The 57,671-nt window shown below is 36.7% G+C and carries 59 protein-coding genes and 1 other RNA gene (2 of these 60 cut by a window edge); 40 read left to right on the forward strand and 20 right to left on the reverse strand.

The window, feature by feature from the left end; translation table 11 throughout:
* From J0871_RS13960 to J0871_RS13995, 8 genes are all read left to right on the forward strand, one after another.
* A protein-coding gene (locus J0871_RS13960) for a stage II sporulation protein M (protein WP_075327198.1) crosses the window boundary here: on the forward strand, positions 1 to 878 show its 3' portion. Its footprint begins 100 nt before the window's first position; the window shows 878 of its 978 coding nt (coding positions 101–978); the start codon falls outside the window, past its left edge; the stop codon is at positions 876 to 878.
* A complete protein-coding gene (locus tag J0871_RS13965) occupies positions 859 to 1,716 on the forward strand; it encodes a hypothetical protein (RefSeq protein ID WP_093306013.1) in 858 nt (285 codons plus the stop codon). The genes J0871_RS13960 and J0871_RS13965 overlap by 20 nt, the downstream gene beginning before the upstream one ends.
* Positions 1,716 to 2,474 (forward strand): hypothetical protein, encoded by a 759-nt coding sequence (locus J0871_RS13970; RefSeq protein ID WP_075327200.1) that lies wholly within the window; start codon positions 1,716 to 1,718, stop codon positions 2,472 to 2,474. The genes J0871_RS13965 and J0871_RS13970 overlap by 1 nt, the downstream gene beginning before the upstream one ends.
* Entirely contained in the window at positions 2,467 to 3,681 is a 1,215-nt protein-coding gene (locus J0871_RS13975) for a DUF4350 domain-containing protein (RefSeq protein WP_075327201.1), read from the forward strand. Before J0871_RS13970 ends, J0871_RS13975 begins: the two co-directional genes overlap by 8 nt.
* The gene (locus tag J0871_RS13980; protein ID WP_208225899.1) at positions 3,662 to 4,663 is read left to right on the forward strand and encodes a MoxR family ATPase; all 1,002 of its coding nucleotides are present in this window, start codon (positions 3,662 to 3,664) and stop codon (positions 4,661 to 4,663) included. The genes J0871_RS13975 and J0871_RS13980 overlap by 20 nt, the downstream gene beginning before the upstream one ends.
* Positions 4,663 to 5,994 carry a DUF58 domain-containing protein gene (locus J0871_RS13985; protein WP_208225900.1) on the forward strand — a complete coding sequence of 444 codons (1,332 nt, stop codon included), beginning with the start codon at positions 4,663 to 4,665 and terminating at the stop codon, positions 5,992 to 5,994. Before J0871_RS13980 ends, J0871_RS13985 begins: the two co-directional genes overlap by 1 nt.
* A 248-nt stretch (positions 5,995 to 6,242) precedes the next feature.
* Positions 6,243 to 6,662, forward strand: coding sequence for a DUF2141 domain-containing protein (locus J0871_RS13990; protein WP_208225901.1), 420 nt, complete (start codon positions 6,243 to 6,245; stop codon positions 6,660 to 6,662).
* A gap of 105 nt (positions 6,663 to 6,767) precedes the next feature.
* Positions 6,768 to 7,724 (forward strand): LysR substrate-binding domain-containing protein, encoded by a 957-nt coding sequence (locus J0871_RS13995; protein ID WP_075327205.1) that lies wholly within the window; start codon positions 6,768 to 6,770, stop codon positions 7,722 to 7,724.
* Between the two features lie 74 nt (positions 7,725 to 7,798).
* On the opposite strand, the gene J0871_RS14000 is transcribed toward J0871_RS13995, so the two are convergent.
* From J0871_RS14000 to J0871_RS14010, 3 genes are all read right to left on the reverse strand, one after another.
* On the reverse strand, positions 7,799 to 7,996 hold the full coding sequence (locus tag J0871_RS14000; RefSeq protein ID WP_075327206.1) for a hypothetical protein: 198 nt from the start codon (positions 7,994 to 7,996) through the stop codon (positions 7,799 to 7,801).
* A 135-nt stretch (positions 7,997 to 8,131) separates the two neighbouring features.
* Positions 8,132 to 8,932, reverse strand: a complete 801-nt coding sequence (locus tag J0871_RS14005; RefSeq protein WP_079734281.1) for a TIGR00266 family protein — start codon at positions 8,930 to 8,932, stop codon at positions 8,132 to 8,134.
* A gap of 1 nt (position 8,933) precedes the next feature.
* Positions 8,934 to 9,386 carry a DUF4442 domain-containing protein gene (locus J0871_RS14010; protein WP_208225902.1) on the reverse strand — a complete coding sequence of 151 codons (453 nt, stop codon included), beginning with the start codon at positions 9,384 to 9,386 and terminating at the stop codon, positions 8,934 to 8,936.
* A gap of 145 nt (positions 9,387 to 9,531) precedes the next feature.
* Between J0871_RS14010 and J0871_RS14015 the strand changes: the two genes are divergently transcribed.
* From J0871_RS14015 to J0871_RS14055, 9 genes are all read left to right on the forward strand, one after another.
* Entirely contained in the window at positions 9,532 to 10,071 is a 540-nt protein-coding gene (locus J0871_RS14015) for a DUF4870 domain-containing protein (RefSeq protein ID WP_208225903.1), read from the forward strand.
* The gene (locus tag J0871_RS14020; RefSeq protein ID WP_075327210.1) at positions 10,068 to 10,412 is read left to right on the forward strand and encodes a PadR family transcriptional regulator; all 345 of its coding nucleotides are present in this window, start codon (positions 10,068 to 10,070) and stop codon (positions 10,410 to 10,412) included. The genes J0871_RS14015 and J0871_RS14020 overlap by 4 nt, the downstream gene beginning before the upstream one ends.
* Positions 10,405 to 12,141: a PspC domain-containing protein gene (locus J0871_RS14025; RefSeq protein ID WP_208225904.1), complete on the forward strand. Its 1,737-nt coding sequence runs from the start codon at positions 10,405 to 10,407 to the stop codon at positions 12,139 to 12,141. Before J0871_RS14020 ends, J0871_RS14025 begins: the two co-directional genes overlap by 8 nt.
* Positions 12,138 to 12,281 (forward strand): hypothetical protein, encoded by a 144-nt coding sequence (locus tag J0871_RS14030; RefSeq protein WP_156858148.1) that lies wholly within the window; start codon positions 12,138 to 12,140, stop codon positions 12,279 to 12,281. Before J0871_RS14025 ends, J0871_RS14030 begins: the two co-directional genes overlap by 4 nt.
* Before the next feature lie 65 nt (positions 12,282 to 12,346).
* Positions 12,347 to 13,165, forward strand: coding sequence for a DUF2807 domain-containing protein (locus J0871_RS14035; protein WP_208225905.1), 819 nt, complete (start codon positions 12,347 to 12,349; stop codon positions 13,163 to 13,165).
* A 43-nt stretch (positions 13,166 to 13,208) separates the two neighbouring features.
* Complete coding sequence (locus tag J0871_RS14040; protein WP_093305998.1) at positions 13,209 to 13,442, forward strand: hypothetical protein; 234 nt, start codon at positions 13,209 to 13,211, stop codon at positions 13,440 to 13,442.
* Positions 13,443 to 13,557: 115 nt separating this feature from the next.
* Positions 13,558 to 14,175, forward strand: coding sequence for a dienelactone hydrolase family protein (locus J0871_RS14045; RefSeq protein WP_208225906.1), 618 nt, complete (start codon positions 13,558 to 13,560; stop codon positions 14,173 to 14,175).
* Between the two features lie 111 nt (positions 14,176 to 14,286).
* Complete coding sequence (locus J0871_RS14050; protein WP_208225907.1) at positions 14,287 to 15,141, forward strand: pirin family protein; 855 nt, start codon at positions 14,287 to 14,289, stop codon at positions 15,139 to 15,141.
* 40 nt (positions 15,142 to 15,181) lie between these two features.
* Complete coding sequence (locus tag J0871_RS14055) at positions 15,182 to 15,817, forward strand: MOSC domain-containing protein (RefSeq protein ID WP_208225908.1); 636 nt, start codon at positions 15,182 to 15,184, stop codon at positions 15,815 to 15,817.
* Positions 15,818 to 15,892: 75 nt separating this feature from the next.
* Here J0871_RS14055 and rpsA read toward each other — a convergent pair whose 3' ends face one another.
* The 3 genes from rpsA to lon all read right to left on the reverse strand — a co-directional run bounded on the left by rpsA (position 15,893) and on the right by lon (position 21,287).
* Complete coding sequence (rpsA, locus tag J0871_RS14060; protein WP_208225909.1) at positions 15,893 to 17,743, reverse strand: 30S ribosomal protein S1; 1,851 nt, start codon at positions 17,741 to 17,743, stop codon at positions 15,893 to 15,895.
* A gap of 178 nt (positions 17,744 to 17,921) precedes the next feature.
* Positions 17,922 to 18,614 carry a (d)CMP kinase gene (gene cmk, locus J0871_RS14065; protein WP_208225910.1) on the reverse strand — a complete coding sequence of 231 codons (693 nt, stop codon included), beginning with the start codon at positions 18,612 to 18,614 and terminating at the stop codon, positions 17,922 to 17,924.
* 222 nt (positions 18,615 to 18,836) lie between these two features.
* A complete protein-coding gene (lon, locus tag J0871_RS14070) occupies positions 18,837 to 21,287 on the reverse strand; it encodes an endopeptidase La (RefSeq protein ID WP_208225911.1) in 2,451 nt (816 codons plus the stop codon).
* A 217-nt stretch (positions 21,288 to 21,504) separates the two neighbouring features.
* On the opposite strand from lon, the gene J0871_RS14075 reads away from it, so the two are divergent.
* The 4 genes from J0871_RS14075 to J0871_RS14090 are packed head-to-tail and all read left to right on the forward strand — an operon-like array spanning position 21,505 to position 24,463.
* Positions 21,505 to 22,068, forward strand: a complete 564-nt coding sequence (locus J0871_RS14075) for an RNA polymerase sigma factor (RefSeq protein ID WP_208225912.1) — start codon at positions 21,505 to 21,507, stop codon at positions 22,066 to 22,068.
* A complete protein-coding gene (locus J0871_RS14080; protein ID WP_208225913.1) occupies positions 22,055 to 22,621 on the forward strand; it encodes a DUF4179 domain-containing protein in 567 nt (188 codons plus the stop codon). The genes J0871_RS14075 and J0871_RS14080 overlap by 14 nt, the downstream gene beginning before the upstream one ends.
* A complete protein-coding gene (locus tag J0871_RS14085; protein ID WP_208225914.1) occupies positions 22,605 to 23,690 on the forward strand; it encodes a hypothetical protein in 1,086 nt (361 codons plus the stop codon). The genes J0871_RS14080 and J0871_RS14085 overlap by 17 nt, the downstream gene beginning before the upstream one ends.
* Before the next feature lie 38 nt (positions 23,691 to 23,728).
* On the forward strand, positions 23,729 to 24,463 hold the full coding sequence (locus J0871_RS14090) for a head GIN domain-containing protein (RefSeq protein WP_208225915.1): 735 nt from the start codon (positions 23,729 to 23,731) through the stop codon (positions 24,461 to 24,463).
* Positions 24,464 to 24,497: 34 nt separating this feature from the next.
* Here J0871_RS14090 and J0871_RS14095 read toward each other — a convergent pair whose 3' ends face one another.
* Both J0871_RS14095 and J0871_RS14100 read right to left on the reverse strand, forming a co-directional pair.
* The gene (locus J0871_RS14095) at positions 24,498 to 25,835 is read right to left on the reverse strand and encodes an MFS transporter (RefSeq protein ID WP_208225916.1); all 1,338 of its coding nucleotides are present in this window, start codon (positions 25,833 to 25,835) and stop codon (positions 24,498 to 24,500) included.
* 82 nt (positions 25,836 to 25,917) lie between these two features.
* Positions 25,918 to 26,739 (reverse strand): M48 family metallopeptidase, encoded by an 822-nt coding sequence (locus J0871_RS14100; RefSeq protein ID WP_208225917.1) that lies wholly within the window; start codon positions 26,737 to 26,739, stop codon positions 25,918 to 25,920.
* Between the two features lie 182 nt (positions 26,740 to 26,921).
* On the opposite strand from J0871_RS14100, the gene J0871_RS14105 reads away from it, so the two are divergent.
* From J0871_RS14105 to lpdA, 5 genes are all read left to right on the forward strand, one after another.
* Entirely contained in the window at positions 26,922 to 27,791 is an 870-nt protein-coding gene (locus tag J0871_RS14105) for an alpha/beta hydrolase (protein WP_208225918.1), read from the forward strand.
* A gap of 91 nt (positions 27,792 to 27,882) precedes the next feature.
* Positions 27,883 to 28,377: a peptide-methionine (R)-S-oxide reductase MsrB gene (gene msrB / locus J0871_RS14110; protein ID WP_208225919.1), complete on the forward strand. Its 495-nt coding sequence runs from the start codon at positions 27,883 to 27,885 to the stop codon at positions 28,375 to 28,377.
* A gap of 36 nt (positions 28,378 to 28,413) precedes the next feature.
* The gene (gene msrB, locus J0871_RS14115) at positions 28,414 to 28,806 is read left to right on the forward strand and encodes a peptide-methionine (R)-S-oxide reductase MsrB (RefSeq protein ID WP_093305967.1); all 393 of its coding nucleotides are present in this window, start codon (positions 28,414 to 28,416) and stop codon (positions 28,804 to 28,806) included.
* A gap of 19 nt (positions 28,807 to 28,825) precedes the next feature.
* Complete coding sequence (locus tag J0871_RS14120) at positions 28,826 to 29,398, forward strand: hypothetical protein (RefSeq protein ID WP_208225920.1); 573 nt, start codon at positions 28,826 to 28,828, stop codon at positions 29,396 to 29,398.
* 225 nt (positions 29,399 to 29,623) lie between these two features.
* A complete protein-coding gene (gene lpdA / locus J0871_RS14125; RefSeq protein ID WP_075327230.1) occupies positions 29,624 to 31,015 on the forward strand; it encodes a dihydrolipoyl dehydrogenase in 1,392 nt (463 codons plus the stop codon).
* Positions 31,016 to 31,193: 178 nt separating this feature from the next.
* Here the strand turns inward: lpdA and J0871_RS14130 are convergent, their stop codons facing one another.
* From J0871_RS14130 to J0871_RS14145, 4 genes are all read right to left on the reverse strand, one after another.
* Positions 31,194 to 31,919: a diphthine--ammonia ligase gene (locus J0871_RS14130; protein ID WP_208225921.1), complete on the reverse strand. Its 726-nt coding sequence runs from the start codon at positions 31,917 to 31,919 to the stop codon at positions 31,194 to 31,196.
* Positions 31,919 to 32,341 (reverse strand): type II 3-dehydroquinate dehydratase, encoded by a 423-nt coding sequence (gene aroQ / locus J0871_RS14135; RefSeq protein ID WP_208225922.1) that lies wholly within the window; start codon positions 32,339 to 32,341, stop codon positions 31,919 to 31,921. The genes J0871_RS14130 and aroQ overlap by 1 nt, the downstream gene beginning before the upstream one ends.
* A gap of 141 nt (positions 32,342 to 32,482) precedes the next feature.
* Complete coding sequence (locus J0871_RS14140) at positions 32,483 to 32,971, reverse strand: hypothetical protein (protein WP_208225923.1); 489 nt, start codon at positions 32,969 to 32,971, stop codon at positions 32,483 to 32,485.
* A 145-nt stretch (positions 32,972 to 33,116) separates the two neighbouring features.
* On the reverse strand, positions 33,117 to 33,722 hold the full coding sequence (locus J0871_RS14145) for a porin family protein (RefSeq protein ID WP_075327990.1): 606 nt from the start codon (positions 33,720 to 33,722) through the stop codon (positions 33,117 to 33,119).
* Between the two features lie 116 nt (positions 33,723 to 33,838).
* On the opposite strand from J0871_RS14145, the gene xerD reads away from it, so the two are divergent.
* Together xerD and J0871_RS14155 are read left to right on the forward strand one after the other, a co-directional pair.
* Positions 33,839 to 34,735: a site-specific tyrosine recombinase XerD gene (gene xerD, locus J0871_RS14150; RefSeq protein ID WP_208225924.1), complete on the forward strand. Its 897-nt coding sequence runs from the start codon at positions 33,839 to 33,841 to the stop codon at positions 34,733 to 34,735.
* 118 nt (positions 34,736 to 34,853) lie between these two features.
* Positions 34,854 to 35,816 carry an aldo/keto reductase gene (locus J0871_RS14155; RefSeq protein WP_075327235.1) on the forward strand — a complete coding sequence of 321 codons (963 nt, stop codon included), beginning with the start codon at positions 34,854 to 34,856 and terminating at the stop codon, positions 35,814 to 35,816.
* Positions 35,817 to 35,901: 85 nt separating this feature from the next.
* On the opposite strand, the gene rny is transcribed toward J0871_RS14155, so the two are convergent.
* From rny to J0871_RS14175, 4 genes are all read right to left on the reverse strand, one after another.
* Positions 35,902 to 37,464 carry a ribonuclease Y gene (gene rny, locus J0871_RS14160; RefSeq protein WP_075327236.1) on the reverse strand — a complete coding sequence of 521 codons (1,563 nt, stop codon included), beginning with the start codon at positions 37,462 to 37,464 and terminating at the stop codon, positions 35,902 to 35,904.
* A 50-nt stretch (positions 37,465 to 37,514) separates the two neighbouring features.
* Positions 37,515 to 37,622, reverse strand: a non-coding RNA gene (ssrS, locus tag J0871_RS14165) — 6S RNA.
* A gap of 55 nt (positions 37,623 to 37,677) precedes the next feature.
* A complete protein-coding gene (locus J0871_RS14170) occupies positions 37,678 to 37,968 on the reverse strand; it encodes a cell division protein ZapA (RefSeq protein WP_075327237.1) in 291 nt (96 codons plus the stop codon).
* A gap of 5 nt (positions 37,969 to 37,973) precedes the next feature.
* A complete protein-coding gene (locus J0871_RS14175; RefSeq protein ID WP_075327238.1) occupies positions 37,974 to 38,264 on the reverse strand; it encodes a hypothetical protein in 291 nt (96 codons plus the stop codon).
* A 184-nt stretch (positions 38,265 to 38,448) separates the two neighbouring features.
* On the opposite strand from J0871_RS14175, the gene J0871_RS14180 reads away from it, so the two are divergent.
* The gene (locus tag J0871_RS14180; protein ID WP_208225925.1) at positions 38,449 to 40,143 is read left to right on the forward strand and encodes a M23 family metallopeptidase; all 1,695 of its coding nucleotides are present in this window, start codon (positions 38,449 to 38,451) and stop codon (positions 40,141 to 40,143) included.
* Positions 40,144 to 40,338: 195 nt separating this feature from the next.
* On the opposite strand, the gene J0871_RS14185 is transcribed toward J0871_RS14180, so the two are convergent.
* A complete protein-coding gene (locus J0871_RS14185; protein WP_208225926.1) occupies positions 40,339 to 41,511 on the reverse strand; it encodes a GlmU family protein in 1,173 nt (390 codons plus the stop codon).
* 186 nt (positions 41,512 to 41,697) lie between these two features.
* The gene (locus tag J0871_RS14190) at positions 41,698 to 41,949 is read right to left on the reverse strand and encodes a type B 50S ribosomal protein L31 (RefSeq protein ID WP_037314972.1); all 252 of its coding nucleotides are present in this window, start codon (positions 41,947 to 41,949) and stop codon (positions 41,698 to 41,700) included.
* A 148-nt stretch (positions 41,950 to 42,097) separates the two neighbouring features.
* Between J0871_RS14190 and J0871_RS14195 the strand changes: the two genes are divergently transcribed.
* Genes J0871_RS14195 through J0871_RS14210 form a run of 4 tightly spaced genes read left to right on the forward strand, consistent with a single transcriptional unit; the run spans position 42,098 to position 47,207 of the window.
* A complete protein-coding gene (locus J0871_RS14195; protein WP_075327242.1) occupies positions 42,098 to 42,616 on the forward strand; it encodes a DUF4199 domain-containing protein in 519 nt (172 codons plus the stop codon).
* A 10-nt stretch (positions 42,617 to 42,626) separates the two neighbouring features.
* Complete coding sequence (locus J0871_RS14200) at positions 42,627 to 43,586, forward strand: glycosyltransferase family 2 protein (protein WP_208225927.1); 960 nt, start codon at positions 42,627 to 42,629, stop codon at positions 43,584 to 43,586.
* 48 nt (positions 43,587 to 43,634) lie between these two features.
* Positions 43,635 to 45,365, forward strand: a complete 1,731-nt coding sequence (locus J0871_RS14205) for a phospho-sugar mutase (protein WP_208225928.1) — start codon at positions 43,635 to 43,637, stop codon at positions 45,363 to 45,365.
* Between the two features lie 12 nt (positions 45,366 to 45,377).
* On the forward strand, positions 45,378 to 47,207 hold the full coding sequence (locus J0871_RS14210; RefSeq protein ID WP_208225929.1) for an ABC transporter ATP-binding protein: 1,830 nt from the start codon (positions 45,378 to 45,380) through the stop codon (positions 47,205 to 47,207).
* A 63-nt stretch (positions 47,208 to 47,270) separates the two neighbouring features.
* Here the strand turns inward: J0871_RS14210 and J0871_RS14215 are convergent, their stop codons facing one another.
* On the reverse strand, positions 47,271 to 47,624 hold the full coding sequence (locus tag J0871_RS14215) for a hypothetical protein (protein ID WP_208225930.1): 354 nt from the start codon (positions 47,622 to 47,624) through the stop codon (positions 47,271 to 47,273).
* A 429-nt stretch (positions 47,625 to 48,053) separates the two neighbouring features.
* Here J0871_RS14215 and J0871_RS14220 point away from each other — a divergent pair, with 429 nt between their 5' ends.
* The 3 genes from J0871_RS14220 to J0871_RS14230 are packed head-to-tail and all read left to right on the forward strand — an operon-like array spanning position 48,054 to position 49,598.
* On the forward strand, positions 48,054 to 48,599 hold the full coding sequence (locus tag J0871_RS14220) for an RNA polymerase sigma factor (RefSeq protein WP_208225945.1): 546 nt from the start codon (positions 48,054 to 48,056) through the stop codon (positions 48,597 to 48,599).
* A 32-nt stretch (positions 48,600 to 48,631) separates the two neighbouring features.
* Positions 48,632 to 49,153 (forward strand): hypothetical protein, encoded by a 522-nt coding sequence (locus tag J0871_RS14225; RefSeq protein ID WP_208225931.1) that lies wholly within the window; start codon positions 48,632 to 48,634, stop codon positions 49,151 to 49,153.
* Position 49,154: 1 nt separating this feature from the next.
* Positions 49,155 to 49,598, forward strand: a complete 444-nt coding sequence (locus tag J0871_RS14230; RefSeq protein ID WP_208225932.1) for a hypothetical protein — start codon at positions 49,155 to 49,157, stop codon at positions 49,596 to 49,598.
* 209 nt (positions 49,599 to 49,807) lie between these two features.
* Here the strand turns inward: J0871_RS14230 and J0871_RS14235 are convergent, their stop codons facing one another.
* The gene (locus J0871_RS14235) at positions 49,808 to 50,875 is read right to left on the reverse strand and encodes an oxidoreductase (RefSeq protein WP_208225933.1); all 1,068 of its coding nucleotides are present in this window, start codon (positions 50,873 to 50,875) and stop codon (positions 49,808 to 49,810) included.
* Between the two features lie 268 nt (positions 50,876 to 51,143).
* Between J0871_RS14235 and J0871_RS14240 the strand changes: the two genes are divergently transcribed.
* The 4 genes from J0871_RS14240 to J0871_RS14255 all read left to right on the forward strand — a co-directional run.
* Positions 51,144 to 52,361 carry an RsmB/NOP family class I SAM-dependent RNA methyltransferase gene (locus tag J0871_RS14240; RefSeq protein ID WP_075327249.1) on the forward strand — a complete coding sequence of 406 codons (1,218 nt, stop codon included), beginning with the start codon at positions 51,144 to 51,146 and terminating at the stop codon, positions 52,359 to 52,361.
* 76 nt (positions 52,362 to 52,437) lie between these two features.
* On the forward strand, positions 52,438 to 53,007 hold the full coding sequence (locus tag J0871_RS14245; RefSeq protein WP_208225934.1) for a hypothetical protein: 570 nt from the start codon (positions 52,438 to 52,440) through the stop codon (positions 53,005 to 53,007).
* Between the two features lie 289 nt (positions 53,008 to 53,296).
* Complete coding sequence (gene purL / locus J0871_RS14250; protein WP_208225935.1) at positions 53,297 to 56,983, forward strand: phosphoribosylformylglycinamidine synthase; 3,687 nt, start codon at positions 53,297 to 53,299, stop codon at positions 56,981 to 56,983.
* A 241-nt stretch (positions 56,984 to 57,224) separates the two neighbouring features.
* Positions 57,225 to 57,671: the beginning of an AMP-dependent synthetase/ligase gene (locus J0871_RS14255; protein ID WP_208225936.1), read on the forward strand. Its footprint extends 1,335 nt past the window's final position; the window shows 447 of its 1,782 coding nt (coding positions 1–447); it begins with the start codon at positions 57,225 to 57,227; its stop codon lies off the right edge, out of view.

Here is a 57,671-nt window from a genome sequence, read left to right on the forward strand (position 1 = left end):
ATATTTATATTGAAATTAGCGACCATCTAAGCTATTCCAGAACGTTTTATCCTAAAAGCAATACTACTAACTATTTAAATCAGTTAGCCGCTTCAGCGCATCAAAAAATCTATAAGAATAAAAAAGAATCACAAAACCGGTTTATCACCTTTTTTACAAAAGAATTCCCATTGTTTTTCTATAAGTTTCAGAAACAATTATTGCTAAGTTTTTTAATTTTCGCGCTTTTTTCTGCGGCGGGCGCATTTTCAGCAGCATCAGATCATACTTTTGTGAGAAGTATTTTAGGCGATGCCTATGTGAATATGACTTTACAGAATATTGCTGAAGGAGATCCTATGGCGGTTTATAAAAAAATGTCTGAAACCGATATGTTCCTGGGAATTACGATCAATAATATTCGGGTCTCGCTAATGGCTTTTAGTATGGGAATCCTCGCAGGAATTGGCACGGTGTTTATTTTAATGCAAAACGCAGTAATGCTCGGATCCTTTCAATATTTCTTTTACGACCAAGGCTTACTTTGGGAATCTGCCAGAACAATTTGGATTCACGGTACTATTGAAATTTCAGTAATTATTATTGCGGGTTGCGCAGGACTGGTAGTTGGAAAAAGTATACTTTTCCCCGGCACTTACACTCGTCTCACCTCTTTTGTAAAGGGCGTTAAAAACGGATTAAAAATCGTGATTAGTACCATTCCATTTTTTATCCTGGCGGGATTTCTGGAAGGCTTCGTAACCCGATTAACCCAAATGCCCGATTGGCTGGCGATTTTAATTATTGGTAGCTCCCTGGCACTAATTCTATTTTACTATATTTTTTACCCCATATTTCTACATAAAAAACAACAAATTCATGAAGCAGGATTACATTGATTTTAAGCAACAGCGAGAGCTGGGCGATATTATAAGCTATACGTTTAAGTTTATTCGTGAAAATTATAAAGCCTATTTTACAAGTGTTATAAAAATTTCCTGGCCGGCGTTTCTGCTTTTAATCGCTGCCGTATCTTACTATTCGTATACCACGGTTGGTAATTCTTTAATGTTCAATCAGGATGGCGGGTTTTTTATCGGTTTTGGCTTATTAATGGTTGGGCTACTATTATATTTCTCAGTAATGAACGTGGCGGCATTTCATTTTATAAAATCTTACGTTACTAATAATGGAGAAGCCAGTCACCAGGAGGTTAAACAAGGCGTGAAAAAAGATTTAGGAAAAATGTTTGGACTTGGCGCCGTTACCTGGATCTTGATTTTCGCCGGACTTATAATTTTTATTCTGCCCGGAATTTATTTAAGTGTTCCGCTTAGTATTGCGGCTGCGGTACTTGTTTTTAAAAGCGAAAGTATTGGCGGTAGCATTTCTGAAGGTTTTCACCTGGTAAAAGATAATTGGTGGATGAGTTTTATAAGCCTTTTCTTAATCTGGCTTATCGTGTATATCATCAGCCTTATTTTTCAACTACCGGTGCTCATTTATACTTTTGTAAAAATGTTCACAATTATGGAAGAAAATTCGGCTTCTTCAACAAATGTTGCCGAGTTATTTGATTGGGTTTATCTCACCTTAACCATAATTGCGTCTGCCATTCAATACCTGCTTTACGCCATTACACCAATTGGGGTTGCTTTTGTTTATTATAACCTTAATGAAATAAAATACTTTACCGGCGCCTACGAAAGCATTGAAAATCTTGGTAAAAACAATTAATGATTAAAGTCTTTCTTCTTTTCAGTTTTATTTTCTTCGGAAACTTAATTCCGCAAGAGCAAGCGATGACTGATTCTACGGAAGTGGTTCAGAATTCCTCTGAAGAAAATCTGGAGAAAGCTAATTTTGATGCTGAAAAAATTGAAGCTTATAAATCTGATAAAGCATTTGATTATCTAGAAAAGATTGAAGAAGATTCCTGGTGGACCCGCTTAAAACGTTGGATTAACCTTAAATGGAATGCTTTTTTGCAATGGCTTTTTGGCGATTACCAAACCAACGCTTTTTGGAGTGCAGTTCTCTCAGCTTTACCCTATATATTCCTAATCTTAGTCCTTGGTTTAATTACCTGGCTTTTTATTAGATTAAATCCAGGGAATGCAGTGATGGCTGCACCTATTACCGGAAGAGTCAATCTTCAAAAAGAAGAAGAAATCGTAAAATCGGCAGATATCTCTTCATTAATTGAAAAAGCGATTCGAGAAGAAAATTATCGCCTTGCTGTTCGGTATTTATACTTAAAGAGCTTGCGTTTGCTTGATCAAAAAGAGCATATTTCGTATAGATTTCAAAAAACAAATGAAGATTATATTAACGAAATAAAGGAGACTGAAATAAAAAGCCAGTTCACCAAAATCACCCGACTTTACGATTTTATCTGGTATGGGGATTTTGACCTTTCTAAATCGCGTTTTCAGAAAGTAAACCGGGAATTCAGCCAAATGGAAAATAACCTAAAAAGCGGAAATAATGGGTAAGACTTCAAAACTCTTCTTTGCTGCATTCCTGCTTTTGGTAATTTTTCTCACTTACCTGGAAGCTACAGAACCTGAACCGGTAAACTGGACGCCCAGTTATATGAGTGACGATAAAATCCCACTGGGAAGTTTTGTTTTTTATGATAGCTGGAAAAATACTGAAAACTGGAAATTTGAAGAAATTGACGTTCCACCATTCGAAAAACTATCTGATAGCCTGGAAAACGGCACTTATTTTTTCCTCAATAATGCCGTGTATTTTGATCAGGATGAGTTAAATAAATTGCTTGATTGGGTTTCTAATGGAAATCATCTTTTTATATCGGCCAGGGGAATTAGTCCCGAGTTGTTAGATACACTTCATTTAGAAAATAAGGTTTTTATTCCTAAAAACGATCTAAGTTCAAAACCACAATTGAATTTTGAAAACTCAGCTTTAAAAAAAGAAAACGATTTTAAGTTTAAAAATGAATTTTCGTCACTTTACTTTCATCAAAAAGACAGTGCGCAAATCGAAGTTCTGGGAAAAATTAATATCCAGGGAGATGAAAAAAACAGTCAACCTAATTTTATAAGGTCCGATTTTGGAAAAGGGAAAATTTACCTGCATAATACCCCTGAAGCTTTTGGGAATTACTTTTTACTAAGCAATAAGAATTACGAATATGCCGAAAATATCCTGGCTTATATGGAAATGGGAAACCAGGTATTTTTGGATAATTATTATAAAGCCGGAAAAACATATTATTCTTCCCCGCTTTATATTTTACTAAGTGATACCCGCCTTAAATGGGCCTATTATTTTCTGCTGGCCGGCTGCGTTTTGTTCATTATTTTTGAAGGAAAACGAAAACAGCGGTCTATTCCGGTGGTAGATCCTTTAAAAAATCAGAGTTACGAATATGCCAAAACTGTTGGAAATCTTTATTTAGAAGAAAAAGAATATGAAGAATTGATCTCTAAGAAAGTCAATTTATTTCTTGAATATATTCGTTTACAATATAAAATTTCAACAAAAACCATAGACGAAGAATTCTATACCTTACTGGCGGCAAAATCTGGAAACAGCGTAGCTTCAGGAAAGAAACTTTTTGAGAAAATCGAAAAGCTCTCAAATAATAAAAGTGCCGGTAAAAGTGAATTTTATGAACTTTCTGAGGCAATAAATAATTTTAAATCACATTCCAATGGAAAACGAAATAAATAATGAAAACGAATCTTTAGATTTTGGCAGTCGCATCCCGCTGGACGATCTTAAACAAGCGGTTTCAAGTTTAAAAAACCAACTGGCCAAAGTAATTGTAGGTCAAAACGATTTTGTAGAACTCTTAATTGCAGGCCTGCTTTCTAACGGTCACGTTTTAATTGAAGGTGTGCCCGGTGTGGCCAAAACCTTAACCGCAAAATTATTTGCTAAAAGCCTGGAAACAAACTTTAGCCGAATTCAATTTACACCAGATTTGATGCCGAGTGATGTTTTAGGAACTTCGGTCTTAAACGCGCAAAAAGGTGAATTTGAATTTAAACCCGGACCCATTTTTTCCAATATCGTTCTAATAGATGAAATTAACCGCGCTCCTGCTAAAACCCAGGCAGCTTTGTTTGAGGTGATGGAAGAGCGCCAAATTACCATAGATGGGGTGCAGCATGATTTGGAAGCGCCATTTATGGTCCTGGCTACACAAAATCCTATAGAACAGGAAGGAACTTACGCCCTGCCCGAAGCCCAATTAGACCGTTTTTTATTTAAAATTGAAGTGGATTACCCCAGTCTTGAAGACGAAATAAATATTCTAAAAACCCACCACGACCGCAAGGGCTCGTTACCTATTTCACAGATTGAAGCTGTTTTGAATCCTAAGAATCTAAACGAGTTAAAAGGCCAGATTCAGGAGATTATTGTGGAAGAAAAACTGATGCATTATATTGCCAGTATTGTAGGTAAAACCCGTAATCACTCTCACATTTATCTTGGGGCTTCTCCCCGGGCATCTATCGCGGTGATGAACGCTTCTAAAGCATTTGCAGCAATAAACGGAAGAGATTTTGTAATTCCAGAGGATATTAAAAAAGCACTAAATCCTGTTTTAGCGCATAGATTAATTATTAGTCCCGATCGTGAAATGGAAGGAATTACTGCCAAAGAAGTAATAGAAATGATCTCGCAATCTGTAGAAATTCCACGCTAGTGCTCAACTTCTTAAAATCTTTATATTTAAATCAGCGTTTTTTCTATGCGACCTTTGCCATCGCACTACTCTTTCTATTTTCATATTTCTTTGATTTTTTATACGGTTTTACCTGGGTTTTAAACCTCGTATTATTACTTCTGTTTCTCGCCGATTTGGTAAGTCTCTATAAGTCTAACCGAATAAATGCCGAAAGAATTCTTCCTCAGAAATTTTCAAATTCAGATGAAAATGAAGTGGAAATAATCCTGGAAAATAACTATGGCTTTTCTATTTATACTGAAATTATAGATGAAATCCCTATACAGTTTCAAAAGCGGGATTTTTTAAAACAATTAAAGATTGGCGCCGGTAATTCTGAAAAATTCAGCTATTATTTACGGCCTGTTGCTCGTGGGGAATATTACTTTGGAAAACTAAACATTTACGTTTTCACCAAAATTGGTTTGGTGAAAAGACGTTCGGTTTTTGGAAACAAACAAATGCTGAAAGTCTATCCCTCTTTTATTCAGATGAAAAAACTGGATTTTTTAGCTATAGATAATCGTTTATCACAACCAGGATTAAAAAAAATTAGAAGGATTGGCCACACGATGGAATTTGAACAAATTAAGGAATATGTGCCGGGAGACGATGTGCGAACCATAAACTGGAAAGCTACCGCCAAACAGGGCGACCTTATGGTAAACCAGTTTCAGGATGAAAAAGCGCAGCCAATTTATTCAATTATTGATACCGGCCGGGTAATGAAAATGCCTTTTAATGGTTTGAGTTTGCTGGATTATGCAATTAATAGTAGCCTGGCTTTTTCTAATATAGCGCTGAAGAAAAAGGATAAAGTTGGGCTAATTTCTTTTTCATCAAAAATTGGAAATATCTTAAAAGCAAATGCAAGATTAAGCCAGTTGCAACAAATAATGGAGCGTTTATATAATATTAATACTCAATTTCCCGATTCAGATTTTAATATGCTTTACAGTAATTTGCGACAAAGAGTTACCCAACGAAGCTTGTTGATGTTATACACCAATTTTGAACATATTTCGGCTTTAAAAAGACAGCTTCCCTATTTAAAGGCCGTTAACAAGAAACACGTTTTAGTGGTTATATTTTTTGAAAATACCGAATTGGATAAAGTTATAAGTAGCAATCCTGAGAATACTACCGATATGGCTCACCAGGTAATCGCCGAAAGTTTTGCCCACGATAAAAAACTAATGGCCGCCGAATTAAGGCAACATGGAATTAATACTTTACTCACCAAACCCGAAGATTTGAGTATAAATGCCATAAATAAATACCTTGAAATTAAAGCGAGGGGAATACTTTAATCCCGCCATTACGAGCAACGTAGCACGTTGTAATCTTTTACCTGGAAGTTAGCATATTTGACGAGTTGGCTCCAGTCTTACACCAATCCCAATTTTCTTTCAGTCTTTTCCTCTTTACTCTTTTTTCTCTTTTCTTTTGAAGAATCTACAATTCAGCACTCAAAAATTACAACTCGGTATTATTTATTAAATCTAAAGGATAAATCAGATTAGTTTTGAGGTTATAAACCAATAAAAATTAACTAATTATGAAAACAATTGCCATTTTATTCAGTCTTTTTCTTTGCAACCTCGATTTAGCCCAAACAGAAAATTCGGGTAATATTCGTGTGAGTGTAGATAACCTTGCTTCGGAAGAAGGAAAAGTTTATTTCGCACTATTTAATGAAGATAATTTTCTTAAACAAGCACCAGTCAAGGGGGAAGTAAGTGAAATTAAAGATGGTGTTGCAGTGGTCACTTTTAGTGAAATACCACCCGGAACCTATGCCGTAACTGCCTACCATGATAAAAATGGGAACCAGAGAATGGATTTTGAATCAAATGGCATGCCTACTGAAGATTATGGAGTCTCCAACAATCAAATGAATTTATACGGGCCACCAACCTGGGAAGATGCGAAATTCGATTTTGATGGTGAGAAGAAGGAATTAAACCTCAGGTTTTAGTTTCAAAAGTTTAATATTCGTCTTTGCGTATAGATAAAATCATATTTATTTTAATTCAGAATAGAAAAAACCAATACATTTGTAGTAATAATAAAGCTTCAGATTATGACGATTACACAACTGCATTATGTATTGGCGGTTGCCGAACATAAGAATTTCACCAAAGCGGCACAAAAGGTGTTTGTAACCCAGCCTACTTTAAGCATGCAAATTCAAAAGCTGGAAGAAGAACTGGATGTACAGATTTTTGATAGAACCAAAAAACCTATTCAGCTTACTGAAACCGGGGAAAAAATTGTGCAACAGGCGCGAAATATTGTGAATGAAAGTGACCGGATTAAAGATATAGTAGATCAGCAAAAAGGATTTGTAGGTGGTATTTTTAAACTAGGTGTAATTCCCACGGTTATGCCTACTCTACTGCCTATGTTCATCAATAATTTTATTAAGAAATATCCTAAAGTAAAGCTTAAGATTGAGGAACTAAATACCGATGCAATTATTGAACGTTTAAGAGAAGGACATTTAGATGCTGCAATTGCCGCAACCCCACTTGAACTGCAGGGAATCAAAGAAAATGTACTTTATTATGAACCCTTTGTAGGTTATATACCAAACAGTCACAGGCTTCATAAAAAGGAAAAGATTGAAATCAACGACCTGGATATAGACGATATGTTGCTGCTTGAAGATGGGCATTGTTTTAAAGATGGTATTCTTAACCTATGTAAATCTTCCAGAAATTACGACGATGATCATTTTCAGTTGGAAAGCGGAAGTTTTGAAACTTTAATAAAACTGGCTAACGAAGGTTTAGGGATGACACTGCTCCCCTATTTGCATACCCTTGATATTAAAGATTCTGAAAAGAAAAATTTAAGGATGTTTGCAGAGCCGGTACCCGCACGAGAAGTAAGCCTTATCTACAACCGCAGTGAATTAAAAATGCAGATTATTGAAGCTATACAAAGTACCATTGCAGGTGTTGTAAAAGGTGCTATCGCTTTTCACAATGTGAAAATTATAAGTCCTGTGAATAAGAAAAAAGAATACCAGGGATAAAATAATTCCTACTGTTTTATTTTAAACAAAGGAAATTTTATTGAAAATAAAAAGCGGCCCAAAAGCCGCTTTTTTTATGTATTTAAATAGGTTAAACATTGATTAAGTTCAGGATTTTTGCGGGTTAGTGCTATAATCCAGATACGAAGTTCCTCTATTTCATGAGGTAAAAGTCGTTGAAGTGCTTTTTTCACTTCTCTACAAAACAAGATGGGATCAAAACTGACTTTATCCAGTACAGTTTTGGTGTATTCAAACATCGCTCTCGCCATAATTTGAAAGATTTAAATTAGAAGTTAGGTTTAAAAAAGTAGAAATCTTTTAATAGGCTAACGGATTTTTTAAAAGCACCTAAATATAATAAAAAATTTATAAAGATCTTTTAATTTACCGCTGTTTAACAATTCTTAAAATCGCCGATCGCCACTTATCACATCACCTATACCGCCAAGAATACTACCTTCTCCTTTATCTTTCCCACCTCCTTGTGGTGCAGCCTGCCAAATTCGGTTAGCCAGGCGGCTAAAGGGAAGCGATTGCACGTAAACTGTACCCGGGCCGGTAAGGGTTGCAAAGAAAAGTCCTTCCCCGCCAAAAAACGTATTTTTAATTCCGCCTACAAATTCAATATCATAATTTATATCCTGGGTGAAGCCAATAATACAGCCTGTATCTATCTTTAATTTTTCACCGGGAGATAATTCTTTTCTTGCCATCGTGCCACCGGCGTGAACAAAGGCCATCCCGTCGCCTTCCAGTTTTTGCATAATAAAACCTTCACCTCCAAAAAAACCGCGCCCCAGTTTTTTACTGAATTCAATTCCTACCGAAACTCCTTTGGCAGCGCATAAAAATGCATCTTTCTGGCAAATAAATTTATTTCCATATCGGGTAAGATCTATAGGAATAATTTTTCCGGGATAAGGCGAAGCAAAACTAATACGCTTTTTGCCCTGAATTTCATTACTAAAAATCGTCATGAATAAACTTTCTCCGGTAAGCAAACGTTTGCCCGCACCTAAAACTTTACCCAGGAAACCTTCGTTTTCTTTAGAGCCATCGCCAAAAATAGTATCCATTCTAATCCCATCGTCCATCATCATAAAATTACCGGCTTCGGCAATAACAGCTTCACGAGGATCCAGCTCTAATTCTACATATTGCATTTCTTCTCCAAAAATCTGGTAATCTATTTCGTGTGCATTCATATTACTTTGCTTTTATAGTCCATTCAAACTCAAATACTGCCACCTGCTCACCGGTATCATTTATTCCCGTAGATTTCATCCATAAAGTTTGCCCTTCACCCGTGGCAAGCGTTTTCTCTATAGCTTCGTCTATTAAATGACCATCGTAACAGTAGAAATTAATCTTGCCAGTGGCTTTTTTGGTAAACGTAGCCCTGTTTTGCGCTACCAGCATAGAAATTTTTCTGTTGGACTGTTTAATTTTTCCCATTACCAACGCCCCAGTGCTTAATTCTGCTGCCATTGCCTGCACAGCGAAATACATACTATTAAATGGGTTTTGATTTATCCATTTATGCTTCACACCTACTTTACAGGTATCTTCTTCAATCTCACTTACACGAACCCCACAAAGCCAGGCGCTTGGCAGTTTCAGCATTAGAAATTTATTGAGTTTATTCTTATTTAATGTCATTGGAATTGGTTTGTTTTTAATAAATGTATTCAAATTAATCAATATGACTTCAGAAATAATTTCATAAAAATATGTTAATTTTTAGTACTATGCTTTGCAAAATACCTTCTTTTAACCATATATTTGTAATGTAAATTAATAGGTTATGAACTCAAAGATAGCAAAAGAAGAAAAGACACTGGCCACAATCCTGCATTTATCGGTCTTTAGTAAATTTATTATTCCGTTAGGGAATTTTATATTTCCACTAATATTATGGCTCACTAAAAAAGAAAAGCCATTTATAGACGATCACGGAAGGAAGGCAATCAATTTTCAAATTAGTCTCTTTCTCTACACCATTTTAATATTGGCCGTAGGAATTGCAATTATCCTTTTTCAGGCTATACGGCTGGGTGCTGATGTACCCTTTGCAATTGGTCCCGAGCATTTTTATATAGACGAAATGGGCCAAGCAATTTCTATAGTCATCACCATTAGTGTATTTGCCATTTTACTTTCGCTCTTGTTTTTCATCGAAATCTTTGCGGTAATAAGCGCAAGTATTAAAGCCAGTAATGGAGAACATTACTCTTTTCCGCTAAGCATCAATTTTATAGGAAAAAGTTCAGATAATAATCATAATAATAACCATCAACAATCAAAAAATGAACAGTTTAACAACCCTCAAAACGAAACGCTATGAAGATAGAAAACACCAAGGCTCAAATGCGTAAAGGTGTACTGGAGTACTGTATTCTTTCGGTCTTAAAAGACGAAGATGCCTATGTAGCCGAAATCCTGGACACCCTTAAAGACGCGAAATTACTGGTGGTTGAAGGCACTATTTATCCGCTCTTAACCCGGTTAAAGAATGCAGGATTGCTCAGTTATCGCTGGGAAGAATCCAGCAGCGGACCACCGCGAAAATATTACGGACTTACCGATACCGGGAAACTCTTCCTAAAGGAGCTTACCGGCACCTGGGACGAACTCCAAACCGCTGTAAACGTTGTAACCAATCAAAAAAATAAGAATCATGAATAAGACAGTAAATATAAATCTTGCCGGTATATTCTTTCATATAGACGAGGACGCCTATGCCAAGCTGCAACATTATTTAGACGCTATTAAACGCTCTTTTACCAACACCCAGGGAAAAGATGAGATTATAGCAGATATTGAAGCACGTATTGCTGAATTGTTCAATGAGAAGAAAAAAGACGACCGCCAGGTTATTGGAATTAAAGAAGTAGAAGAAGTAATCGCCATTATGGGGCAACCCGAAGATTATATGGTAGATGAAGAGATCTTTGAAGATGAACCGGTTTATACAAAAACTACTAAATCTCCAGGAAAACAACTGTTTAGAGATACCGAACATTCTTATGTAGGCGGTGTTTCTTCTGGACTGGGACATTATTTAGGTATAGATTTTATTTGGGTACGCTTACTTTGGATCTTGCTAACCATTTTTTCCAGTGGTGCGTTTATCCTAATTTATATTGCACTTTGGATCTTTGTTCCCGAAGCTAAATCTACAGCCGATAAACTTGCAATGCGTGGAGAGGAGGTCACTATTAGCAATATAGAAAAAAAGATTCGTGAGGGTTTTGATAATGTTACCGGAAAGGTAAAAGATGTAGATTATCAAAAGTATGGCAACCAGGCTAAAAGCGGAGCTACCTCTGCCGCCACTGCTATAGGTGATGTTATCGCTTTTATTTTAAAGGTATTTGTAAAACTAATTGGAATCATCCTAATATTAATAGCCGGTGCGGCATTAATCAGTCTTTTTATTGGCTTGTTTACCGTTGGCACATTTGGTCTTATAGACGCACCCTGGAGTAGTTATGTAGAAATGGCGGTTAGTGGAGCTCCGCTTTGGTTACTGTGGCTAATTAGCTTTTTGCTAGCAGGAATTCCATTTTTCTTCCTGTTCATTTTAGGCTTAAAGATTCTTGTAGGCAGATTAAGGTCTATTGGTACCCCAGCTAAATTAGTCTTATTGGGATTATGGATACTGGCTTTTATAGGAGCATCGGTAATAGCGCTACAGCAAGCCACCCATCGTGCTTTTGATGGAGAACAGGTTATTACAGAAACACTGCCAATATCGGCTAACGATACACTTTACTTAGGAATGCAGGCCAATTCAAATTACTCATCAAGTATTTACAGAAGTTCAGATTTCAAGATTAAATATGATGAGAATGATGAAAAAGTAATGTACAGCTCAGATATTCGCCTAATTGTAAAACCTACTAAAGACTCGCTTGCCAAACTGGAAGTAGTAAAGTCGGCAGAAGGTAAAGATTACAAAGAAGCCAGAGAACGCGCTCAAAATATAATGTATAACACCAATTTTAGTGGCAACCAATTATTGCTGAACAGCTTTTTTACTTCGCCTGCAAAATATAAGTATCGGGATCAGGAAGTGCAAGTTACCTTGTATTTACCCGAAGGCGCTAGCCTGGTGGCAGACGATAATACAAATTCATTTCATAGAAATACAGACTACTGGGGAGATATTTTAATAAACGGCGACGAAGAAAAAGTTTTGAAAATCACAGAAGATGCTGCTATTTGTGAAGATTGCCCGGTAGAAGAATGGGAAACCGAAAGTGAAGATGAATGGGATGAAGACGGCGACTTTAACGCCAGGATAAATTCTGGAGATGAAGAAGTAAACATTCAAATAAATAGTAGAGGGGTAACGGTAGATAAAAAGCCGGTTAAAAAAGAAGAAGAAAATCCTGAAAATGAAGAATTATGATACAATTAGTTCTGCAATTACTAATGCTACTCTTTAACCTGGGAGAACCGGCACAAGAAAATGATCTACTGGTTAAAGATTATATAAAAAGTAATGAAATCTTATCCGAACACTGCATCATAGCTTTCAATGAATGCTAAGCAAGTCTTAAAAGCCTCCCATCCGGAGGCTTTTTTAGTATATTTGTGTTAAACCCTTATTTTTTATGAAAAAGATACTACTCTTACTAAGCATTTTTATGGCATTTAGCTGTGGTGCAAAAAAAATAAAAGGAAGCAGAAACGTAACAACCGAAAAAACACGCTTGGCAGATTTCCATAGTGTAGAAATAGGCGGTGATTTTGAAGTAACCCTGAAGCAAGGATCTACCGCGATGATGGAAGTTGAAGCCGATGATAACTTACACCGAATAATAAGAGGCGAAGTTGTAGACCAGGTTTTATACTTAAAGCCTACAAAAAAGATAGGCCGAAGCAAATCGCAGGAAATAACACTTACTTACCCTCAAAATCTTGAAAAAATTACAGTTTCGGGCAACACAGAATTGGAAGCAGATGAAGATTTATATTCTGAAGGATTAAAAATAACCACGGCAGATGATGCTAAAGTATACCTAACCGTAACCGCAACCAAATTTGATCTTTTTAATGAAGGAAAAGCTGATGTAGAATTAAATTTAACTGCAGAAGATGCTTATTTTCAGCTTAACGAGTCTAGCGATATTAAAGCTTTGGTAAATGCACCCAGATTTAAAGTAGATATCTATGAAAAAGCCAGCGCTCGTATTGAAGGTGAAGTAGACGATCTACAACTACGCTCTGAACATTCTACTAAGTTTGACGGCAGAAGATTAAGTGCAAGAAACGCAATAGTTATTGCTGAAGGTAAATCTAAAAATGAACTTGAAGTTCTTGAAAACCTTACACTTACTGCTAAAAACCGAAGCGAAATGGAACTTTATGGAAATCCAAAAGTAGATTTGGTAGAATTTTCAGAAAAAGCAGTACTGGCGAAAAAAGATTGAGTTTTTTGCCTACATTTAATCCCTATAACTAAAACTATTAACTATGAAAATTGCATTAAAATCAATTCTATTAATTCTGGCATTAAGCCTTACGGTTGTGTCCTGCAGGGAAGAAGAAGAGAAATCTGAAATTGAACAATTAGCCGAGGAAGAAGATGCAAAGGTGAAAGTGAAAGATGATAAGGTTAAGGTGAAGACCGATGATAAAAAGATTAAAATCAAAGAAGATGACGGCGAAGTGAAGAAAAAAGTAAAAATAGATAACGACGATAATTAATTAGATTAGCGCTATCTATTCTTACTTAGTCAATCAATTCTAAAAATTGTTTTAAAAGTCCCGTTTTTCGGGACTTTTTTATTGGTATTTAGTATCTTAATTTAAAATTATAACAATGCATAAAAAAGAGATATATACCGCCGGAAAAGAATTACGGGAAGCCGAAAAAGTATTGGTTTTAATCCACGGCCGTGGTGGCAGCGCCAAAGAATTTCTTTCTTTGGCCAACCAGTTAAACACCTCAGAATTTGCAATTTTGGCACCACAGGCTACAGACTTTACCTGGTATCCGAATTCATTTTTAGCACCGGTAACACAAAATGAACCCGAATATTCATCGGCTTTAGAAGTTTTAGAAGAATTGCTTGAAGACATTAAAGAAACCGGCATAGCATCAGAAAATATTTATTTTGCCGGATTTTCACAGGGCGCCTGCCTAACGCTGGAATTTGTAACCCGCAACGCACAAAGATTTGGCGGAGTGGCAGCATTTACCGGCGGCCTAATTGGCGACAAGATTTATAATGAAAATTATTCGGGAGATTTTAATGGAACTCCAATTTTTATAGGTACCGGAGATCCAGATCCTCACGTTCCGGTTGAGCGAGTAGAAGATTCAGCTGAAATATTAAGGGAAATGAATGCTAATGTAGAAGTGAAAATCTATAAAAACCGGCCACATACAATTTCAGAAAATGAGCTGAAACTCGCCAATAATTTTATTTTTAATTAAGAGTAAACTACTTCGGACCAAGCACACGAAGCATTATGATTCGAAAATACAATTTGATTTCGAGGCAAGCCTCGGAGCATTTAATCTCGATTATCGAGTAAAATCAATTTTATGAGAAGCATCAAAAAAATACATACTGCGGTAAGCTCGCCTATCGCCGATCTTATTACCTACCGGGCTTTACCCACAAATTCTGTAGACCATATTGATCCGTTTTTGTTTTTAAACCATCACGGCTACCAGGAATATCCTGTAAATAATAATGGATTGCCGTTTGGCCCTCACCCCCACCGCGGATTTGAAACCGTGACTTTTATTTTGAAGGGCGATTTAACCCATAAAGACAGTGGCGGATTTGAAAGTGTTATAAAAGCCGGGGGCGTGCAATGGATGACCGCTGGGAAAGGACTTATTCACGCTGAAGTTTCTTCAGAAGAATTCAAGAGAAAAGGTGGCGAATTGGAGATTCTTCAGCTTTGGGTAAACTTACCCGCAAAACATAAAATGACCGAACCAAATTATGTAGGACTTCAGAAAGAAAATATTCCGCAGTTAACTTTAAATGAAGGAAAAGTAAAATTAGCTGCAGTTTCAGGAAACTGGGAAGGTGAAAAAGGTGCTTTCAATCCATTAAACGATATCCAGATGGCTACTGTAAATTTTGCTGAAGGCGGTAAATATTCGGTAGAAATTCCTTCTGAAAGAAATATTTTCTTTTATGTGATAAAGGGTAAGGTAAAAGTAAACGGGAAAGAAGCAAAAATACACAACCTAGTTGAATTTAATAATGATGGTGAAAAACTGGAAATTGAAGCTTTGGAAGAAAGTATTTTACTTTTGGGCCACGCTCAACCATTTAAAGAACCCATAGTAGCCCAGGGACCATTTGTAATGAATTCCCAACAAGAAATTCAGCAGGCTTTCCAGGATTATCAAAATGGGGAGTTTGGAAACTGGAAGGGTTAATTTCTGCAATTAATGTCTCATAAAATAAACTTTAAGCTACGTGAAAATAATTTCAACCAATATTGGAAAGCCAACTAAAATAATTTGGAATTCAAAAGAAGTAATAACAGGTATTTATAAGACACCAACAGATGCACCTATTTATTTGGCAAAGAATAATGTGATAAATGATGAAGTTTCAGATCGTAAACATCACGGAGGTTTTTATAAAGCCTGTTATATATTTTCTGCAGAACAGTATCCATATTGGAAGAAACTTTATCCCAACCTGGAGTGGACCTGGGGTATGTTTGGAGAAAATCTAACCGTAGCAGATTTTGATGAAAAAAAGGTTTTTTTAGGGGATGTGTATAAAGTAGGTGATGCTTTAGTGCAGGTTTCAGATTATAGAGAACCATGTTATAAACTCGGTTATAAATTTGGAGATCAAAAAATCCTTAAGAAATTTATTGAAAATGGTTTTGCTGGCACATATTTAAGTGTTTTGGAAGAAGGATTTGTAGGCAATAATAATCAATTCAAGTTGATTGAGCGTCCTGATAAGAGTTTAAGTGTTTCGGACCTTTTCCATTTGGTTTATGCCAAAGAAAGGAACCAGGACTATCTGGAAATTGCTGTAAATAATAATGCCCTGGATCCTAAAAAAAGAGAATTGTTAGCGAAGCATATAGTGTAATAAGTTTTTAGCTCCAATAAAAAAACCTCCTTAGCAAAAACTAAGGAGGTTTTTATTTATGATAAATTTTGGGATTTACTTCCCTTCCATTTTATCTTTTAAAGCTTGAAGATCGGCATTAACATCACCAATAGTGGTTTTGTCATTGTTTTGCGAAGCTGCTTTCTTAGCGGCTTGCTTAACGATTTGCTGCTCTTCTTCTTTGTGAATAGCCATATGTGAAGCTACCACTCTTTTGAATTCTTTATTGAATTCAATGATCTGGAACTCTGCAGATTCACCTTTAGTCAATTTGTTACCGTCTTCTTTTTCAAGATGTCTGGTAGGAACAAATGCAGTGATATCTTCGTTAAAGTCTATAGTAGCACCTTTATCTACGATCTCTGCTATCTCTGCAGTGTGTTTAGTACCAACAGCGAATTCAGTTTCGTATTTATCCCAAGGGTTGTCTTCAACCTGCTTGTGACCAAGGCTTAACTTACGACCATCTACGTCTAATTCAAGAACTACAACCTCAAGCTCATCACCTACGTTAGTAAATTCTGATGGGTGCTTGATTTTCTTAGTCCAGGATAGATCAGAGATATAAATAAGTCCATCAATTCCTTCTTCTAATTCTACGAATACACCAAAGTTAGTGAAGTTACGTACAATTCCTTTGTGTTTAGAACCAACAGGATATTTAGTAGTAATATCGGTCCATGGGTCTGGAGTTAATTGCTTAATTCCAAGAGACATTTTACGGTCTTCACGATCTAAAGTTAAGATTTGAGCTTCAACCTCATCTCCAACATTTACGAAATCCTGAGCTGAACGCAAGTGCGTGCTCCAGGACATTTCAGAAACGTGGATAAGACCTTCAACACCATCGGCAACTTCAATAAATGCACCGTAATCTGCGATTACAACTACTTTACCTTTTACCTTGTCTCCAACCTTAAGGTTTTCGTCAAGAGCTTCCCATGGGTGTTTGCTTAATTGCTTAAGACCAAGTTGGATTCTTGTTTTAGCTTCATCAAAGTCAAGAATTACCACGTTTAGTTTTTGATCAAGTTCAACGATCTCATTTGGATGGTTGATACGAGACCAGCTAAGGTCGGTAATGTGAACAAGTCCGTCAACTCCTCCAAGGTCAACAAATACTCCGTAAGAAGTGATGTTTTTAACAGTACCTTCAAGTACCTGACCTTTTTCAAGCTGACCGATAATTTCTTTCTTCTGTTCTTCGATATCGGCTTCAATAAGCGCTTTGTGAGAAACCACAACGTTTTTGAATTCGTGGTTGATTTTCACAACTTTGAATTCCATTGTTTTTCCAACATAAGCATCGTAATCACGGATAGGCTTCACGTCTATTTGAGAACCTGGCAAGAATGCCTCAATTCCAAATACATCTACGATCATACCACCTTTAGTTCTGCATTTTACAAAACCGTTTACGATAAGACTTTCGTCGTGAGCTTTGTTCACACGATCCCAAGCCTGAATTACACGAGCTTTACGGTGAGAAAGGATTAATTGTCCTGTTGAATCTTCACGAACATCAATCAACACCTCAACGTCGTCTCCAACTTTAAGATCTGGATTGTAACGAAATTCGTTAAGGGAAATAACGCCTTCACTTTTTGCGTTAATGTCTATAATTGCATCACGATCTGTAATATTAATTACTTTTCCTGTTACAACTTCGTCATTTAAAGTGTCTACGAAATTTTCTGCAACTAATTTCTCAAATTCTTCTAACTTCTCATCATCAATAGGGTCAATTCCCTCTTCATAATTGTGCCAGTTAAATTCTTCAAGAAATTTCTCAGGGTTTTCCTGTTGCTCGGTAGGAGCGGGTTGCGATGAAGTAGCCATTCCAGCTACCGGTTGAACTTCAAGATTTTCGTCCTGAACGTCCTGTTTTTTTTTGTCTTCAGCCATTGCTGATAAAAAATTTGTATCCTGTATTCCTCGGAAAAATTAAGCAAATAAAACACAGAAGTAGTTATGGTTTTGATTTCCAATCCCTTTTGATTTTCCGATTCTTCGCCAAAAAGGGCTGCAAAAATACAACTTATTTTTCTTTTCTCAAACCCTAATTAGTTTAAAAACAGAATGCTTATTCTTCAATTTTATCTTTGGCCAGTTTTAATACTTTTTCAAACTGTTCCTCCAAATTCATATCAGAATTATCGATCTCTATAGCATCTTCGGCTTTTACTAAAGGAGAGTCTTTGCGAGTGGTATCCAGGTAATCCCGTTCTTTAACATTAGCCAGTACATCTTCATATTTAACCTCATCTCCACGGCCCTTCAATTCGTCATACCTGCGCTCAGCACGTTTTTCGGTAGAAGCGGTCATGAATAACTTTAAATCGGCGTCAGGAAAAACAACAGTTCCAATATCACGGCCATCCATCACTACCGCTTTATTTTTGCCAATTTCCTGCTGAATTTTAACCAGCATCTTCCTAACATCTGGCACAGCTGCCACTTTACTCACTTGTTGGGAAACTTCCATCAACCTGATTTCCTTTTCAACATTCTCATTATTTAAATGAACTTCTCCATACCCAACCTCCTTATCAAAAACAAAGCTGATATTAATAAACGGTAATTGTCTTAAAATAGTTTCTTTATCAAAATTGGTATCGGTAACCATCATTTTACGCATCAGGTATAAAGTCACCGCGCGATACATAGCACCGGTATCTACATATACATAGCCGAGCTCTGCCGCAAGTTGTTTGGCGACAGTACTTTTTCCGGTAGATGAATACCCATCTATAGCAATCGTTATTTTCTTACTCATAATTTAAATTCTGATTAAAAAGCAAAATTAGGTAAAGCTTTACTTTCCCTGAAACTTTGGCTGTAAATTAAAAAAGCTGTCTAAAAAGCCTTTTGTTGGACGTCATTCTGTCCCGAAGCTTCAGGATTATTTCAGAATCTTACAAATTGATAATTTATATCATGTTAGAACCTGAAACCAGTTCAGGTTGACGAAAACAGGGCTCTTTAGACAGCTTAAGTATTAAAGTGTTTTAGCGTTTTTCACCTTTTGTTTGGTGATTGCTATATCTATAACCTCACTCATTTCATTTACATAATGAAAGGTAAGTCCTTTTACATAATCTGCTTTAATTTCTTTTATATCACGTTCATTCTCTTTACAAAGAATAATCTCTTTAATACGAGCACGTTTAGCGGCAAGAATTTTTTCTTTGATTCCGCCAACCGGAAGTACTTTTCCTCTTAGGGTAATTTCGCCAGTCATCGCAATGCTTTTTTTCACTTTCCGTTGTGTAAACAGAGAAACCAGAGAAGTTAGCATCGTTATTCCGGCACTAGGCCCATCTTTTGGCGTAGCTCCTTCAGGTACGTGAATATGAACATTGTATTTTTCAAATATAGTAGGATCTAAACCAAGTTCTTCGGCATTAGACTTCATATACTCCATCGCAATGGTAGCCGATTCTTTCATCACTTTTCCAAGGTTTCCGGTAATATTCAGGTTTCCTTTTCCTTTAGAAAGTATCGATTCAATAAATAGAATATCTCCTCCAACCTGGGTCCAGGCTAAACCTGTCACCACACCGGCAACTTCATTATTTTCGTATTTATCACGCTCTAATTTAGGACTTCCTAATACTTCAATAATATCTTCATTAGTCACTTTGATATTATATTCTTCTTCCATTGCAATGTTTTTGGCCGCGTGACGCACCATCTTTGCAATTTGTTTTTCCAATCCGCGAACTCCGGACTCTCTTGTATAACCTTCAACAATTTTTTCCAATTGAGGTTTGGCTATTTTTATATGCTCTTTTGTAAGGCCGTGTTCTTTTAATTGCTTAGGAAGCAAGTGCTGCTTCGCAATCTCTACTTTCTCCTCTATGGTATAACCAGTTACGTTTATAATTTCCATACGGTCCCTAAGTGCCGGCTGTATGGTACTTAAAGTATTTGCCGTAGCTACAAACATCACTTTAGAAAGGTCAAAGCCCATTTCTAAAAAGTTATCGTGGAACTCACTATTTTGCTCGGGATCCAAAACTTCCAACAATGCTGAAGAAGGATCACCGGCGTGCCCCATACTCAATTTATCAATTTCGTCCAAAACAAAAACCGGGTTACTGGTACCTGCTTTTTTAAGCGATTGAATTATTCTACCGGGCATTGCACCAATATAAGTTTTCCTATGCCCGCGTATTTCTGCTTCATCGCGTAATCCCCCAAGAGAAATTCTTACGTATTCACGTCCTAAAGCTTCTGCCATAGATTTACCCAGCGAAGTCTTACCAACCCCGGGAGGTCCGTAAAGACAAAGAATTGGTGACTTCATATCATTACGCAGTTTTAATACTGCTAGATATTCTATAATTCGGCGTTTTACATCGTCTAAACCATAGTGGTCGCGATCTAAAATTTTCATCGCTCTTTTTAAATCGAATTTATCCTTACTAAATTCATTCCATGGAAGATCCAGAAATAAATCCAGGTAATTTCTTTGAATAGAATATTCAGCAACCTGAGGGTTCATCCGCTGCATTTTGGAAATTTCCTTATCAAAATGCTTCTGTACTTTTTCGCCCCACTTTTTCTTCTTGGCGCGCAATTTCATTTCTTCTAATTCATCTTCATGAGAAACACCGCCTAGTTCTTCCTGGATGGTTTTCATTTGCTGATGAAGAAAATATTCACGCTGCTGTTGGCTCATATCACTCTGTACCTTACTCTGAATATCGTTTTTAAGTTCCAGTTTCTGAAACTCCATATTCATATGGCGCAAAGTAGCCAGGGCGCGATCTTTAAGATCGTTAGTTTCCAACAATTTCTGTTTGTCTTCTACCGCCAGGTTCATATTTGAAGAAACAAAATTGATAAGAAAAGAAGAGCTTTCTATATTCTTAATAGCAAAAGAAGCTTCACTGGGAATATTAGGACTTCCCTTTATAATTTGTAACGCAAGTTCTTTTATAGAATCTATAATCGCGGGAAATTCCTTATTATCCAATTCTGGTCTGGATTCCGGAACTTCCTTAATACTCGCCGTTAAGTAAGGTTCTTCTTTTACTATCTCGTCTATTTCAAAACGTTTCTTACCCTGAATAATCACGGTGGTATTTCCATCGGGCATTTTTAATACTCTTAAAATGCGCGCCACAACACCGGTACGGTAAATATCTTTTGCTGTAGGATTTTCTACTTCCTCATCTTTTTGAGCAACCACTCCAATAATCTTAGAATCGTTGTTCGCTTCATTGATCAATTTAATAGAAGTATCCCTTCCGGCGGTGATAGGAATTACAACTCCCGGAAATAATACGGTATTTCTTAAAGGAAGAATTGGTAAAGTTTCAGGCAATTCTTCACGGTTTATTTCCTCTTCATCTTCCGGCGTCATTAAAGGAATTAAATCTGCGTCCTGATCTATATCTTGCAATGACAAACTGTCAAAACTTGTTAATTTCGTTTTAGCCATAATTTATTTTAGGTCAAACTGTCACAAACAGTTTATGGTTCTTAATCTTTTCTTTTTCGGTAAAGCCTTGAACTTAGTATTCTAAGCGGCTTTTTATGCAATTTCTATTAGAAGTAGTCAATTCCTGTGCCACCATCTTTTTTATATTTTTTTTCTCAAAACTGTAACAAATCAAAATCAAAGCTATCTTTATTATAGAAACTAGATAGTTTTTTAATTGACACCAACCATCACACATATTAATGATCTTGTTGCACGTTGCCAAAAGGGCGATCAGCGCGCGCAAATGGAAGTGTATGAGCGCTACTATAGGGCAATGTACAATACCTCGGTACGTATTGTAAAAGATACCGCCGAAGCAGAAGATATTATGCAGGAAGCATTTTTAAAAGCTTTTTCCAAAATAGATAGCTTTCAGGGGACTTCAACTTTTGGAGCCTGGTTAAAAAGGATTGTGGTAAACCTAAGTATTAATGCTTTCAATAAAAAGGTAAAATTAAACGAAGTAGCCTATAATGATGAGCTTAAAAACGAAGTAGATGAAGGAGAAGGAATTATCCTGGAAGAAGATTCAAAAAGTAAAAAAGTAGATAAGATTTTAAAAACACTTAATTCACTTAAAGAAAATTACCGCGTTGCTTTAACGCTGCACTTAATTGAAGGTTACGATTACGAAGAGATTGGTGAAATACTAAATTTAAGTTATGCCAATTCCCGAACAACAATCTCAAGAGCTAAAGAAAGCTTAAGAAAAAAATTGCTAAAAGATGAAGAAAGATAAAATAGACGAGCTTTTTAAAGAGCTGGACTTTGACAATAAAGAACCTGCTTCAGGCCATAGAACCAGGTTTCTGGAAAAGCTGGAAGAACAGAATAACCACGCCAAAACTTTGGGTAGCAGGCCGCACAAGAGAAGCCTTTGGGCTCCAATGCTATCGGTGGCTGCAATTCTTGCGATAGCTTTTATGGTTTTTGCCGGTTTTTTTAATGAAAACACCCGCAGAAATTCAGGAGAATTGGCAAGTGTTTCTCCAGAAATGAAAGAAACCCAGCAATTTTATACCCAGCTTATAAAAACAGAACTGGCAACCCTGGAAGCTGAAAACACCCCGGAAACCGAAGCTATTGTAAATGATGCGCTAACACAACTTGAAAAACTGGAAACCGAGTACAAAAAACTGAAAAAAGACTTGCAAAACAGTGGTAAAGATAAACGGGTTATCTACGCGATGATCTCCAATTTTCAGCAAAGAATAGATCTATTAAATGAAGTACTTGAGCAAATAGAAAATATTAAAACCCTAAAAAACCAAAGCGATGAAAACTATATTTAAATTATTAATGGTAACGATGCTGGCTCCGGCTTTAAGCTACTGCCACGGCGATCTCAACGGGAGACACACCAAAGAGAAAAAGGTCACCAAAACTTATAATGTGAGTGCTACTGATTTGCTTACTATAGATAACAGCTACGGGAATGTAGATATCTCTACCTGGAGTCAGAACAAAGTGGTGATAGAAGTGAATATAAAAACCAATGGCGACGATGAGGAAAAAGTACAAAAGAAACTGGACGAGATCAATATAGAATTTAATCAATCCTCATCTGGAGTGAGTGCAAAAACCCATTTCACGAGAGAAGACAGATCCTGGTGGAGTTCACTTTTTAATAGTTCTGGCAATGTAAATATGGAAATTAACTATACCATTAAAGCGCCTGAAAAACACAGCGTAGATATAGAAAATGATTACGGCGGAATTTACATAGACCGGCTCTTAGGCAACGCAAAAATTAGCTGCGATTATGGAAAAATTGATATTGGAGAATTACATGGAAATTCTAACCAGCTTAATTTTGATTATACCAGAAACAGCCACATAGGTTATGTAAAAAATGCGGAGATAAATGCAGATTATAGCGGGTATGAAATAGAAGAAGCCGAGAGACTAAATATTAGCGCCGATTATACCGATTCCAGGATTAAAAAAGTAGCCCAGCTAGATTTTAATTGTGATTACGGGAGTATAAATATTGAAAAAGCAAAAAAGATCGTCGGTAATGGAGACTATCTAAGCACTAAAATTGGTCGTGTTTTTGAATCTTTAGACCTTAATCTAGATTATGGTTCTGCAACTATAGATAAGATCTTAAAAGGAGTTTCTAAAGTAGAAATAAACACCGATTATGCCGGTATAAAACTGGGTTACGATAGAGAACATCCCTTTAATTTTACTGTAAAATCATCTTATGGAAGTGCAAAAGGGCTTGAGGAGATGCAAATTAGAAAACGCCACGATGAGAATACCAGCAAGCTTTTTGAAGGGTATCATCTTGAAGAAAATTCAGGTAACAGTATTTTTATAAACACTAATTATGGAAATGTAACTTTCAATAAACAATAAACAAACTAAAAACAATCATCAATCATTAAACTTAAATCATGAAAAAACTAATCTTAATTTTATCAGTATTATTTATCGCATCATCCCCAGTACAGGCGCAATGGTGGGGCAGCAGCGAAACCATAAAAGGAAACGGCGAAATGACTTCAGAAAAAAGAAGTACCGGCGATTATGACGAAATTTCCCTGGTAGGCTCTATGGATGTGGAACTGGTTTCTGGCACCGAAGGTAATTTAACGGTAGAGGCCGAAAGCAAACTGCAAGAATATATCACTACCGAAGTGAGTGGCGGTACTCTAAAAATTTCAGTAGAAAAAGGTTATAATTTGAAACCTTCCAGAAGTAATGGCATTAAAGTTACTGTTCCTTTTAAAGACTTAGCTGCAGTTGAAGTAACAGGATCTGGAGATCTTTGGAATTCTTCAACAATTACAGCCAGAAACTTTAGCACCAAACTTACCGGTTCTGGCGATATAAAATTAGATCTGGCGGTTGAAAACCTGGAAGGTGCGGTAACGGGGTCTGGGGATATCCTTTTATCTGGAAAAGCCAGGGACTTTAATTGTAAAGTTACCGGATCTGGAGATTTTAAAGCCTATGGTCTTAAAGCCGAAAATGTAGAAGCTACAGTAATGGGTTCGGGAGACATTCAAATTTCCGCCAATAAAAAGTTGAAAGCTAAAGTAATGGGCTCGGGAGATATCAAATACAAAGGAAACCCTGAAAACCAGGATTTCAAAACTTCAGGTTCGGGTTCAATTTCATCAAATTAATATTCAGAAGAAATAAATTGAAAAAGAAAAATTATTAAATTCTGTCTTTCGAGACGGGATTTTTTATGGGTACCCTTAGCAGCAATATTACCCCGGCGATAAAAAAAATCACTAAAAACAAGATTGAATTTCTAACGCTTCCGGTAATTTGAGCCACGATTCCGTAAAGAAACATTCCTATCACAATTCCTATCTTTTCTGAAACATCATAAAAACTGAAATAACTAGCGGTATCTATAGCATTTTCTGGAAGCATTTTAGAATAAGTAGACCTGGATAAAGACTGAATTCCTCCCATAACCAAACCTACCGAAGCAGCCGCCACATAAAATTGCTGTGGACTCACTATAAAAAAAGCATAACCGCAGATAGCGATCCAGATTAAATTTATAAAAATGAGGATTTTAATATTCCCATATTTTATAGCCAGCCTCGAAGTTAAGGTTGCTCCTATTACTGCCACCAGTTGGATTAATAAGATACTAATAATTAAGCCGGTTGTGGCGTCTTGCTCCCCCCACTCCAATTCTTCTATCCCAAAATAACTTGCTACCAGCATTATGGTTTGTACAGCCATACTGTAAACAAAGAATGCGGCTAAATATCGCTTTAGTTGAGTATTATGTTTTAGGGTGAGCCATATTCCGCGAAGTTCTCTAAATCCATTGAAAAGCACATTTTTTGTAAATGCAGCTTTTTTATTTCCTTTTGGTAAATAGGCATAAGTGTATTGGCTAAAACCAATCCACCATACCCCGGTTAATACAAAAGACAAACGTGTAGGTAAAGCTTCACTTTCAAAACCAAAAGTTTCATAATTAAGAATCATTAGTAAGCAGACTACCAATAAAATCACACTACCAATATAACCTAAAGAAAATCCTTTCGCGCTAACTTTATCCTGCTGATTTGGAAAAGCAATATCTGGCAAATAGGAATTATAAAAAACCAGGCTTGCCCAAAAACCAATAAGCGCAAGAAAATAACACAATAAGCCAAACCAAAGAAATTCCAGACTAAACCAAAAAAGACCAATGCAGCTAAATGCTCCCAAATAGCAGAAAAACTTTAAGAAATTCTTCTTATTACCTACATAATCGGCAATTCCAGATAAAAACGGACTTAAAATAGACACTACCAGAAAAGCAGTTGCGGTAACGTAACTTATTAAAGAATCGTTGTTAAAACTAATTCCGAAGAAATCTACAGTATCGTCCAGGATACTACCATCTTCATCTTTTACAATGGTTAGTGCTCCATAAAAAATAGGAAAAATAGCTGAAGAAATTACAAGACTGTAAACCGAGTTCGCCCAGTCATAAAAAGCCCAGGCATGTAATAATTTTTTATGCCCTTTGGGGAGTGTATTCATTTATTCAGAATCTTTAAAGAGCCCTAAAATAGAAAAAGCTGCCTTAAAAGACAGCTTTTTCATATAATTTATACATTATGTTTTATTGGAAACTTGTAACACCGTATTTCTTAGCTTCGGCTTCAGCTTCAGGTGCCCACTTTTGCAGGTTGTTTATCCTGGTTTCATTAGCAGGGTGAGTACTTAAAAACTCTGGTGGAGCCTGGCCATCACTTTGTGCAGCCATCCTTCTCCACAAATCGGCAGCCTCGTAAGGATCATATCCAGCTATTGCCATTAAAGTTAAACCAATTCTATCGGCTTCGGTCTCGTGGCTTCGGCTAAAAGGTAACATTACTCCTAACTGTGTTCCCAAACCGTAAGCCTGTGCAAAAATTTGCTGAGTTTCCTGGCTTCTACCGCTAACAGCTACTGAGCCTGCAACTGCTCCTAATTGTTGCAATTGTGCTGCACTCATTCTTTGAGCTCCATGATCGGCAAGGGCGTGGGCAATCTCATGAGCCATAACTACGGCTACCCCGGTTTCGGTTTCAGCTACCGGTAAAATTCCGGTAAAGAAAACTATTTTTCCACCAGGCATTGCAAAGGCATTTACAGCATCATCTTTTACAAGATTATATTCCCATTTAAAATCTTCTAAAAATCCCTGGTACCCATTTGCATTTAGGTATCTCTCAGCGGCAGTTTCAATTTTATTACCTGTTCGCTTAATCATTTGTGACTCGGCAGTGCCAGTTATAACTTCATTTTCAGACAAGAATTGATCGTATTGCTGAAATGAAGCAGGAAATAACTGATCGTTAGAGACAAAATTCAAATTCTTTTCTCCGGTAAATGGATTGGTTTTACATGCTACCACGAGCAGTAAAACAGCAATCACACTAATTGTCTTTTTAAGTTTCATATGTTTTGGTTTAGTTTTGTTAAAATTACAAAAGCCTTGAATGCTTATTAATCGCTTTAAGCATCATTTAACAGTTTTCAAAAATGATACCATAATGAGAATAATCCTGTAGATAGCCGTTTCTTACGGGTTGGGACATTTAAGAAATATGTAAATTGCGGCTTAATTACCTAAAATTAAAAATGAACAAACAGCAAAAAGACCAAATCCCGGTACAAAGATTACTTGTACCTAATTATATTAGATATACCGGCAACGTACTCTCTAAACTATCACCCTTTGTAGCCAGCAGGTTTGCTGGGCAACTTTTTTTAACTCCATTTAAATATAAGCTGCCAGAGCGTGAAAAAAACATGGATGAACTTTCTAAACAATATCGGGCAGAAATTCCAAAAACCGGGCGTGAAATTGTGGTATATGAATTTGGGGAAAGCAAAAAGAAAATTTTATTGGTGCACGGGTGGAGTGGCCGTGGAACCCAATTAGCCAAAATAGCTGAAACCTTAAAAGCTGAAGGTTTTAGTACCATTAGCTTTGATGCTCCCGCCCACGGTAAAGCTCCCGGCAGGAAAAGTATGATGCTGGATTTTATAGATTCCATTCAGTTTTTAAATGAAAAATATGGTCCATTTGAAGCTGTGATTGGTCATTCACTTGGGGGTATGGCTACGCTTAGAGCTGTAAAAGAAGGGTTGAACACAAAAAAACTGGTAATAATAGGCACCGCCAACAGTATTACCCACATAACCCGTGAATTTGCGCGAAACCTTAAAATGAACCGTAAGGTTGCCGATAAAATGAAAGCTCATTTCGATAAAAAATTTGATATTGATATGGACAGCTATTCAGGAGCAATTTCGGCTAAAGAGGTAAATGTACCTACTCTTGTTGTTCACGATGAGGATGATGTAGATGTAGAAATATCTTCGGCTTACGATATTCACAAGGCATTAGAAAACAGCGAACTTTTTATAACAAAAGGTTTAGGACACCGTCGTATATTGGGCGACTCTAAAGTAATTAACAAAATCACAACGTTCATCGCGGTATAATCTTTGTACTTTTAAAAGAAAAAACCCATCCAGGGTTTTTAGAAATGGCTATTCCCTTAAAATATAAGTAGCTATTTAAATTAAAAAAGCAATGAAAAAGATAATACCAATTTTACTCGCCGTCTTTGTGATGAGCTGCCAGGGTAATGCCCAAAAAGAACAGGAGAAAAATCAAAAAGCACAGGAAGAGTTTGAAGTTTCCAAAACTGATAAAGAATGGAAAGCAGAACTAACCGATGCAGAATATAGGGTTTTACGGAAAGCATCTACAGAGCCAGCATTCTCCAGTCCTTTAAATGATATAAAAGAAGCCGGAACTTTTGTTTGCGCTGCCTGCGGAAACGAACTTTACAAAACCGAACATAAATTTATGAGCGGTACGGGCTGGCCAAGTTTTGATCGCCCCATTGAAGGCGGAGTTGCTTATGGAACAGATTCAAAATTAGGTTACCAAAGAAACGAAGTACACTGCGCCCGTTGTGGTGGGCATTTAGGCCATGTTTTTGAGGATGGACCAAAAGAAACCACTGGTAAAAGACATTGCATAAACGGGATTGCAATGGATTTTGAACCAGAAGAAAAATAAGATTTCCGCCTTCGCGGAAAGGACAAAAAATTTATTATGAAAAAGTACAGTATAGAAAAACCCGAAACCGAATGGAAAGAGCAACTCTCTGAAGAGCAATTTCGGGTATTGAGAAAAAAAGGAACAGAAGCACCACATACCGGGAAATACAATATGCATTTTGAAGATGGTGAGTATTTTTGCGCCGGTTGTGGCGAAAAACTTTTTGACAGTGAAGCCAAGTTTGAGAGCGGCTGCGGTTGGCCCAGTTTTGATAAAGCCATAGAAGGTAAAGTAGAATACGTACAGGATAAAACCTTTGGTATGATTAGAACAGAAATTCTATGTGCTAATTGCGGCGGGCATCTTGGCCACGTCTTTGATGATGGACCTACTGAAACCGGACAACGATATTGCGTAAACTCGGCCAGTATAAATTTTAATAAATAACAACCTAACACCTATTATTATGAAAAAATTATTTTCTATTTTATTTATGACCACATTTTTATTCTCCGCCTGTGAAGGTGATCAAGGGCCACAGGGACCTCCGGGACCTCCCGGTGAAGATGGATTTGACGGAATTGACGGATTAGGATATACTTATGAACAGACTTTTAATTTCGATTATTTTGCAGATACTAATACCTATTCCTATTTCATTAATATTCCAGATGAGGTAGCAACCGTGAACCCTCAGGCTGATGCAGTTTTAGTATATCGACTTGAAGTGGTTGAGGATAATGATGGAAACGATGTAGATACCTGGAGTTTAATTCCTCAGAATTTCTTCCTTGATGAAGGCACTATACAATACGTTTACAACCATACCGCTGGAGATGTTGAAGTTCTTATAGACGGTAACTTTGATTTAAGCAATCTTGACTCGTTTTTTGTCGAAAATCAAACCTTTCGTATTGTAGTTCTTCCTTCTGATACTTTCGCAGAAGATACAGGTATTAATGTTTCAAGCTATAACGCCGTTATGAACGCACTCGATTTAAAAGAAAGTGATGTAAAAAAAGTTGAAGCGATTAAATAATCCTTCATTTATATTAAGTTTTTATTTGACCTCCCAGGTTTCAAAACCTGGGAGGTTTTTTTGTATTCATAAAATACAATATAAATAGAATTTAAAATCTTTACCTTTAATATAGCTGGTATACTCCTTACGAAAACTTTTCAGTTTAAGCGATTATTCCTTAAATTCGCAACTTCACTCGCTAAGCGAGATTTGATTTATTAAGCCTAATAAAAAATTCCGAATATGAGTAAATACGATATCATTGTTTTAGGTAGTGGCCCGGGTGGTTATGTAACCGCCATTAGAGCTTCACAGCTAGGTTTTAAAACCGCAATTGTAGAAAAAGAAAGCCTTGGAGGTGTTTGTTTAAACTGGGGGTGTATCCCAACTAAAGCCCTTTTAAAGAGTGCCGAGGTTTTTGATTACCTGAAACACGCCGAAGATTACGGATTAAGTCTTGAAAAAGCCGATAAGGATTTTTCAAAAGTCATTAAACGTAGCCGCGATGTGGCTGCAGGAATGAGCAAAGGAGTTCAGTTCCTAATGAAGAAAAATAAAATAGACGTAATTGAAGGCTTCGGAAAATTAAAATCCGGTAAAAAAGTCGCTGTTACAGATAAAGACGATAAAACCAAAGAATACCAGGCCGATAATATTATTGTGGCTACTGGTGCGCGTTCTCGCGAATTGCCAAACCTTAAACAAGACGGTAAAAAAGTAATTGGTTACCGTGAAGCAATGAGCCTGGAAAAACAACCAAAATCTATGATTGTTGTTGGTTCTGGCGCTATTGGGGTTGAGTTCGCTCATTTCTACAATGCAATGGGAACTGAGGTTACCGTGGTAGAATTTTTACCAAACGTTGTGCCTTTGGAAGATGAAGAAATCTCCAAACAATTTGAGCGTAGTCTTAAAAAAGCAGGAATTAAGGTTATGACCAATTCTTCGGTAGAAAGTGTAGATACATCTGGCAAAACAGTAAAAGCTAAGGTGAAAACCAAAAAAGGCGAAGAAACACTGGAAGCTGATATCGTACTTTCTGCAGTTGGAATTAAAACCAATATTGAAAACATAGGCCTTGAAGATCTTAAGATCAAGACCGATAAAGATAAAATTGTTGTAGACGATTTTTATAAAACAAATGTGGACGGAATTTATGCTATTGGTGATGTAGTTCACGGGCCAGCTCTTGCTCACGTTGCTTCTGCAGAAGGTATTCTTTGTGTGGAAAAGATAAAAGGAATGGATGTAGAACCATTAGACTACGGAAACATTCCAGGATGTACATATGCCACTCCTGAAATTGCATCGGTTGGAATGACTGAAAAGCAAGCCAAAGAAGCCGGTTACGAACTTAAAGTAGGTAAATTCCCTTTCTCTGCTTCAGGAAAAGCAAAAGCTGCAGGAAAATCTGAAGGGTTCGTAAAAGTAATTTTTGATGCTAAATACGGCGAATGGTTAGGTTGCCATATGATTGGCGCCGGCGTTACCGATATGATCGCTGAAGCGGTTCTGGGACGTAAACTGGAAACTACAGGCCACGAAGTATTAAAAGCAGTTCACCCTCACCCTACAATGAGTGAAGCGGTGATGGAAGCTGTTGCTGCTGCTTACGATGAAGTAATTCATATTTAAGAAGCATATAATTTTAAAAATTAAAATCCCCGAAGCAATATTGTTTCGGGGATTTTTTGTTTTTAACGTCATCCTGAATTTATTTCAGGATCTAATATGTTTAAAATTTAATTATGTTAGAAGCTGAAACAATCCCATAGCTTCGGGACAGCTTGAAGAAGTTAAAATGTTTAGATTTCTATTTCAACAACAAATCACAATATACAAAACTGGTATCCCAGGATTTCTGATCTTTAGAAAAGCAATTATTATCTAATTTTTTAGCAGGTTTATACGATCTCTCTACCATCTCCCCTTTTTTAAATTTAATTGGTTCGTTAAAGATTGGTCCATCAAAAATAAAAGTGTGAAATTCCCCGTTTTCACCACAAGGATCTACGTCTTTTGGGAGATCTTTTAAAAAGCTTTGGTCTAGAATTCTTCCGCAGAAAGATTTGTCGAGTTTATCGGTATTTACACAAACCACAATAGCTTTAAATCCGGTGGCAATAAATTCTTCTAAAAGCTCCTTGGTATCCTGTTTCCAAAGCGGAAATACTGCCTGTACCCCTATTTCCTCTAATTGATTTTCACGGTAACGCTTCAGGTCCTCGAGAAAAATATCACCAAAAATACTATGGGTAAATCCTTCGTCTAAAAGTTTGTTGATTTCTATTGTCATTATCTCATTATAATTTTCCATAGAAACCTCTCCGTGCAATTCTATTTGTTGAAGTGGTAAATCTAAACCCGCTGCCTGTTTTTGTAGTAATTCCAGTCGTACGCCGTGCATAGAAATTCGGTTAAACTCAGTATTTACCGTTGTGACTAATTTTTGCACCGAATATTCTCCATCCTGCTTAACCTTATAAAGTGCCAAAGCGGCATCTTTACCACTACTCCAATTTAGATAGGCTTTTTTCATCATTTTTCATTTAAAAAACTTTGAATTGCCAAATCGTATCCTAAAAGTCCGAAACCAAGAATTACCCCTTTAGCGTTAGGAGCTATATAAGATTTATGCCTGAATTCCTCCCGCGAATGAGTGTTGGAAATATGTACTTCTACAACAGGAGTTTGTATTCCTTTAATTGCATCTCCCAATCCCACCGAAGTATGTGTGTAAGCGGCGGCATTTAAAACAATCCCGTCAAACTCCTTATCGGCTTCATGAAGTTTGTTGATGAGTTCCCCTTCTATATTACTTTGAAAATAGGAAAGTTCGGTTTTTTGAAATTTAAACTGGAGTTCAGAAAAGTAGTTTTCAAAACTTTTATTTCCGTAGGTATCAGGTTCACGGGTTCCCAAAAGGTTAAGGTTGGGACCGTTTATAATCATTATTTTCATTTTTTACCGGTTAGCTGGTTATACTCGTAAAGGTAAAAAATAAGATATAGTTGATCTATAAAAAACCCTTCAGAAAAAAAGAAGATCCTTTTAGGGAAATTCAATTTTTAAGAAGGGTAATTTCTGGTTGGTTACTTACAGTTACAATCCAAATTCAAGTCCCAGGTTTATGGCCCCAAAACTACCGCCATCTACACTAATTCCGGTATAAGATCCTACCAGACCTATAATTCCAAAATTATAGCCCACTTGCGGCCTATAATAAAAACCACCGTCGTTGCCATCATTTAAACCTACTGCGTAGCCCAAATCGGCTCCAAAAAAGAAACCTCTTGCAAGTGAAATTCTTCCAGATGCTGCAATAGGTAGAAAAGCAGGATCATCTACTTCAAAGCCGCCAAAATTATCTTCGTCCATAAAAAATTGAGTATATCCTATTTTAGGACCTAGATACAACATATCAGCGACGTCTAGCATATAAGCTAAATCTACCCCGGCTTGGAAATTACTTACTTCTTCAATATCTCCAACAGGTAAGCCAACATTTGCTCCTATTCTTAATCCGCTTTGTGCCTGCATAGCAGTGGTTCCCAATAAAGCAAAACAAATAATAAGTACCAGACGTTTCATAATTATACATTTTTGGTTACTTACCTAAAGGTATTGTAATTAACAATTAGTAGAACCTATAGTAGTGAATTACAGGATTTCAGGTATAAAAAAAGCGGGAACCATTAAGTTCCCACTTTCTATTCATAGGTGTTAATATGTCGTATTAAAACATTAGTCCAATACCTGCCTGGATCCCGTTATTTTTAATAGCATCGTCATCCCAGTTGTCGCTATCAAATACATCTGTAAATCCTTGAGTATACCTCGCAGATAAGAAGAACCCGTTGTTGAACTTGTAAGAAGCACCAATAGCACCTCCAAATTCAAAAGTACTTCCAGCTTCAGTATCAAATTCTGCTTCACCAATACTACTTTCAAAATCGTACTCTTCTTCTACTAAAAAGTTAAAAGAAGGTCCTGCTTCAATAGATAAACCATCTATTAGGTAGATCTTAGCTAGAACAGGCACTTGAATATAATCCAGTTGGTATTCTCCATTTACATTCTGTCCAGCGAAATTTCTATTTGCTTCCACTCCCTGGGTGGCATAAAGCACCTCTGGCTGTAAAGAAAAACGTTCGCTTAATGGAATTTCAGAAAGTAAACCTAAGTGAAACCCTGTTCGGCTTTTCTCATCCTCAAATCCGTCTGAAGTCATATTGGTGAAATTAACCCCACCCTTAGCTCCAAAATACACGAATTCCTGTGCGCTAGCCGCGGTAGTAAAACCAAATACGGCAATTACTGCAATTAAAATTGACTTTTTCATTACGTTCATTTTTGTTAGTGTTACAAGGGCAAATGTAGGAACAGGCTTCTTAATAAAATGTTATGTAAACCTAAAGTATTACTAAGATTAAGGCAAATTGTTTATATCTTTAACGTATGAAATGGGCTTCAGCACTACAGGATTATTGCAACTACCTTCGTATAGAACGCGGACTTTCAAACAATTCTATTACTAATTACAGGATGGACGTGGTGAAACTTATCAACTTTTTGAGCGTTAAAAAAATTGAAGTCTCTCCACTTCAAATTTCAGAAGAAATCTTACAACAATTTATTTACGAAATTGCTCGCAATGTTAATGCACGTTCCCAATCGCGTATAATTTCTGGCTTACGCGGATTTTTTAATTACCTGGTTTTTGAAGATTACCGCAAAGACAATCCTTTAGATCTTATAGAATCGCCTAAAATAGGCCGTAAACTGCCTGATACTATATCAACTGAAGAAATAGACCTGTTAATCGCAACAATAGATCTAAGTAAAGCTGAAGGCGAACGCAATCGTGCCATCCTGGAAACTTTATATGGTTGTGGTTTGCGGGTTAGTGAACTTACCGAGCTAAAAATTTCAGACCTGTTCTTTAAAGAAGGTTTTATAAAAGTAACCGGAAAAGGAAATAAACAGCGTTTTGTACCTGTTTCAACTTATACACAGAAGTTTATTAATATTTATAAAGATGAAGTTAGAATTCAGCAAAAGATCAACAAAGAATTTTCTGATACTTTATTTCTAAATCGAAGGGGAAACCAGCTCACCCGCGCAATGATCTTCACTATAATTAAACGTTTAGCCAAAAAAGCCGGAATTCAGAAAAAGATAAGTCCGCACACATTTAGACATTCATTTGCCACCCATTTACTGGAAAACGGAGCCGATTTACGTGCTATCCAACAGATGTTAGGACACGAGAGTATTACCACTACTGAAGTGTATATGCACGTAGACCGCAAACATCTTCGGGAAATTATGGAGCAATATCATCCAAGACGATAACTTATATTAAAGTTCGGTTAAACAGGTTTCGAAACTTCAAAAAGCCTGTATTTATTAGTATTTTAAGGCCAATTGATTTTTAAAAATTGCGAAGAAAAAATTTAAACCAATTCAAAAAATGAAAACATTAAAGTTTAAGAACGGTGATGAAATGCCGGCCATAGGATTAGGCACCTGGAAATCTGGAAAAGATGAAGTGAAAAATGCGGTAAAAACTGCATTAAATAACGGTTATCGCCATATTGATTGCGCCGCTACTTATGGCAATGAAGACGCTGTTGGTGAAGCTTTCGCTGAAGTTTTTTCTGAAGGGAAGATAAAACGCGAAGAAGTATGGATTACTTCAAAACTATGGAATAACGCTCATAAAAAAGAAGATGTGATTCCTGCATTGAAAAAAACGCTGAAAGACCTTCAATTAGATTATTTAGACCTTTATCTAATTCACTGGCCGGTAGCATTCAAATCCGAGGTGGATTTTCCTCAAAATGATGATGAATATTTATCATTAGAAGAAGTGCCGCTAATAGAAACCTGGAAAATGATGCTTGAAGCCAAAAACCAAGGTTTGGTAAAACACGTGGGTGTTTCTAATTTTAGCACAATGAAACTTGAAGAATTAATGGAAGAAACTTCAGAATATCCAGAAATGAACCAGGTAGAATTACATCCTTATTTACAACAAAATGAGTTGCTGGAATTTTGCAGTAAGCATAACATTCATGTTACGGCATTTTCTCCTCTTGGCAGTGGCGACCGTCCCGATAGAATGAAAGCCAAAGACGAACCTTCTTTACTGGAAAATCCTGTAATTAAGAAAATTGCTAAAAAGCACGGTGCAAGTGCCGGCCAGGTATTGATAAAATGGAATGAAATGCGTGGAACCGCGGTGATCCCAAAGTCTACCAATGAGGAAAGAATTATAGAAAACCTTGCCAGCGCCGGACTTAATCTAAATGAAGAAGATTTAGAAGAAATTGCTGCTTTAGACGAGCATTACCGGTATGTAACCGGCGAGTTTTTTGTCACCAAAGGAAATTCTTACCAGAACATTTATGACGATGACGATTATAAAGCTTAGTTAATCGTAATTAAAAAGGGTGTTTGAAATAGTTACTACGTCAAACACCCTTCTAAATATGAAATTTTTAAAATATTATCTATCTCTACTTAGCAATATTTACCGCTCTTGTTTCGCGAATTACCGTTACTTTAACCTGTCCAGGATAAGTCATATCAGTCTGGATCTTTTGTGAAATTTCAAAAGAAAGGTTTGAAGCTTTTTCATCATTCACTTTTTCACTTTCAACAATTACACGTAATTCACGTCCTGCCTGGATGGCGTAAGCTTTTTTCACTCCTCCAAATCCAAAGGCAATCTCTTCAAGATCCTTTAAACGCTGAATATAAGAATCCAGCACCTGCCTTCTGGCTCCCGGTCTTGCACCGCTAATTGCATCACAAACCTGAACAATAGGAGAAAGTAAAGAATTCATCTCTATCTCGTCGTGGTGAGCACCAATAGCATTACAAACTTCAGGTTTTTCGCCGTGTTTCTCTGCCCATTGCATTCCAAGGATCGCGTGAGGCACTTCTGTTTCGGTTTCCGGCACTTTACCAATATCGTGTAATAATCCCGCACGTTTAGCCAGTTTTGGGTTAATACCAAGTTCTGAAGCCATTACGCCACAAAGTTTTGCAACTTCCCTGGAGTGTTGTAATAAGTTTTGGCCGTAAGAAGAACGATATTTCATTCGTCCTACCAGTTTGATCAATTCTGGGTTTAAGCCGTGAATTCCTAAATCAATTACGGTACGCTTACCAATATCAATAATTTCCTCGTCAATTTGCTTGCGGGTTTTCTTAACCACTTCTTCAATTCTGGCCGGGTGAATCCTACCATCGGTTACCAATTTATGGAGTGATAAACGAGCAACTTCCCTTCTAACCGAATCAAAGCAAGAAAGAATAATAGCTTCAGGAGTATCGTCTACAATAATTTCTACCCCGGTTGCGGCTTCTAATGCCCTAATATTTCTTCCTTCACGGCCTATAATTCTACCTTTTACATCATCGCTCTCAAGGTTGAAGACTGAAACACAATTCTCAATTGCCTCTTCAGTACCAATTCGCTGAATGGTGTTTATAATAATTTTCTTGGCTTCTTGCTGTGCGGTTAATTTTGCTTCTTCTATAGTATCCTGAATTAACGCCATAGCATCTGTCCTGGCGCTGTCCTTAAGCGCTTCAGAAAGTTGTGCCTTGGCTTCATCGGCAGAAAGACCAGAGATCACTTCTAACTGCTGTATCTGGCTATTGCGAAGTTTATCTATTTCTTCCTGTTTCTTTTCAAGATATTCTACGCGCTGATTATAATCGGTTAATTTTTCTTCAAACTCTTTATTGAGCTTTTTATTCTTAGAAAGTTCTCCCGAAACCTGCGATTCTTTATCCCTAATGCGTTTTTCGGCATCATTCATCTTCTTATCCCGGTTAAGAATTACCTTCTCGTGCTCCGATTTTAACTCGATGAATTTCTCTTTAGCCTGTAGTATCTTATCTTTTTTGATACTTTCTCCTTCAGATTTTGCTTCCTTAAGAATGTTGGCTGCAGTCTTCTTGGCGTTTTTAATGGTTTGTGAAGCTCTTTTTCGCTCCAACTGTTTAGCAATAGCAAACCCTATCGCTATACCCACAACCCCAATAACTATATTTAGTAATATCTCCATATTTAAAATTTATGTATAAAAAAAGCCTGTATTAGATAGGTTTTTGGATTAAACTCCTTAAAAACAAGTTTAGGGCTAACAAGCTGATCAAGAATCCGCTCTAAGGCGGCGCGCTTTTACAACTTAGACTCACCCTCTTTAAAGAATCTCTGTTGAGTTTATCAAAATATCACTAATACAGGCAGTAACCTTTATTTATTTAAAGAACGTTTATTATACCAGGTGCTTCTGCAGCAAATCGTTAAGTGATTTGAGTTTATCTTCTGCTTTAAGCGTATCGGTAGATCTATCTATATCTTTTTGCTCGGTTTGGGCGGCAAATTGTAAAGCACACATCGCTAATACATCCTGCTTATCCCTCACGGCATAACTTTGCTCAAATTGCTTAATCATAGCCTCAATTTTCTTCGCTGCCTTACGTAAACCTTCTTCCTGTTGGGGATTAATGGTTAAAGGGTACACACGGTCTGCAATAGAAAGTTTTATTTTTAATTTATCGGCCATATTTATTATTCAGATAATTGAACAATGCATTGATCAATCTCCCTTATTAAGCTATTTAATTTAAGCTTGGTTTCTGTTTTGAATTCGGTACTGCCCAGCATTGCATTGGCGGCTTTAAGGTTTTGAACTTCCTGATTAGAACCTTCAATTTTTTGGGCTAATCTTTGATTTTCTTCTTTAACAGCGGTCATTTCTTCCTCTAAAGAACGGTGATTCTGCTTTAAATTTTCATACTTATGAAGCAGTTTACTAATCCTATTTTCAAGGCTATCAACGATTTCTGTCAATTCACTCATAAAAGCCAAATGTAATGCTTATCCCCACAAAGTTAACATTCGCGCTCTAATATGCCAATTGTTTTTTCGTCTATTTTTAAAATTAGGCAAGACATTTGCTAAGTTTCTAAGCACTAAGCCTTTAATTTTTGATTAAACTTTAATTAACTTTACCGCCCTGTTATACCCCAAATAAAAAATTAATATGAAATCTATTTTAGCTGTAATTCTATTATTCTTTAGCACTGCAATCTTTGCCCAGGCGCAGCTTCCGAAAGATTATTTTCAAAAACCGCTTGATGTTCCACTTGTGCTTTCAGGTACTTTTGGAGAACTGCGTTCCAATCATTTTCATAGCGGATTGGATATTAAAACCCAACAAAGACAGGGTTTAAATGTAATTGCTTCGGCTAAAGGATATGTTAGCCGAATAAATATTCAACATTATGGCTACGGAAAAGCGCTTTATTTACAGCATCCTAACGGCTACACCACTGTTTACGCCCACTTAAAAGAATTTTCGCCCGAAATTGAAGCTTATGTAAAAAAGCGCCAATACGCAAACGAAACATACGAAATAGAGCTCTTTCCTGAAGCTGGAGAATTACCGGTAGAAGCCAATGAACTTATTGCCTTTAGTGGAAATACGGGTGGCAGCGGTGGCCCTCACCTTCATTTTGAAATTCGTGATGGCAGCCAACGACCTATGAATCCTAAACTTTTTGGGATAAATATTGAAGATAATAGAGCACCCATAATTGACGGATTGTATGCTTATCCTTTAGACGAAGAAGCACACATAAATAATTCCCGGGAGCGACAAAAAATAAACCTTACACCACTTGAAGATGGTAGTTATATTGCAAGCGAAATTGATGCCTGCGGAAATATTGGCTTTGGTATTTCATCTGTAGATCAGCAAGATGGGGCTCCTAACCGAAACGGAGTCTATCAAATTGAAGCTGAGCTAAATGGCGATCGTATATTAACCTTACCCTTTAAGCGTTTTTCTTTTGCTGAAACCCGTCACCTTAACCAGTTAATCGATTATGAATATTATAGCAAAAACCGAAAACGAATTCAAAAACTTTTTGTTGAAAAAGGAAATCCGCTAAGCCTGTACGAAGATGTAGTAAATAAGGGAGAGTTACATATTCAGGATAGCCTTAATTACAATTACACCATAAAAGTGAGCGACTTTGCCGGAAACCAGCGCGTGATAAGAATTCCTATCCAGGGAGTTCAACGAAACGATATTCCGCCTAAAAAAGAAGATAAAACCGATTATTTTGCACAGGCAAATCAGCCTTTCGCTGCCGAAGCTAATGGAATGGATATCTATATCCCCAAAGGAAGTCTTTATAGCGACACCTATTTAGATATTGAATTTGGAGAAGACAAAGTGAAAGTTCATGAAGACCACACCCCGCTTCATAAAAATATCACTATAGGTTTTGACGTTAGTGAATATTCAGCTGAAGAAAAGGAAAAACTTTTTATCGCAAGATTAGGTTATGGAAACCGCCCTAATTATTCTTCTACCTACAAAAAAGCAAACCGATTCACTACCGGTACAAGAACTTTTGGAGAATATACCCTGGCATCAGATGTTACACCTCCAAAAATATGGCCTACCAATTTTAATGATGGCCAGTGGATTTCCAGCAACAATACTTTACAGGTGAAAATTAGCGATGATCTCTCAGGGATTAAAAGCTATCGAGCTACGGTAAACGGGAAATTTATTCTTATGGAATATGAGTATAAAAACAATACGCTAACCCACGATTTTAGTGATGGTATTGTAACCGATACCGAAAACCAATTAAAAATTATTGTAACCGATAATGTGGGGAATAGCAATACTTATGAAGCTACGTTTTTTAGGAAGGATTCTTAAAAATAGAAGTAAATAAGTTTTAATGAAATAAAAGGCTATCTGAAATATCTAATTTACGTCAAGCTGAACTTGTTTCAGCTTCTAACACGTTGCAAATTCAACCAACTTAGATCCTGAAATAAATTCAGGATGACGACTTAAAGATATTTCAGATAGCCTTTATTAATATTCTTTTGGAAAGTTTTGTTCTATCAACTACCCTCGCCTCCACTTACTGGTTTCCTCAAAAACGTGTTCAAGTATTTTTTTATCTTCTTCTGAAAATTCCAAGTTCCGGCGGTTCATAACAATTTCAGCAACCTCAAAGGCTTTCTCGGTTTTGTAAACCGTCATCCCGGCGCTGCCACCCCAACTGAAGCTGGGTACAAAATTTCGAGGAAACCCGGCTCCAAAGATATTTGAACTTACGCCCACAACCGTCCCGGTATTGAACATCGTGTTAATTCCGCATTTACTATGGTCGCCCATCATTAATCCGCAAAATTGCAATCCGGTTTTAGCAAAACCTTCAGTTTCGTAATCCCAAATACGCACTTCAGCATAATTATTTTTCAGGTTGGAATTGTTGGTATCGGCACCCAAATTACACCATTCCCCTAAAACCGAATTTCCTAAATATCCGTCGTGACCTTTATTGGAATTCGCAAAAAGCACTGCATTATTTATTTCTCCGCCACCACGACATCCAGGCCCCAACGTTGTTGGACCATAAATTTTAGCACCCATTTTCACCAAAGCACCTTCGCAAACTGCGAGAGCTCCTTTTATAAGGCTGCCTTCCAGTACTTTTGCATCTTTCCCTATATAAATGGACCCGGTGGAAGCGTTTAATGAACAATTCTCCACTTCGGCTCCTTCCTCTATAAAAATCTTTTCGGGATTTTTTACGTAATTCGATTCGTGGATGGGCTGAGATTTTCTGCCTTTGGTTATAATTTCAAAATCGGCTTCTATAGCTTCCCCGTTTTTTGAAAAAATATCCCAGGAATTATTTATTTGAATTACCCCATCGGCCAACTCTATTTGCTCATAGTCCTCTAAAGCTACTTCCTGATCTTCGTAAGCGTGAAAAGCAACAATATCTTCCTGATGAAAGATTGCCTGGTTTGGTTTTAGGCTTTTTATTTGTTGCAAAAATCCAGGATTAGGAAGAAAAGAAGCATTTATCATTATGTTTTCTTCCAATTCTACCATTGGCCATTTTTCGGCTAAATAATCTTCGGTAACTGTAGAAGTGGTAGATTTTAAAAGGAACTCCCATTTTTCCCGAATTGTAAGAATACCAACTCTAATATCGGCTACAGGCCGCGTAAAGGTAAAAGGGAGTAAGCGGTTCCTGGCAGAACCGTCAAATAATATATAATTCATCCGCACAAATTTAGGTTTCAAAAATACAAATAAACTCACTTGACGCAAGTCTACGGGCTTTTAACTTGAAAAATGAAGTGAAAAATAAGTTCCTTCTTCCTGAAACCTTTATATATTATAAAAAGTAAAGCACAAAAAAAGTCGCCTTAAAAAAGACGACTTTCTGAAATTATATATAACAAAAAATTATTTCTTGAATTTCTTGTACTTGTTTTTAAACTTGTCAATACGCCCGGCGCTATCAACCAATTTGGTTTGCCCGGTGTAGTATGGGTGAGAAGTTCTTGAGATTTCCAACTTAATAAGTGGATACTCTGTACCTTCTACTTCAATAGTTTCTTTAGTGTTCGCGGTAGATTTAGTAATGAATACATCTTCGTTAGACATATCTTTAAATGCTACTAATCTATAATTTTCCGGATGGATTCCCTGCTTCATCGCTTTAGTTCTTTTAATTTTCGAGGTGCAAATTTAAGTAATTCAATTATAAAAACAAGGGATAGACAAAAATATTTTTAATTCTTCTGCAATGTAACGTTTTGTTATATTTGCTTACTAACCGGTTGTAACTAAACAATCTTAAATTATGGAAAATTCTACTTCAATTAAATCGGTTGCCTATCCTTACGGGTTTGTTCTTGCTATTTACTCTATTTTAGCCCTGGTTCTTATTTATGTTTTTAATGTAGCTCAGGATAACTGGGTGGTCGGGGTAATAAATACTCTTGTTTCAATTGCTATTTTTGTTTTAGCTATTAAAAAATTCAAGCAAAATAACAATGGTTTTCTAAGTCTAAAGGAAGCTTTAAAAGTAGGATTAGCTGTAGCCGTAATAAGCGGAGTAATTACTGCAATTTATTCCTATATTCATTATAGCTTTGTATATCCTGAGTATTCAGAAATGATGTACGATCAGGCAGTTTTACAAATGGCAGAACAAAATATGCCAGAATCTCAACAAAATCAAGCTTTGGAAATGACCAAAATGTTTACTAGTCCCTGGTTTTTTGCAACTATGGCGCTAGTAGGAAGTTTATTTTTCGGCTTTATAATATCATTAATTACAGGGTTAATTCTAAAGAGAGAAAATCCTGCACATCAATAGAAATAAAATAATGCAGATTTCCGTCGTTATTCCGCTTTTAAACGAAGAACAATCTTTAACTGAATTATATAATTGGATCGCAAAAGTAATGCGATCCAATTCCTTTTCACACGAGATCATTTTTATAGACGACGGCAGTACAGATAATTCCTGGAAAACCATTGAAGCCCTGGCAGAAAATGACCAGGCGGTTAAGGGAATAAAATTCAATAGAAACTACGGGAAATCCCAGGCACTTCACGCGGGGTTTCTACGAGCTAAGGGAGATGTTATTATCACTATGGATGCCGATCTTCAAGACAATCCAGAAGAAATCCCTGAACTTTATAAAATGATTACCGAAAAAGGTTACGACCTGGTTTCGGGCTGGAAAAAGAAGCGCTACGATTCTGTAGTCACCAAAAATATCCCTTCAAAAGTTTTCAACGCTGCAGCGAGAAAAACTTCCGGCGTAAAACTGCATGATTTTAATTGCGGCCTTAAAGCTTACAAACAGGCGGTTGTAAAGAATATTGATATTTATGGCGAAATGCACCGGTATATCCCGGTTCTTGCAAAAAATTCGGGTTTTACTAAAATTACCGAAAAGGAAGTTCAGCACCAGGCTCGTAAATACGGAAAAACAAAATTTGGCGCCGAAAGATTTATTAATGGCTTCCTGGATCTTATAAGTATTTGGTTTCTTTCGAAATTTGGTCGCAGGCCTATGCACCTTTTTGGGGCTTTAGGGGTTTTAATGTTTATTTTCGGTTTTCTTTCGGCCGGTTGGATTGGTATTTCCAAACTTTACAAACTTTATCACGGCCTGCCTAACGTTTTGATAACCTCAAACCCCTGGTTTTATATCGCTCTTGCGGTAATGATAATTGGTTCGCAATTGTTTCTTGCAGGTTTCCTGGGTGAGCTTATTTTACGCTCTAAACGCGAAAAAGAACGCTACCTTATCAATAAAACCACGCCAAATTTATAATGCCATTAAGGCATTAATCCTTATTTTTGTTTCTCTAAACTTATAATTATGGCTAAAAATAAACCAGAAATCCTGGCTAAGGCTAAAACCTGGCTGACTGATATATTTGACGTAGACACGCACAAAGAAATTAACCATCTAATTGAAAACGATCCGGCTGAACTGGAAGAATCTTTTTATAAGAATGCCGCTTTTGGAACCGGTGGTATGCGTGGAATTATGGGTGTAGGCACCAACCGTATCAATAAATATACCCTCGGAAAAAATACCCAGGGACTTTCTAATTTATTGAAAACCGAATTTAAAGGTGAAAAATTAAAAGTAGCGATCGCGTACGATTGTAGAAATAATTCTAAAGAACTGGCGCAAATGGTAGCTGAAGTATTTTCGGCTAACGAGATTGAGGTTTATTTGTTTTCAGAATTAAGGCCAACCCCAGAGCTTTCTTTCGCGGTGAAATATCTTGATTGCCACGCGGGAATTGTACTTACCGCAAGCCATAATCCGCCAGAATATAACGGTTATAAAGTGTATTGGCAGGACGGTGGCCAGTTGGTACCGCCACAAGACACCAAGCTTGTAGACATAATCAATAATTTAGAATACGAAGAAGTTAATTTTAAAGCCAAACCGGAATTTATTCATAAAATAGATACCGAAGTAGATGAAGCATTTCAAAAAGCTTCAGTTGAAAATGGAAGTTTTAATACTTCCGCCCCGGCGAAAGATAATTTAAACATTGTTTTCACCTCCTTGCACGGAACGGCCTGTAAAACCAATCCGCAGATTTTAGAGAAAGCTGGTTATAAAAATGTTTTTCTTGTTAAAGAACAAAAAGAACCTAACGGAAATTTCCCAACGGTAAAATCGCCAAATCCTGAAGAACCGGAAGCCTTAAAAATGGCATTAGACCTGGCCGAAGAAAAAAATGCCGATATTGTAATTGGTACCGATCCAGATGGCGACCGTCTTGGCGTAGCAGTTCGTGATTTGAATGGAAAAATGATTCTGCTTAATGGTAATCAAACGATGTTGGTTATGACCTGGTTTTTGCTGGAACAACATAAGAAACAGGGTAAATTATCGGCTAATTCTTTTGTGGCTTCTACCATTGTTTCTACACCTATGCTTAAAAACATTACAGAAGATTTTGGCGCTCAGTACCACGAAGTCTTAACCGGTTTTAAGTGGATCGCCAAATTGATTAAAGACAATCCAGACCTTGATTATGTTGGCGGGGGCGAAGAAAGTTTCGGTTTTATGGTGGGCGATTTTGTGCGTGATAAAGATGCGGCTACTGCTACCCTACTCGCCTGCGAGATCGCAGCACAGATGAAAGCCGAAGGCAGCTCTTTCTACGAACAACTTTTAAAACTTTATACCGAATACGGTCTTTACCGTGAAGAACTAATTTCTTTAGTAAAAAAAGGGATTGAGGGCGAAGCAGAAATCAAGCAGATGCTAATTGATTTAAGGGAAAACCCGTGGAAGGAAATCGATGGGGAAAAAGTTGTTCTTATTGAAGACTATCACACCTCTAAAGCCAATAACCTACAGGATAAAATTGAAGAAGAGATTAAAATCCCAAAATCTAACGTACTAATTTACTATACCGAAAACGGGACAAAAATAGCAGCAAGGCCAAGTGGTACCGAGCCAAAAATCAAGTTTTACTTCAGTGTAAATTCAGATTTGGATAAAGTAGAAAATTTTGATGCTGAAAATGCCAGGCTGGCCGAAAAGATAAAGCGCATTAAAAACGAATTACAACTGGGCTAAGCGCTCTACTCTATGACCTATTTAAAAAAGATTCTTCAGTTTGCAAAACCCTACAAGCGTTTTGCGATACTTAATATTATAAGTAATATTTTTTACGCGCTTTTTAGCACCCTGGCGTTTATTTCTTTTATTCCAATGCTGCGCGTGCTTTTTCAGGAAGAAGAGCCAATTAGCAGCAGGCCGGTATGGAATGGCGAGTTTAGTGGCCTAAAAGATTTTGCTAACGATTATTCTAATTTTTTCCTGAATCAACAGGTAGAAGCACACGGCCAAATTGCTGCTTTGGTAAGTATTTGTATTACAGTAATTGTGCTTTTCTTTTTAAAGAACTTTTTTAATTACCTGGCTTTATATTTTATTGCCAACCTTAGAAACGGAATGCTTAAAGATATAAGGAACCGTATCTATGATAAAATTGTAGAATTACCGGTTTCCTTCTTTTCTGAAAAACGAAAAGGAGATTTTATTTCCAGAATTACCAGTGATGTTCAGGAAATTCAGACTTCATTCTTAAGTATGCTGGAGCTTTTTGTAAAAGAACCGCTTACTTTGATTTTTACCCTGGTAGCAATGATCGCGCTTAGCCCGAAATTGACGCTATTTGTGTTGGTATTTTTACCACTTTCAGGTTTATTGATTTCTTCTATTGGAAAGAAATTAAAATCTCAATCTACCCAGGCACAACAGGAGAATGCAAACTTTCTAACCATTGTAGAAGAATCACTTTCAAGCTTAAAAATCATTAAAGGTTTTAATGCTGAAGATAAATTTAAAAAGAAATTTTATGACAGCACCGGCCGATTAAACCGAATTTTAAATACGCTTTTACACCGCCAGAACCTCGCCTCACCTATGAGTGAGTTTTTGGGTGTGGTGGTAATCACTATAATTTTATGGTTTGGTGGAAGAATGGTGTTGATTGATAATACTATGGACGCCTCAACTTTTATAGGATTTCTGGTATTAACTTATAATATTCTAACGCCGGCAAAAGCAATTTCCAAAGCTACTTACTCTATTCAAAAAGGAAATGCCAGTGCCGAACGAATTTTAGAAATCCTAGAAACCGAATCAACAATAAAGGATGATAAAAATGCCATAAAGAAAGAGAGTTTTGAAAACAGCATTGAAGTAGATAATATCAATTTTAGGTACGAAAAAGAAAACGTACTTAAGAATTTTTCTATGCAGGTAGAAAAAGGGAAAATGGTTGCTCTGGTAGGTCAATCTGGTAGCGGGAAATCTACGATCGCAAACCTAATAACTCGTTTTTACGACGTTAACGAAGGTGATATTAAACTAGATGGACATAACATTAAAGGAATCACCAAAAAATCGCTAAGAAACTTAATGGGACTTGTTACCCAGGATTCTATTCTTTTTAATGATACAGTTAAAAATAATATTGGATTAGGGAAAGACAATGCTACCGAAGAGGAAATTATTGAAGCTTTAAAAGTTGCCAATGCCTGGGAATTTGTAAAGGAACTTCCCAAAGGCCTGGAAACAAATATTGGCGATAGTGGTAATAAATTAAGTGGCGGCCAAAAACAAAGACTTTCAATTGCCCGGGCGGTACTTAAAAATCCACCCATTATGATTCTTGATGAAGCTACCTCTGCCCTGGATACCGAAAGCGAAAAACTGGTGCAAAAAGCCCTGGAAAATATGATGAAGAACAGAACTTCTATAGTTATCGCCCATAGACTTTCTACCATACAAAATGCAGATAAAATTATTGTACTACACCGGGGCGAAATTGTAGAGCAGGGCAAACACCTGGAATTACTCGCCCAAAAAGGCACCTATCAAAAGTTGGTAGAAATGCAATCTTTTGATTAAGGCACAAAAAAAAAGCTGTCAAAGAAAATCTCAGACAGCTTTTTAAATTTTTAGATATTTTTTTTATAAAATCAACTCTCCATTTTCAAGAGCTTCATCTATATTAGCGCTAATCGTAGTATGGGTTCTAAAGAATTTTCTCCCATCTTCTCTTTTCAATTTAACAGTAGTTTCACCTGCATCATTTGTTTCCACTGCAGTTACTTCTACTCTATTCCCATTCAGGCTCTTATAGTTTGCAATTCCACCTTTTTTAATAATGAAATTAGCTTTAGGTAAATCTAAAGATTTAAAATCCTGATTTTCAGTTTGATTAATCACTAATACATCTCCTACCGTTACCGGTTCAGTTTGGTTTTGTGCCTCTACTTGAAAGGCAAATAATAGCATAATCGGAATTATAAGTAAATTTCTCATAGTAATTGTTTTTATTTAGCAAAAATATACATATTTTTTTGCCATAATACAATTATTAAGCACTTTTAGCATAACTTTCACATGCCCTCATTTATAGGCATAAAAAAAGGACGAAGTAAACTTCATCCTTTTTTAAAAATTATTCTCATTGTGGGGCAACTAAGAATAATAGATTTAATTCGTTTTCAATTGGGGCAAAAAAGATTAAATCATTTTGATACTGTAAATATAGATTAGAGAAATCAATTCACCAAACAAAAAGTGCATTTTAACTGATTTTTATGCATTTTATCGATTATACAGAGATTTGGCTTATTCGAAAATTAGGATCGAATTCTTTTACTCGCTGACTTTAAGAAGAATAAAGTTTTAATTACCTTTGGCTTCCGCTACACGGGATTCCACATGAAAATTAAGACAAGTATCCCTTTGAAAACGTCCGAAGATCTACTTATTAAACGCTTACAGGATAAAAAGACTTCTTCTGAAGCTTTTAAGGAATTGGTATCTTTATATAAGGAGCGTTTATACTGGCACATTCGTAACATGGTGAAAGACCATGAGGATGCGCATGATGTGCTTCAGAATACTTTTATCAAAATTTTTAGAAATATCCATAATTTTAAAGGAGAAAGTAAATTATTTTCCTGGATGTATCGCATAGCCACCAACGAATCTATAAGCTTTTTAAATAAACGCGCTAAACGCAATCACATCACTTCAGAAGATTTACAGCAACAACTAATTTCCAATTTAGAGAGCGATGTTTATTTTGAAGGAGATGAAATTCAGTTAAAGTTGCAAAAAGCAATTGCCAGTCTCCCAGCTAAACAACAACAGGTTTTTAATATGAAATATTTTGAAGAATTAAAATATCGGGAAATGGCAGAAATACTTGAAACCAGTGAGGGAGCGCTAAAGGCATCATACCACCACGCGGCTAAAAAAATTGAGGAATACTTAAAAACCAATTAAACCTTTTGTACTTTTCATAGTCAAATAAGCAAATGAAGAAAGAAAAAATATCATATAATCAAAAATCAGGCTTTAAGACCCCAGCAAACTATTTTGAGAGTTTAGAAGAGGATTTGTTAGATATGGTGAAACTTTCAGAAACTCTGGGAGAAAAAAAATCTGCTGGTTTCACTGCACCAATTGGATATTTTGATGGCCTGGAAGACGAAATTCTTAAAAAAGCAACTAAACCGGAACCCAGGGTTAGAAAATTATTTACCAAAGAAGCATTTCTTTATGCTGCAAGTATCGCCGCAATTGTAATTGCTTTTGCCAGTACTTTTTACATTAACCCTGAAACGCAAACAAGCTGGGACAATGTAGAACTTTCAGTGATGGAAAATTATATAGACAATAATAACATAGAATTTTCTACAAGTGAAATTTCAAATTATATTTTTCAGCAAGGATATATTATTGATGATGCAGATCTAAATACTGTAAATTCTAATGCGATGAAGAATTATCTTGATGAAAATTTAGAAGATCCGCTTTATATTTTAGATGAAGATTAATATGAAAAACCTACTTATAATATTATTAATGTTTTCTGGATTGTGGGAAATGCAGTCCCAGGACAGAAGTGAATCTCATAGAGAGAAAATAAAGGAATTAAAAACTGCTTTTTTTACCCAGGAGTTAAACCTGGATAAACAAAAAGCCCAAAAATTTTGGCCAATTTATAATGAATATGAGTCTGAATTGCACGAATTGAGAAAACGAGAGCATAGAGATTTGCCTAATTTAGAATGTATTTCTGAAGATGAGGCCGAGGAAATGCTAAAAGAATACGTTATTATAGAAAGGCAGGATTATGTTCTTAAAGAGAAGCTTTTCAAAGATTTGAAAGAAATAATGTCTTCCCAGGAAATTATTAAACTTCATAAACTGGAAGACGAATTTCATAAAAAATTGATTAAAGAATACCGATCTAGAAAAGATCGCGAAAATCAGGAATAATAAAGCAAAAATCCTGGTTGGGCAATAAAAATCTCACCTGTTGAGTCTTAAAAGTTAGTTTTTTGGTTAGTTAGTAGTTAGTTAGCATCCCGGTAGGTTTTGGCCTTCCGGGATTCTTTTTAAATTCAAGCTCTCAACGGATAAGTTTGCAGGGTTTAGCATTGATTATTCTTCCAATCAAGATGAGCCTCAGAATATTTAAATCTCGATTATCGAGTAAAATTGAGCTTCGCAATCCTACCTTTTCCTGCAGCATACGCCACTGAGTCGTTTCTAAATCTTAAGGTATAAAAACCTTCTTTAGAAATTTCTTCCCAGGTTTTACCAGAATCTTTAGAATATGAAATTCCGCTGAAACCAGTGGCAATTATTTTTTCTCCTCCACTATTAGGCACAAACCTCACACTACTTTTATATCCTGGCTCCTGCCCTTCTGCAATTAATTCCCAGGTTTTGCCACCATCTTTGGTAATAGCTTTATTCCCGGTATTTCCATCGGGTTTGGTATAATCACCCCCTATAATAATTCCGAAGTTTTCATCATAAAAATCCATACTATATCCGCCGGTTGTTGCTTCCCCATCTATTAAAGGAGTATTATAAACTTCCCAGGTTTTCCCTTTGTCTGGCGAGAAATAAATTCGGGATTTCATTCCCCCGGTTAAAATCCAGGTATTATCTCCTTCAATAGCTATATTAGAATTACTCGCTGCAAAAGCAGCTTCTCCTGCTATAACTTCAGGCAAAACATCGCAGTTTAACTTTTCCCAGGTTTTACCACCGTCGCGGGTTATAATTATTGAAATACAATTATCAGTTGGGTCACCCATTGCAATTCCTTCCTCATTATTCCAAAAAGCCATGGCATCATAAAAAGCTTTTTCGTGCTCTTCTTTATAAACTAATTCCATCGCTCCAGAATCTCCGGTTTTATAAAGTAAAGCGGGACTTCCAACGCTCAACATAAAAAAATCGTTATTTGTAGAAGCTACTGCTCTAAATTCGGGCACCAGTGTATCGTATTTTTGAGTATTGGTTCGCCAGCTTTTATTATTAAAATCATACATCCCAAAAGTGGCACTATTGGCCGCGAAAGCCAGGTTATTCCCAATTATCTCAATAGCTCTAATACTCAAGGAATCATTTTCCAGAATAGGTTCTATAGTTACTGAAGTATATTCTATTTCAGGTTGTACCCGGTTTTCTTTTTCCGCTTGTTTTTCATTTTTACAGGCACTAAAAATTACAAAAAGGCATAACAATAGAATTCTGTTCATAAGTTGAATTTAAATATTCTGGTTAAAAAAATTACTTCGGCACAAACCTAAAAGGCTCTTCTAAAAAATATATGGTGATCTCGAGACAGGGTTTATACTATTTCATCTCAATTATCAAATCAAATATAATTTTTTCCGCAGCAAAACAGCCTATTGTGAGCTTATAAAGCGCCCTAAAACTTATTATTTAATATGTAGCCAGGCCTTGAAGCAATTAAACCTCGATTGTCGACTAAAAAAATTACCTTTGCAAATTCAAAATTTAGTTATGCGGTTACACAGGAATTTGGTTTTTGCCACCATAGATGCCTTAAATGAAATATTCAACAATAATAAATATGCCGATAAGGTTATAGAGCAAACCCTGAAACGCGATAAGCGCTGGGGATCTCGCGATCGTAGTTTTATTGCTGAAACCGTTTACGATATTGTTCGGTGGAAAAGACTTTATGCTGAAATTGCTGAAGTTAAAGAGCCGTATGATCGTGAAAATTTATTTAGATTATTTACCGTGTGGGCTACCTTGCGCGGAATTGCGCTCCCAGACTGGCCTCAATTTGCCGGCACACCTACCCGAAGAATTAAAGGAAAATTTGATAGCTTAAGTAAAATTAGAAAATACCGCGAATCTATTCCAGATTGGATGGATGAGCTTGGAGTAAAAGAACTTGGTGAAAAGGTGTGGGATAAAGAAATCGCAGCGCTAAATCAACAGGCGCCCGTTATTCTTCGAGCTAATACCTTAAAAACAAGTAAAGATAATTTACGCAGCGTTCTTAAAAACGAAGAAATTATTTCCGAACCTATAAAAGGATATAAAGACGCTTTAAAACTGGAAGAACGCGGTAACGTTTTTAGAACCCAGGCTTTTAAAGATGGCTTTTTTGAAGTTCAGGATGCTTCTTCGCAAGTAGTAGCCGAATTTCTGGAGGTAGAACCCGGGATGCGCGTGGTAGATACTTGCGCTGGTGCCGGTGGTAAAACACTTCACCTCGCTGCTTTAATGGAGAACAAAGGCCAAATTATTGCTACCGATATCTACGGAAATAAACTCAAAGAACTTAAACGCCGCGCCAAGCGTGCAGGTGCCCATAATATAGATCCACGTGCCATAGACAGCACAAAAGTGATCAAGAAACTTTACGGAACTGCAGATCGTGTGCTTATAGATTCCCCATGTAGCGGCCTCGGAGTGTTAAGCCGAAATCCGGATGCTAAATGGAAATTGCAACCTGAATTTATAGACAATCTTATAAAAACCCAGGCCGAAATAATTGAAACCTATTCCCGTATAGTAAAACCGGGAGGAAAAATGGTTTACGCAACCTGTTCGGTTTTACCTTCTGAAAATGAAAAGCAAGTAGAAAATTTTCTAAAAAATACTGAAGAAGGAAAAAAATTCAGATTGCTTAGAGATCAAACCCTGCTTTCTTCTGAAACCGGTTTTGACGGATTCTACATGGCACTTTTAGAAAAAAAGGCTTAAGGGTTTCTCCCCAAATTTTTAGAATGAATCAATTTCAGGTAAAATCCCGCTATTTTTCCTGAAATTGATTTTTTTGATGAAAAATTACTACTTTTTATTTCTTCTTATACTTTTTTATTCCTGTTCAGAAGACGATACCTCAATTCCTGAAGAAAAACCGGAAGAAAATAATTTTTCTACTGAAATCTTCTTTTCAGAATATGTAGAAGGTACTTCTTATAATAAAGCGCTGGAAATTGTAAATCTTACCGGAGAAAATATTAACCTGGAAACTAAAATTTATTCCATTAAAAAACAGTCTAATGGAACCGGCGATTGGATGGGTGAAGTTTTACTTGCAGGTAACTTAGCACACGAAAAAACTTTTGTAATAGGAAATGAATCGGCTCCTATTTCTAAAATTATTTCAGGATCCAATCAATTAAAAGCCGGCGCACCTTTAGATTTTAACGGTAACGATCCTGTAGGGCTTTTCAAAAACGGGGAGTTAATAGATGTTATTGGAAATCTTGATAGCGATGAAGATTTTGCCAAAGATCAAACTTTAAGAAGAAAAAAATCCATAAGAGAACCTTCTCTTGAATACAATCCCAATGACTGGGAATTTCTGGAAATGGATAATGTTGAAGATTTGGGTAGTTATTAAACTACGAAAGGAGTTATGCTATTGCGAACGCAGGACGAGCGGGCAATCTTTTAGTTTAGTAACCCGCCTATTTTAAAAGGAACTTATTTGAAAAAGTACAGATTGCCGCAGTCGTCTAAAAAGACTCCTTCACAATGCCAGTACTTTTAAAAGAGTAATCCTTAAAACTAAAAATCGGTTCGTGAATTCGTGGCAAAACCTCCACAATATTTTCTGCACTAAGTTCCTAAAATATTTCCTTTAAAAAACCTAAATTTGTCTTTTCGCGAACAACACAAAACAACATAGAATGATCCTTTTCTTTGGAGACCAATCCACCAAGGTTTTTGCGGTAGAAACGCATACTAATCTTACGGCGCAAGACATTACTAAATTAAACTGGCTTTTTGGGAATACACAACAAATTAATAAATCTGCTCTGGCAGATTTTTTTGTTGGTCCCCGTGCCGCAATGATCACACCCTGGAGTACCAACGCGGTAGAGATCACCCAAAATATGGGAATAAATGGCATTATTAGAATTGAAGAATTCTTGCGAATAGATAAGAATTTTCACGATTTTGATCCCATGCTCTCTCAAAAATACGAAGGTTTAGACCAGGATATTTTTGATATTCATATCAATCCTGAACCTATTATTGAAATTGATGATATTGCAGCATATAACCAGCAGGAAGGTCTCGCACTTAATATAGAAGAGGTTGCTTATTTACAGGGCTTAGCCGATAAATTAGGCCGAAAACTCACAGATTCTGAAGTTTTTGGATTCTCCCAGGTGAATTCTGAGCATTGTCGCCACAAAATTTTCAATGGTACTTTTGTGATAGATGGAGAGGAAAAGCCAAACTCGCTGTTTAAAATGATCAGAAAAACTTCTGAAGAAAATCCTAACGAAATTGTTTCGGCTTATAAAGATAATGTTGCTTTTATAAATGGTCCGCGAGTACAGCAGTTTGCACCAAAACGTCCTGATGTTCCAGAATATTATGAAAATAAAGATTTTGATTCGGTAATTTCTATAAAAGCTGAAACGCATAATTTCCCAACCACGGTAGAACCATTTAATGGTGCAGCAACCGGAAGCGGTGGTGAAATTCGTGACAGGCTTGCCGGCGGAAAAGGTTCTTTGCCTTTAGCCGGAACCGCGGTTTATATGACTTCTTATTCCAGGCTGGATAAAGACCGGAAATGGGAAAATGGAATGAAAGAACGCGATTGGTTGTACCAAACTCCTATGGATATTTTGATAAAAGCATCTAACGGGGCTTCAGATTTTGGAAATAAATTTGGACAACCTTTAATTTCAGGATCGGTACTTACTTTTGAACATACTGAGCACAATAGAAAATTAGGTTACGATAAAGTAATTATGCTAGCTGGCGGAATTGGTTACGGGAAAGCCAGCCAGGCACAAAAAGATATTCCTAAAAAAGGAGATAAAATAGTAATTCTTGGTGGTGAAAATTACCGAATTGGAATGGGCGGTGCCGCCGTTTCATCTGCCGATACCGGGGAATTAGGTAGCGGAATAGAATTAAACGCTATACAAAGAGCCAATCCCGAAATGCAAAAACGAGCTTCTAACGCAGTGCGCGGAATGGTAGAAAGCGAAGAAAACCCTATAGTTTCCATTCACGATCACGGTGCAGGAGGACATTTAAACTGCCTTAGCGAACTGGTAGAAGAAACCGGTGGAAAAATAGATTTAGATAAATTACCGGTTGGCGACCCAACTCTTTCAGCTAAAGAAATTATAGGAAACGAATCGCAGGAGCGAATGGGACTGGTTATTGGCGGTAAAAATTATGAAATTCTTCGCAGGGTTTCAGAACGTGAGCGCTCTCCTATTTACCAGGTTGGTGATGTTACCGGCGATCATAGATTTACTTTTGAAGGTTCAAAATCGGGTAAAAAGCCTATGGACCTGGCACTTTCAGATATGTTTGGCAGCTCTCCAAAAACCATAATGACCGATACTTCGGTAAAACGTATTTACGAGGATTTAGAATATTCTTCAGCAGATATAAAAGATTATTTAAGCCAGGTACTTCAATTAGAAGCTGTTGCTTGTAAAGACTGGTTAACCAACAAGGTAGACCGTTGTGTAACCGGCCGCGTTGCAAAACAGCAAACTGCCGGGCCATTGCAACTTCCGCTAAACAATTGCGGGGTAATGGCGCTGGATTATAATGGGAAAGAAGGCGTGGCCACTTCTATTGGTCACTCGCCTGTTTCGGCTTTGGTAGATCCCGTGGCGGGTTCTAAAAACTCTATTGGGGAAGCGCTTTCAAATATTATTTGGGCTCCGCTAGAGAAAGGTTTAAAATCGGTTTCGCTTTCGGCAAACTGGATGTGGCCCTGTAATAACGAAGGCGAAGATGCCAGGCTCTATGAAGCAGTGCGTGCCGTTTCAGATTTTGCGATTTCCCTGGGAATAAATGTTCCTACTGGAAAAGATTCACTTTCTATGAAGCAGCGCTATAAAGACGGTGAAGTACTTTCGCCGGGAACTGTTATCATTTCAGCTGCCGGGCATTGTGACGATATTACTAAAGTAGTTGAGCCGGTTTTGCAGCCACGAAGCCTCGGGGGAGGTGATATTTATTACATTAATTTATCGCAGGATAATTTTAAGCTTGGCGGATCTTCTTTTGCGCAAATTCTAAATAAAGTCGGGACAGAAGTTCCAACTATAAAAGATCATATAAGATTCGCTGATGCTTTTTATAATATTCAGGCATTAATTAAGCAGGATTTAATCCTGGCCGGGCACGATGTTGCTTCTGGGGGATTAATCACTACGCTTCTTGAAATGTGTTTTGCCGATACTAATCTTGGCGCAGATTTAGACCTTACCGGCTTGAATGAAAAAGACAGCGTAAAATTATTATTTAATGAAAACTGCGGAATAGTTTTCCAGGCAAAAGATGAAACCGCTGAACAAGTACTTACTGATAATAATGTTGAATTCTTTAAAATTGGAAAAGTAACGGAAGGAAACGAGTTAAAAATTAAAAACGGTGCAGAAAACCTGAGTTTTAATATTCCTGAGATGCGGGATGTTTGGTATAAAACTTCTTTCCTTTTAGACCAGAAACAAAGCGGTGTAGATAAGGCTACAGAGCGTTTCAATAATTATAAGAATCAACCATTAGAATTTAAATTTCCTTATGGTTTTACCGGTGAGCTTCCATTTCAATCTGATTTATTGGAGAAGCCTACCAAAGCTATTAAAGCTGCGATTATTCGTGAAAAAGGTTCTAATTCTGAACGTGAAATGGCCCGCGCAATGCATCTTGCCGGTTTTGAGGTTAAAGATGTACATATGACCGATTTAATCTCGGGCAGGGAAACCCTGGAAGATATTCAATTTATAGCAGCCGTAGGAGGATTCTCAAATTCAGATGTTTTGGGAAGTGCAAAAGGCTGGGCAGGGGCTTTCTTATATAACGAAAAAGCTAAAAATGCTTTAGATAATTTCTTTAAAAGAGAAGATACCTTATCGCTTGGAGTATGTAACGGTTGCCAGCTTTTTATTGAGTTAGGATTAATAAATCCAGACCACGAAAAGAAACCAAAAATGCTTCATAATGCATCGCATAAATTTGAATGTAATTTTACTTCCGTAGAAATTATGGAAAACAAATCGGTGATGCTATCCACACTTTCCGGAAGTAAACTCGGTATTTGGGCTGCTCACGGGGAAGGTAAATTCAGCTTTCCCTATAAAAAGGAACATTATAACATTGTAGGAGATTATGGTTATGATAAATATCCAGCCAATCCAAATGGTTCTAACCACAATACAGCTATACTTACCGACGATACCGGAAGACATTTAGTTATGATGCCGCACTTAGAACGCTCTACCTTTCCCTGGAATTGGGCCTATTACCCAAAAGACAGGAAAGACGATAAAGTAAGCCCGTGGCTTGAAGCCTTTGTGAATGCCAGAAAATGGTTAGATAAAAAATAAATTTTCTTCAGCATTATTTAAACGCCCAATGATATTTTTATTGTTGGGCGTTTCTATTTTAATTCAATGATTATCAATTTAATAAATAGCCCTTTAGGTATTAATCTGTTATAAATAGAATAGCTATATTCTTTAAAGAATTTATATTCTTAGTAATATATCTCTGTTTATTTTAATATTTCAATTTGAAATAGGCTACAAATTTGCTATTTTGCAAAGTATATAATAATGCTACACCCAAATGGATAAACCAACAAGACTTTTTGACTTTCCTTATTTTCAACTGGAAAAACACGCTTTAGATAAGTCGTTAGTCACAAAATATAATGGAGAATGGAAAGCACTTTCCACCCAGGAATATATTGATAAGGCAAATGCAATAAGCCGTGGATTATTGCGATTGGGTATAAAACCAAACGATAAAATTGCTATAATTTCTACGAGTAACCGTACAGAATGGAATGTAATGGATATTGGGGTTTTGCAAACAGGCGCGCAAACTGTACCTATTTATCCTACAATTTCTGAAGATGATTATCAATATGTATTAGATCACAGTGAGGCCGTTTTTTGCTTTGTATCAGATAAAGAAGTACTGGATAAACTAAATTCCATTAAACACGATACCAAACTTAAAGAGGTTTATACTTTTGATGAAATAGAAGGTTCTAAAAACTGGACTGAAGTA

It is taken from the genome of Salegentibacter sp. BDJ18, assembly GCF_017579965.1.
Classification (GTDB): Bacteria; Bacteroidota; Bacteroidia; order Flavobacteriales; family Flavobacteriaceae; genus Salegentibacter.

Bases quoted from the DNA above. Each gene is read 5' to 3' on its own strand.
- J0871_RS13965 (WP_093306013.1), top strand. From the start codon at position 859: ATGAAGCAGGATTACATTGATTTTAAGCAACAGCGAGAGCTGGGCGAT.
- J0871_RS13970 (WP_075327200.1), top strand. From the start codon at position 1,716: ATGATTAAAGTCTTTCTTCTTTTCAGTTTTATTTTCTTCGGAAACTTA.
- J0871_RS13975 (WP_075327201.1), top strand. From the start codon at position 2,467: ATGGGTAAGACTTCAAAACTCTTCTTTGCTGCATTCCTGCTTTTGGTA.
- J0871_RS13980 (WP_208225899.1), top strand. From the start codon at position 3,662: ATGGAAAACGAAATAAATAATGAAAACGAATCTTTAGATTTTGGCAGT.
- J0871_RS13990 (WP_208225901.1), top strand. From the start codon at position 6,243: ATGAAAACAATTGCCATTTTATTCAGTCTTTTTCTTTGCAACCTCGAT.
- J0871_RS13995 (WP_075327205.1), top strand. From the start codon at position 6,768: ATGACGATTACACAACTGCATTATGTATTGGCGGTTGCCGAACATAAG.
- J0871_RS14000 (WP_075327206.1), bottom strand. From the start codon at position 7,996: ATGGCGAGAGCGATGTTTGAATACACCAAAACTGTACTGGATAAAGTC.
- J0871_RS14005 (WP_079734281.1), bottom strand. From the start codon at position 8,932: ATGAATGCACACGAAATAGATTACCAGATTTTTGGAGAAGAAATGCAA.
- J0871_RS14010 (WP_208225902.1), bottom strand. From the start codon at position 9,386: ATGACATTAAATAAGAATAAACTCAATAAATTTCTAATGCTGAAACTG.
- J0871_RS14015 (WP_208225903.1), top strand. From the start codon at position 9,532: ATGAACTCAAAGATAGCAAAAGAAGAAAAGACACTGGCCACAATCCTG.
- J0871_RS14020 (WP_075327210.1), top strand. From the start codon at position 10,068: ATGAAGATAGAAAACACCAAGGCTCAAATGCGTAAAGGTGTACTGGAG.
- J0871_RS14025 (WP_208225904.1), top strand. From the start codon at position 10,405: ATGAATAAGACAGTAAATATAAATCTTGCCGGTATATTCTTTCATATA.
- J0871_RS14030 (WP_156858148.1), top strand. From the start codon at position 12,138: ATGATACAATTAGTTCTGCAATTACTAATGCTACTCTTTAACCTGGGA.
- J0871_RS14035 (WP_208225905.1), top strand. From the start codon at position 12,347: ATGAAAAAGATACTACTCTTACTAAGCATTTTTATGGCATTTAGCTGT.
- J0871_RS14040 (WP_093305998.1), top strand. From the start codon at position 13,209: ATGAAAATTGCATTAAAATCAATTCTATTAATTCTGGCATTAAGCCTT.
- J0871_RS14045 (WP_208225906.1), top strand. From the start codon at position 13,558: ATGCATAAAAAAGAGATATATACCGCCGGAAAAGAATTACGGGAAGCC.
- J0871_RS14050 (WP_208225907.1), top strand. From the start codon at position 14,287: ATGAGAAGCATCAAAAAAATACATACTGCGGTAAGCTCGCCTATCGCC.
- rpsA (WP_208225909.1), bottom strand. From the start codon at position 17,743: ATGGCTGAAGACAAAAAAAAACAGGACGTTCAGGACGAAAATCTTGAA.
- cmk (WP_208225910.1), bottom strand. From the start codon at position 18,614: ATGAGTAAGAAAATAACGATTGCTATAGATGGGTATTCATCTACCGGA.
- lon (WP_208225911.1), bottom strand. From the start codon at position 21,287: ATGGCTAAAACGAAATTAACAAGTTTTGACAGTTTGTCATTGCAAGAT.
- J0871_RS14080 (WP_208225913.1), top strand. From the start codon at position 22,055: ATGAAGAAAGATAAAATAGACGAGCTTTTTAAAGAGCTGGACTTTGAC.
- J0871_RS14085 (WP_208225914.1), top strand. From the start codon at position 22,605: ATGAAAACTATATTTAAATTATTAATGGTAACGATGCTGGCTCCGGCT.
- J0871_RS14090 (WP_208225915.1), top strand. From the start codon at position 23,729: ATGAAAAAACTAATCTTAATTTTATCAGTATTATTTATCGCATCATCC.
- J0871_RS14095 (WP_208225916.1), bottom strand. From the start codon at position 25,835: ATGAATACACTCCCCAAAGGGCATAAAAAATTATTACATGCCTGGGCT.
- J0871_RS14100 (WP_208225917.1), bottom strand. From the start codon at position 26,739: ATGAAACTTAAAAAGACAATTAGTGTGATTGCTGTTTTACTGCTCGTG.
- J0871_RS14105 (WP_208225918.1), top strand. From the start codon at position 26,922: ATGAACAAACAGCAAAAAGACCAAATCCCGGTACAAAGATTACTTGTA.
- msrB (WP_208225919.1), top strand. From the start codon at position 27,883: ATGAAAAAGATAATACCAATTTTACTCGCCGTCTTTGTGATGAGCTGC.
- msrB (WP_093305967.1), top strand. From the start codon at position 28,414: ATGAAAAAGTACAGTATAGAAAAACCCGAAACCGAATGGAAAGAGCAA.
- J0871_RS14120 (WP_208225920.1), top strand. From the start codon at position 28,826: ATGAAAAAATTATTTTCTATTTTATTTATGACCACATTTTTATTCTCC.
- lpdA (WP_075327230.1), top strand. From the start codon at position 29,624: ATGAGTAAATACGATATCATTGTTTTAGGTAGTGGCCCGGGTGGTTAT.
- J0871_RS14130 (WP_208225921.1), bottom strand. From the start codon at position 31,919: ATGAAAAAAGCCTATCTAAATTGGAGTAGTGGTAAAGATGCCGCTTTG.
- aroQ (WP_208225922.1), bottom strand. From the start codon at position 32,341: ATGAAAATAATGATTATAAACGGTCCCAACCTTAACCTTTTGGGAACC.
- J0871_RS14140 (WP_208225923.1), bottom strand. From the start codon at position 32,971: ATGAAACGTCTGGTACTTATTATTTGTTTTGCTTTATTGGGAACCACT.
- J0871_RS14145 (WP_075327990.1), bottom strand. From the start codon at position 33,722: ATGAAAAAGTCAATTTTAATTGCAGTAATTGCCGTATTTGGTTTTACT.
- xerD (WP_208225924.1), top strand. From the start codon at position 33,839: ATGAAATGGGCTTCAGCACTACAGGATTATTGCAACTACCTTCGTATA.
- J0871_RS14155 (WP_075327235.1), top strand. From the start codon at position 34,854: ATGAAAACATTAAAGTTTAAGAACGGTGATGAAATGCCGGCCATAGGA.
- rny (WP_075327236.1), bottom strand. From the start codon at position 37,464: ATGGAGATATTACTAAATATAGTTATTGGGGTTGTGGGTATAGCGATA.
- J0871_RS14170 (WP_075327237.1), bottom strand. From the start codon at position 37,968: ATGGCCGATAAATTAAAAATAAAACTTTCTATTGCAGACCGTGTGTAC.
- J0871_RS14175 (WP_075327238.1), bottom strand. From the start codon at position 38,264: ATGAGTGAATTGACAGAAATCGTTGATAGCCTTGAAAATAGGATTAGT.
- J0871_RS14180 (WP_208225925.1), top strand. From the start codon at position 38,449: ATGAAATCTATTTTAGCTGTAATTCTATTATTCTTTAGCACTGCAATC.
- J0871_RS14185 (WP_208225926.1), bottom strand. From the start codon at position 41,511: ATGAATTATATATTATTTGACGGTTCTGCCAGGAACCGCTTACTCCCT.
- J0871_RS14190 (WP_037314972.1), bottom strand. From the start codon at position 41,949: ATGAAGCAGGGAATCCATCCGGAAAATTATAGATTAGTAGCATTTAAA.
- J0871_RS14195 (WP_075327242.1), top strand. From the start codon at position 42,098: ATGGAAAATTCTACTTCAATTAAATCGGTTGCCTATCCTTACGGGTTT.
- J0871_RS14200 (WP_208225927.1), top strand. From the start codon at position 42,627: ATGCAGATTTCCGTCGTTATTCCGCTTTTAAACGAAGAACAATCTTTA.
- J0871_RS14205 (WP_208225928.1), top strand. From the start codon at position 43,635: ATGGCTAAAAATAAACCAGAAATCCTGGCTAAGGCTAAAACCTGGCTG.
- J0871_RS14210 (WP_208225929.1), top strand. From the start codon at position 45,378: ATGACCTATTTAAAAAAGATTCTTCAGTTTGCAAAACCCTACAAGCGT.
- J0871_RS14215 (WP_208225930.1), bottom strand. From the start codon at position 47,624: ATGAGAAATTTACTTATAATTCCGATTATGCTATTATTTGCCTTTCAA.
- J0871_RS14225 (WP_208225931.1), top strand. From the start codon at position 48,632: ATGAAGAAAGAAAAAATATCATATAATCAAAAATCAGGCTTTAAGACC.
- J0871_RS14230 (WP_208225932.1), top strand. From the start codon at position 49,155: ATGAAAAACCTACTTATAATATTATTAATGTTTTCTGGATTGTGGGAA.
- J0871_RS14235 (WP_208225933.1), bottom strand. From the start codon at position 50,875: ATGAACAGAATTCTATTGTTATGCCTTTTTGTAATTTTTAGTGCCTGT.
- J0871_RS14240 (WP_075327249.1), top strand. From the start codon at position 51,144: ATGCGGTTACACAGGAATTTGGTTTTTGCCACCATAGATGCCTTAAAT.
- J0871_RS14245 (WP_208225934.1), top strand. From the start codon at position 52,438: ATGAAAAATTACTACTTTTTATTTCTTCTTATACTTTTTTATTCCTGT.
- purL (WP_208225935.1), top strand. From the start codon at position 53,297: ATGATCCTTTTCTTTGGAGACCAATCCACCAAGGTTTTTGCGGTAGAA.